The 55,018-nt window shown below is 72.2% G+C and carries 57 protein-coding genes (2 of these 57 running past the window's edge); 17 read left to right on the forward strand and 40 right to left on the reverse strand.

All coding sequences use genetic code 11. The features are described from left to right. Positions 1-343, reverse strand: the 5' portion of a protein-coding gene (gene msrB, locus LO762_RS23035) for a peptide-methionine (R)-S-oxide reductase MsrB (RefSeq protein WP_230617938.1). The gene continues 56 nt to the left of window position 1, outside the view; only the first 343 of its 399 coding nucleotides appear in the window; its start codon is at positions 341-343; its stop codon lies off the left edge, out of view. Between the two features lie 92 nt (positions 344-435). On the opposite strand from msrB, the gene ligD reads away from it, so the two are divergent. Together ligD and LO762_RS23045 are read left to right on the forward strand one after the other, a co-directional pair. Then, positions 436-1,482 (forward strand): non-homologous end-joining DNA ligase, encoded by a 1,047-nt coding sequence (gene ligD, locus LO762_RS23040; RefSeq protein ID WP_230617939.1) that lies wholly within the window; start codon positions 436-438, stop codon positions 1,480-1,482. Positions 1,483-1,545: 63 nt separating this feature from the next. Then, positions 1,546-2,814, forward strand: a complete 1,269-nt coding sequence (locus LO762_RS23045) for an NAD(P)/FAD-dependent oxidoreductase (protein ID WP_230617940.1) — start codon at positions 1,546-1,548, stop codon at positions 2,812-2,814. A 74-nt stretch (positions 2,815-2,888) separates the two neighbouring features. Here LO762_RS23045 and LO762_RS23050 read toward each other — a convergent pair whose 3' ends face one another. From LO762_RS23050 to LO762_RS23060, 3 genes are all read right to left on the reverse strand, one after another. Next, positions 2,889-4,334, reverse strand: coding sequence for an aldehyde dehydrogenase (locus LO762_RS23050; protein WP_230617941.1), 1,446 nt, complete (start codon positions 4,332-4,334; stop codon positions 2,889-2,891). A 94-nt stretch (positions 4,335-4,428) separates the two neighbouring features. Beyond that, a complete protein-coding gene (locus tag LO762_RS23055; protein WP_230617942.1) occupies positions 4,429-4,911 on the reverse strand; it encodes a hypothetical protein in 483 nt (160 codons plus the stop codon). Positions 4,912-5,015: 104 nt separating this feature from the next. Further along, positions 5,016-6,071, reverse strand: a complete 1,056-nt coding sequence (locus tag LO762_RS23060) for an ATP-dependent DNA ligase (protein ID WP_230617943.1) — start codon at positions 6,069-6,071, stop codon at positions 5,016-5,018. 22 nt (positions 6,072-6,093) lie between these two features. On the opposite strand from LO762_RS23060, the gene LO762_RS23065 reads away from it, so the two are divergent. From LO762_RS23065 to LO762_RS23085, 5 genes are all read left to right on the forward strand, one after another. Beyond that, on the forward strand, positions 6,094-6,798 hold the full coding sequence (locus tag LO762_RS23065; protein WP_230617944.1) for a dihydrofolate reductase family protein: 705 nt from the start codon (positions 6,094-6,096) through the stop codon (positions 6,796-6,798). 190 nt (positions 6,799-6,988) lie between these two features. Continuing rightward, positions 6,989-7,969: a peptidoglycan-binding protein gene (locus LO762_RS23070; RefSeq protein WP_230617945.1), complete on the forward strand. Its 981-nt coding sequence runs from the start codon at positions 6,989-6,991 to the stop codon at positions 7,967-7,969. Positions 7,970-8,079: 110 nt separating this feature from the next. Continuing rightward, entirely contained in the window at positions 8,080-8,607 is a 528-nt protein-coding gene (locus LO762_RS23075) for a SigE family RNA polymerase sigma factor (protein WP_230617946.1), read from the forward strand. After that, the gene (locus tag LO762_RS23080) at positions 8,604-9,227 is read left to right on the forward strand and encodes a hypothetical protein (RefSeq protein WP_230617947.1); all 624 of its coding nucleotides are present in this window, start codon (positions 8,604-8,606) and stop codon (positions 9,225-9,227) included. The genes LO762_RS23075 and LO762_RS23080 overlap by 4 nt, the downstream gene beginning before the upstream one ends. A 153-nt stretch (positions 9,228-9,380) precedes the next feature. Further along, the gene (locus LO762_RS23085) at positions 9,381-10,268 is read left to right on the forward strand and encodes a TauD/TfdA family dioxygenase (RefSeq protein WP_230617948.1); all 888 of its coding nucleotides are present in this window, start codon (positions 9,381-9,383) and stop codon (positions 10,266-10,268) included. Positions 10,269-10,333: 65 nt separating this feature from the next. Here the strand turns inward: LO762_RS23085 and LO762_RS23090 are convergent, their stop codons facing one another. After that, positions 10,334-10,963 (reverse strand): TetR/AcrR family transcriptional regulator, encoded by a 630-nt coding sequence (locus LO762_RS23090; RefSeq protein ID WP_230617949.1) that lies wholly within the window; start codon positions 10,961-10,963, stop codon positions 10,334-10,336. An 82-nt stretch (positions 10,964-11,045) separates the two neighbouring features. Further along, entirely contained in the window at positions 11,046-12,479 is a 1,434-nt protein-coding gene (gene purB, locus LO762_RS23095; protein WP_230617950.1) for an adenylosuccinate lyase, read from the reverse strand. Between the two features lie 210 nt (positions 12,480-12,689). Between purB and LO762_RS23100 the strand changes: the two genes are divergently transcribed. Beyond that, positions 12,690-12,863, forward strand: a complete 174-nt coding sequence (locus LO762_RS23100) for a hypothetical protein (protein ID WP_230617951.1) — start codon at positions 12,690-12,692, stop codon at positions 12,861-12,863. A gap of 59 nt (positions 12,864-12,922) precedes the next feature. On the opposite strand, the gene LO762_RS23105 is transcribed toward LO762_RS23100, so the two are convergent. From LO762_RS23105 to LO762_RS23115, 3 genes are all read right to left on the reverse strand, one after another. Continuing rightward, positions 12,923-13,750, reverse strand: a complete 828-nt coding sequence (locus LO762_RS23105; RefSeq protein WP_230617952.1) for an alpha/beta fold hydrolase — start codon at positions 13,748-13,750, stop codon at positions 12,923-12,925. A 167-nt stretch (positions 13,751-13,917) separates the two neighbouring features. After that, positions 13,918-15,135, reverse strand: coding sequence for a triacylglycerol lipase (locus tag LO762_RS23110; protein WP_230617953.1), 1,218 nt, complete (start codon positions 15,133-15,135; stop codon positions 13,918-13,920). Positions 15,136-15,281: 146 nt separating this feature from the next. Next, positions 15,282-15,617, reverse strand: a complete 336-nt coding sequence (locus LO762_RS23115) for a hypothetical protein (protein WP_230617954.1) — start codon at positions 15,615-15,617, stop codon at positions 15,282-15,284. A gap of 149 nt (positions 15,618-15,766) precedes the next feature. Here LO762_RS23115 and LO762_RS23120 point away from each other — a divergent pair, with 149 nt between their 5' ends. Beyond that, positions 15,767-15,979 (forward strand): hypothetical protein, encoded by a 213-nt coding sequence (locus tag LO762_RS23120; protein ID WP_230617955.1) that lies wholly within the window; start codon positions 15,767-15,769, stop codon positions 15,977-15,979. A 57-nt stretch (positions 15,980-16,036) separates the two neighbouring features. Here LO762_RS23120 and LO762_RS23125 read toward each other — a convergent pair whose 3' ends face one another. Then, positions 16,037-17,398, reverse strand: coding sequence for a cytochrome P450 (locus LO762_RS23125; RefSeq protein ID WP_230617956.1), 1,362 nt, complete (start codon positions 17,396-17,398; stop codon positions 16,037-16,039). A gap of 213 nt (positions 17,399-17,611) precedes the next feature. Here LO762_RS23125 and LO762_RS23130 point away from each other — a divergent pair, with 213 nt between their 5' ends. Continuing rightward, complete coding sequence (locus tag LO762_RS23130) at positions 17,612-18,790, forward strand: MFS transporter (RefSeq protein WP_230617957.1); 1,179 nt, start codon at positions 17,612-17,614, stop codon at positions 18,788-18,790. Positions 18,791-18,810: 20 nt separating this feature from the next. Here LO762_RS23130 and LO762_RS23135 read toward each other — a convergent pair whose 3' ends face one another. Continuing rightward, a complete protein-coding gene (locus tag LO762_RS23135; RefSeq protein ID WP_230617958.1) occupies positions 18,811-19,347 on the reverse strand; it encodes a hypothetical protein in 537 nt (178 codons plus the stop codon). Between the two features lie 143 nt (positions 19,348-19,490). Here LO762_RS23135 and LO762_RS23140 point away from each other — a divergent pair, with 143 nt between their 5' ends. Continuing rightward, the gene (locus tag LO762_RS23140; RefSeq protein ID WP_230617959.1) at positions 19,491-20,942 is read left to right on the forward strand and encodes a CoA transferase; all 1,452 of its coding nucleotides are present in this window, start codon (positions 19,491-19,493) and stop codon (positions 20,940-20,942) included. Positions 20,943-20,956: 14 nt separating this feature from the next. On the opposite strand, the gene LO762_RS23145 is transcribed toward LO762_RS23140, so the two are convergent. The 18 genes from LO762_RS23145 to LO762_RS33645 form a co-directional block, all read right to left on the reverse strand. Further along, on the reverse strand, positions 20,957-21,862 hold the full coding sequence (locus tag LO762_RS23145; protein ID WP_230617960.1) for a GntR family transcriptional regulator: 906 nt from the start codon (positions 21,860-21,862) through the stop codon (positions 20,957-20,959). Beyond that, positions 21,859-22,812, reverse strand: coding sequence for a methyltransferase (locus LO762_RS23150; protein WP_230617961.1), 954 nt, complete (start codon positions 22,810-22,812; stop codon positions 21,859-21,861). Before LO762_RS23150 ends, LO762_RS23145 begins: the two co-directional genes overlap by 4 nt. 577 nt (positions 22,813-23,389) lie before the next feature. Beyond that, the gene (locus LO762_RS23155; protein WP_230617962.1) at positions 23,390-24,919 is read right to left on the reverse strand and encodes an NAD(P)/FAD-dependent oxidoreductase; all 1,530 of its coding nucleotides are present in this window, start codon (positions 24,917-24,919) and stop codon (positions 23,390-23,392) included. Further along, positions 24,916-26,430 (reverse strand): amidohydrolase family protein, encoded by a 1,515-nt coding sequence (locus LO762_RS23160; RefSeq protein WP_230617963.1) that lies wholly within the window; start codon positions 26,428-26,430, stop codon positions 24,916-24,918. The genes LO762_RS23155 and LO762_RS23160 overlap by 4 nt, the downstream gene beginning before the upstream one ends. Continuing rightward, positions 26,427-27,683, reverse strand: coding sequence for an aspartate aminotransferase family protein (locus LO762_RS23165; protein ID WP_230617964.1), 1,257 nt, complete (start codon positions 27,681-27,683; stop codon positions 26,427-26,429). Before LO762_RS23165 ends, LO762_RS23160 begins: the two co-directional genes overlap by 4 nt. A gap of 164 nt (positions 27,684-27,847) precedes the next feature. Then, entirely contained in the window at positions 27,848-28,534 is a 687-nt protein-coding gene (locus LO762_RS23170) for a class II aldolase/adducin family protein (protein ID WP_230617965.1), read from the reverse strand. Then, positions 28,531-29,937, reverse strand: coding sequence for an aldehyde dehydrogenase family protein (locus tag LO762_RS23175; RefSeq protein ID WP_230617966.1), 1,407 nt, complete (start codon positions 29,935-29,937; stop codon positions 28,531-28,533). Before LO762_RS23175 ends, LO762_RS23170 begins: the two co-directional genes overlap by 4 nt. Positions 29,938-30,151: 214 nt before the next feature. Next, positions 30,152-31,201: a hypothetical protein gene (locus LO762_RS23180; RefSeq protein WP_230617967.1), complete on the reverse strand. Its 1,050-nt coding sequence runs from the start codon at positions 31,199-31,201 to the stop codon at positions 30,152-30,154. Continuing rightward, complete coding sequence (locus tag LO762_RS23185; protein ID WP_230617968.1) at positions 31,198-31,803, reverse strand: DUF1989 domain-containing protein; 606 nt, start codon at positions 31,801-31,803, stop codon at positions 31,198-31,200. The genes LO762_RS23180 and LO762_RS23185 overlap by 4 nt, the downstream gene beginning before the upstream one ends. Before the next feature lie 13 nt (positions 31,804-31,816). Continuing rightward, complete coding sequence (locus tag LO762_RS23190; protein ID WP_230617969.1) at positions 31,817-33,007, reverse strand: amidohydrolase family protein; 1,191 nt, start codon at positions 33,005-33,007, stop codon at positions 31,817-31,819. Beyond that, positions 33,004-34,359, reverse strand: a complete 1,356-nt coding sequence (locus tag LO762_RS23195) for an amidohydrolase family protein (protein WP_230617970.1) — start codon at positions 34,357-34,359, stop codon at positions 33,004-33,006. The genes LO762_RS23190 and LO762_RS23195 overlap by 4 nt, the downstream gene beginning before the upstream one ends. A 38-nt stretch (positions 34,360-34,397) precedes the next feature. Further along, positions 34,398-35,255 (reverse strand): carbon-nitrogen hydrolase family protein, encoded by an 858-nt coding sequence (locus LO762_RS23200; RefSeq protein WP_230617971.1) that lies wholly within the window; start codon positions 35,253-35,255, stop codon positions 34,398-34,400. A gap of 75 nt (positions 35,256-35,330) precedes the next feature. After that, positions 35,331-36,488 (reverse strand): hypothetical protein, encoded by a 1,158-nt coding sequence (locus LO762_RS23205; RefSeq protein ID WP_230617972.1) that lies wholly within the window; start codon positions 36,486-36,488, stop codon positions 35,331-35,333. A gap of 49 nt (positions 36,489-36,537) precedes the next feature. Beyond that, positions 36,538-37,371, reverse strand: a complete 834-nt coding sequence (locus LO762_RS23210) for an ABC transporter permease (RefSeq protein ID WP_230617973.1) — start codon at positions 37,369-37,371, stop codon at positions 36,538-36,540. After that, a complete protein-coding gene (locus LO762_RS23215) occupies positions 37,368-38,105 on the reverse strand; it encodes an ABC transporter ATP-binding protein (protein ID WP_230617974.1) in 738 nt (245 codons plus the stop codon). The genes LO762_RS23210 and LO762_RS23215 overlap by 4 nt, the downstream gene beginning before the upstream one ends. Further along, on the reverse strand, positions 38,102-38,686 hold the full coding sequence (locus LO762_RS23220) for an amino acid synthesis family protein (protein ID WP_230617975.1): 585 nt from the start codon (positions 38,684-38,686) through the stop codon (positions 38,102-38,104). Before LO762_RS23220 ends, LO762_RS23215 begins: the two co-directional genes overlap by 4 nt. After that, entirely contained in the window at positions 38,686-39,462 is a 777-nt protein-coding gene (locus tag LO762_RS23225; RefSeq protein ID WP_230617976.1) for an isochorismatase family protein, read from the reverse strand. Before LO762_RS23225 ends, LO762_RS23220 begins: the two co-directional genes overlap by 1 nt. 1 nt (position 39,463) lies before the next feature. Next, a complete protein-coding gene (locus LO762_RS33645) occupies positions 39,464-41,068 on the reverse strand; it encodes a dihydroorotase family protein (RefSeq protein ID WP_230617977.1) in 1,605 nt (534 codons plus the stop codon). 396 nt (positions 41,069-41,464) lie between these two features. Here LO762_RS33645 and LO762_RS23235 point away from each other — a divergent pair, with 396 nt between their 5' ends. Beyond that, a complete protein-coding gene (locus LO762_RS23235) occupies positions 41,465-42,076 on the forward strand; it encodes a hypothetical protein (RefSeq protein ID WP_230617978.1) in 612 nt (203 codons plus the stop codon). Between the two features lie 144 nt (positions 42,077-42,220). Then, entirely contained in the window at positions 42,221-43,573 is a 1,353-nt protein-coding gene (locus LO762_RS23240) for an APC family permease (RefSeq protein WP_230617979.1), read from the forward strand. A 131-nt stretch (positions 43,574-43,704) separates the two neighbouring features. Here the strand turns inward: LO762_RS23240 and LO762_RS23245 are convergent, their stop codons facing one another. From LO762_RS23245 to LO762_RS23255, 3 genes are all read right to left on the reverse strand, one after another. Next, positions 43,705-44,343: a TetR/AcrR family transcriptional regulator gene (locus LO762_RS23245; protein WP_230617980.1), complete on the reverse strand. Its 639-nt coding sequence runs from the start codon at positions 44,341-44,343 to the stop codon at positions 43,705-43,707. A gap of 120 nt (positions 44,344-44,463) precedes the next feature. Further along, positions 44,464-44,904, reverse strand: a complete 441-nt coding sequence (locus tag LO762_RS23250; protein ID WP_230617981.1) for a MarR family winged helix-turn-helix transcriptional regulator — start codon at positions 44,902-44,904, stop codon at positions 44,464-44,466. After that, entirely contained in the window at positions 44,901-45,527 is a 627-nt protein-coding gene (locus tag LO762_RS23255) for a DJ-1/PfpI family protein (protein ID WP_230617982.1), read from the reverse strand. The genes LO762_RS23250 and LO762_RS23255 overlap by 4 nt, the downstream gene beginning before the upstream one ends. Before the next feature lie 94 nt (positions 45,528-45,621). On the opposite strand from LO762_RS23255, the gene LO762_RS23260 reads away from it, so the two are divergent. The 3 genes from LO762_RS23260 to LO762_RS23270 all read left to right on the forward strand — a co-directional run bounded on the left by LO762_RS23260 (position 45,622) and on the right by LO762_RS23270 (position 47,815). Beyond that, complete coding sequence (locus LO762_RS23260; protein WP_230617983.1) at positions 45,622-46,386, forward strand: SDR family NAD(P)-dependent oxidoreductase; 765 nt, start codon at positions 45,622-45,624, stop codon at positions 46,384-46,386. A gap of 218 nt (positions 46,387-46,604) precedes the next feature. Further along, positions 46,605-46,958 (forward strand): YidB family protein, encoded by a 354-nt coding sequence (locus LO762_RS23265; RefSeq protein WP_230617984.1) that lies wholly within the window; start codon positions 46,605-46,607, stop codon positions 46,956-46,958. Between the two features lie 122 nt (positions 46,959-47,080). Next, on the forward strand, positions 47,081-47,815 hold the full coding sequence (locus LO762_RS23270; protein WP_230617985.1) for a MerR family transcriptional regulator: 735 nt from the start codon (positions 47,081-47,083) through the stop codon (positions 47,813-47,815). A gap of 7 nt (positions 47,816-47,822) precedes the next feature. Here LO762_RS23270 and LO762_RS23275 read toward each other — a convergent pair whose 3' ends face one another. The 4 genes from LO762_RS23275 to LO762_RS23290 all read right to left on the reverse strand — a co-directional run bounded on the left by LO762_RS23275 (position 47,823) and on the right by LO762_RS23290 (position 51,833). After that, positions 47,823-48,623 carry an alpha/beta fold hydrolase gene (locus tag LO762_RS23275; RefSeq protein ID WP_230617986.1) on the reverse strand — a complete coding sequence of 267 codons (801 nt, stop codon included), beginning with the start codon at positions 48,621-48,623 and terminating at the stop codon, positions 47,823-47,825. Between the two features lie 141 nt (positions 48,624-48,764). Further along, entirely contained in the window at positions 48,765-49,460 is a 696-nt protein-coding gene (locus LO762_RS23280; protein WP_230617987.1) for a hypothetical protein, read from the reverse strand. Between the two features lie 130 nt (positions 49,461-49,590). Continuing rightward, positions 49,591-51,156: an ATP-binding protein gene (locus LO762_RS23285; RefSeq protein WP_230617988.1), complete on the reverse strand. Its 1,566-nt coding sequence runs from the start codon at positions 51,154-51,156 to the stop codon at positions 49,591-49,593. Continuing rightward, complete coding sequence (locus LO762_RS23290) at positions 51,153-51,833, reverse strand: response regulator transcription factor (RefSeq protein ID WP_230617989.1); 681 nt, start codon at positions 51,831-51,833, stop codon at positions 51,153-51,155. Before LO762_RS23290 ends, LO762_RS23285 begins: the two co-directional genes overlap by 4 nt. A gap of 128 nt (positions 51,834-51,961) precedes the next feature. On the opposite strand from LO762_RS23290, the gene LO762_RS23295 reads away from it, so the two are divergent. Continuing rightward, entirely contained in the window at positions 51,962-52,573 is a 612-nt protein-coding gene (locus tag LO762_RS23295; RefSeq protein WP_230617990.1) for a PepSY domain-containing protein, read from the forward strand. A gap of 50 nt (positions 52,574-52,623) precedes the next feature. Here the strand turns inward: LO762_RS23295 and LO762_RS23300 are convergent, their stop codons facing one another. The 4 genes in view from LO762_RS23300 to LO762_RS33655 are tightly spaced (at most 46 nt apart) and all read right to left on the reverse strand, a layout consistent with a single transcriptional unit that may run on beyond the window. Continuing rightward, a complete protein-coding gene (locus tag LO762_RS23300) occupies positions 52,624-53,097 on the reverse strand; it encodes a hypothetical protein (RefSeq protein ID WP_230617991.1) in 474 nt (157 codons plus the stop codon). Positions 53,098-53,124: 27 nt separating this feature from the next. Next, a complete protein-coding gene (locus tag LO762_RS23305; protein ID WP_230617992.1) occupies positions 53,125-53,790 on the reverse strand; it encodes a GyrI-like domain-containing protein in 666 nt (221 codons plus the stop codon). Next, complete coding sequence (locus tag LO762_RS33650) at positions 53,787-54,599, reverse strand: MerR family transcriptional regulator (protein ID WP_230617993.1); 813 nt, start codon at positions 54,597-54,599, stop codon at positions 53,787-53,789. The genes LO762_RS23305 and LO762_RS33650 overlap by 4 nt, the downstream gene beginning before the upstream one ends. A gap of 46 nt (positions 54,600-54,645) precedes the next feature. Next, on the reverse strand, positions 54,646-55,018 hold the 3' end of the coding sequence (locus tag LO762_RS33655; protein WP_230617994.1) for a metallophosphoesterase. It continues 794 nt past the right edge of the window; only the last 373 of its 1,167 coding nucleotides appear in the window; the start codon falls outside the window, past its right edge — the gene reads right to left on this strand; its stop codon occupies positions 54,646-54,648.

Genomic DNA, 55,018 nt, shown 5'->3' on the forward strand with positions numbered 1-55,018 from the left:
GCGTCGGGTAGCCCTCGCCGTGGAAGACGTGGCCGAGATGTGAGTCACAGGTCGCGCAGAGCACCTCCACGCGGCGCATTCCGAGCGAGTCGTCCTCGCGGAGGACGACGGCGTCGGAGTCCGACGGGGCGAAGAAGGAGGGCCAGCCGCAGTGGCTGTCGAACTTCGTCTCCGAGCGGAACAACTCGGCCCCGCAGGCACGGCACTGGTAGACGCCGACGGTCTTCGTGTCGGTGTACTCGCCGGTGAACGGCCGCTCGGTTCCGGCCTGGCGCAGGACGCGGAACTCCTCGGGCTTCAGCACGGCCCGCCACTCGTCCTCGGTCTTGTGGACTTTCTCCATACCGGGCACGCTACTTCCCTTCTTGTCCGGAGGCTGTCATCGGGTGCAACCATGGGCGGGTTGCGGGTGTTCCACGGGGGTAGGCGTGGGCTATGGCGTTCCTCGAACTGCCGGTGGGCGACCGGATCGTCAAGGTCACCAACCCTGACAAGCCGTACTTTCCCGAGGCTGGGCTGTCGAAGCTCGACCTCGTCTCCTACTACCTGTCCGTGGGCGATGGCATCCTGCGCGCCCTGCGTGATCGGCCTACGACGCTCGAACGCTGGCCGGGAGGCGTCGTGGAGGGCGCCGTGATGTCCACCCGGGCCGATCCGAGCGGCGGCGACGCCTTCTACCAGAAGCGCATCCCCCGGGGCGCCCCCGCGTACGTGGAGACGGCGCGGATCGACTTCCCCTCGGGCCGCTCCGCCGACGAGGTGTGCCCCACCGAGTTGGCCGTCGTCGCGTGGGCGGCCAACCTGGGCACGATCACCTTCCATCCGTGGCCGGTGCGCGCCGCCGACGTGGACCATCCGGACGAACTGCGCATCGACCTCGATCCGCAGCCCGGCCGCGACTTCGCCGACACCGTGCGCGTCGCGCGGGAGGCCGTCCTCCCGCTGCTGGACGAACTGGGCATGACGGGCTTTCCGAAGACGTCGGGCGGCAGGGGGCTGCACATCTATGTCCGGATCGAGCCGCGCTGGACGTTCACCGAGGTCCGCCGGGCCGCGCTCGCCTTCGGCCGGGAGCTGGAGCGGCGGATGCCGGAGCTGGTGACGACGAAGTGGTGGAAGGAGGAGCGCGGCGAAACGGTCTTTGTGGACTACAACCAGAACGCCCGGGACCGGACGATCGCGTCCGCCTACAGCGTCCGGGCCCACCCCCACGCGCCCGTCTCGGCGCCGCTGACCTGGGCCGAGCTGGACACCGCCGACCCGCGCGACTTCACCGTCAAGACGATGCCGGGGCGGTTCTTCGAGCTGGGCGACCTCCACGCGGGTATAGACGACGCCGCCTTCTCGTTGGAAACCCTCCTCGACATGGCTGACAGGGACGAGGAGGACCTCGGCCTCGGCGACATGCCTTATCCGCCCAACTATCCGAAGATGCCGGGCGAACCGAAGCGGGTCCAGCCGAGCAAGGCCAAGGACGGCTGACGCTGGCGGAGTCCGTACCCGGACAAGGGGAACGGATGGGCGATATGCGGGTAGTCGCGAGGTATGGCGGATACCGAGGTGCTGATCGTCGGGGCCGGAATGGCCGGACTCGCCGCGGCCCGGCGGCTGCACCGGCTGGGACGCGACTTCCTCGTCCTGGAGGCGGCCGACCGCGTGGGCGGCAGGGTCACGACCGACGCCGTCGACGGATTCCTCCTGGATCGCGGCTTCCAGGTGGTCAACACCGCCTATCCGCGGCTCGCGTCACTCGTGGACTTCGAGCGGCTCCGGATGGGTTTCTTCAGAGAAGGCGTGCTCGTCAGGCATCGTGGCGGGATGGTGCGGTACGCCCATCCGCTGCGCGACCCGCGCGGACTGCCCGGTATGGCCCGGGGCCTCGCGCGGCACCGGATCGGCACCGTGGCCGACCAGGTAAGGCTCGCCGCCCTTCTCGCGCGTTACGCGGGGCTGCCTCCTGAACGCCTCCTGGCCATGCCGGAGCGGAGCGCTGCGGACGCGTTGGCCGGGCTGTCGCCCGAGATGCTCGACGGGCTCGTCCGGCCCTACCTCGCCGGTGTCTTCGCCGATCCGGAGCTGCGCACGTCCGAACACGCGCTCGCGATGGTCGTGCGCTCGTTCGCGCGCGGCCGGATCGGGCTGCCCGCGCGCGGGATCGGCGCGCTCGCCGACGCGGTGGCCGGGCCGCTGCCGCGCGCCAGGATCCGCCTCTCCACGCCGGTGGCGCGGCTCGACGGGACGACCGCGCGCACCCCGTCCGGCACGGTGACGGCCCGCGCGGTGATCGTCGCGACCGATCCGCGCACGGCCGGACACCTCCTGCCGGGGCTGCGCGTCCCGGAGATGCGCCCACTGACGACCGTCTACCACGCGGCGCCTTACCCGCCGCTGGACGAGGCGGCCCTCGTCGTCGACGGGGACGGCTGGGAGCTCGGCGGGATCGTGAACACCGTCGTGGTGAGCAACGCCGTCCCGTCCTACGCGGCGCGTGGACGCGCCCTCATCGCGACGACCCTCGTCTCCGACGACGCCGACCCCAGGGCCGTCCAGGAGGAGGCGGCCCGTATCTACGGCTCGCCCACGGCCCACTGGGAGCATTTGGCCACCGTCCGTATCCCCGAGGCCCTCCCGGCGACGCCGCCTCCGACCCGCCGCCTACGCCGCCCCCTCCACGTCGAGGGCAACGTCTACGTGGCGGGTGACCACCGCGACAGCCCGTCCGTCCAGGGCGCCCTCACCAGCGGCCACCGAGCCGCCTCCGAACTCCACACCCGCCTCTCCCGGCAGGACCGCCTCCACCCGGCCCGAACCTGAGCCGGGCCCCGAAGCGCGCCAGGCACTCCGAGGCCCGTCCCCACCCGCTCGGCGTCACCCGGGCGCCAGGCGGGTCAGAGGTCGAGGATGACGCTCTTCTCGCGGGTGTTCTCCAAGAGGGCGTCGTGGCCGTAGCCGGAGTCCTTCCAGCCGCCGAAGGGGAGGCCGGGGGCGACGCGGCGGAAGGTGTTGACCCAGACGTAGCCCGCCTGGATGTCCTGGGCGGCGCGTTGGGCGGTGGCCAGGGAGGTGGTCCAGACGCCGGAGGCCAGGCCGTAGGGGGAGTCGTTGGCGATGGCGATGGCCTCCTCGTAGGTGTCGAAGGGGAGGATGACCGCGACAGGGCCGAAGATCTCCTCCTGGCAGACGCGCAGCGAGTTGTCCGTGGTGGCCAGAAGGGTGGGTTCCACCCAGTAGCCCTCCGCGAACTCCTCGGTGACGAGTTCGGCGCCGTGCCTGCCGCCGTGGAGGAGTTCCGCGCCCTCCTTCTGCCCCAGCTCGATGTAGGAGATGACCCGCTCGTACTGTTCGCGGGAGACGATCGGGCCCATCGTCGTCTCGGCCGACTGGGGGTCGCCCAGGCGGATCGCCGCCATCCGCTCCCTGACGCGCGCGACGACCTCGTCGTAGACGGGCCGCTGGACGAGGATGCGGGAGCCCGCCAGGCACGCCTGCCCGGCGTTGCCGGTGAAGATCGCCCTGGTGGAGACGCCTTCGGCCGCCTTGTCCAGGTCGGCGTCGGCGAACACGATGTTCGGCGACTTGCCGCCCAGCTCCAGCGCGAGCGGCTTCAGCGCGTCCGTCGACGCCCTGGTGATGATCTTCGCGGTCTCGGTGGACCCGGTGAGGCTGACCCTGCCGACATCCTTGTGGCGGACGAGCCGGTCGCCGACCTCCTCGCCGAGCCCGGACACGATGTTGAGCACGCCCTTGGGCAGCACATCCCTGAGGAGTTCGCCGAGCCGCAGCATCGACGCGGAAGCCTGCTCGGCGGGCTTGATCACCACGGTGTTGCCAGCGGCGAGCGCGTAGGCGGCCTTCGCGGAGAACGTCGAGATGGGGGAGTTCCAGGGGATGATCCCCACGACGACGCCGTAAGGCTCCCGCCGGGTGTATCCCATGCTGCCGGGGCCGAAGATCACCGACTTGCCTTCGACGGCGGAGGCCGCCTCGCCCGCGGCGTTCTGCCACAGGTACGTCATGCCGGGAAGGTCGAGTTTGGACGTCTCGTTGATGATCCGCCCGTTGTCGCGGGTCTCCAGTTCGGCGAGTTCGCGGGCGTGCGCGGTGAACACCTCGGCGACCTTGCGTAGGAAGAAGGCGCGGCCTCCGGCGGGCATCGACGACCACTTGGGGAACGCGCGGCGGGCGGCGGCGACGGCGTCGTCGGCGTCCTGGGCGGTGCCCCGGGGGATCCGCGCCCACACCTTCCCGGTCGCCGGATCCACGGTGTCCAGCGTCTGGTCGGCGGCACGCAGTTCGCCGCCGATCAGGTGCGCGTAGGTGGTGATCTCGGTCATCGGTTCCCTTCCCGCGAGACAGCGCACCAAGCGTACGCTTGTTTGTCACGGGAAGGGAACCCGGGGGTCCGTCAGCCGGACGGACCCGGGACGGTCAGTCCGCGACCTGCGTGTAGTTGACGACGCGCCATCCGGTCGCCGGGTAAGGGTCCACGTAGTAGTGGGTGCTTCCGCCTTCGTAGCGCCAGTAGCAGTCGTAGGCGTAGGAGACGCCTGAGTCCGCGCCCGGATTGCAGCCTTCGACGTCGGGCGAGGAGGGGGCGGGCACGCTGAAGACCTTCTCCACGGTGCGCGGTCCCGCCGCCTTCAGCGCGTCCGTCTTGTCGTTGTTGATGCGCGCCTGGATGAGCCGGGTCACCGCCTCCTTCGCGTCGGCGAAGCCGATCGCGGCGGCCGACGCGGCTGCCGTCCCGGTCGGCGGGGGCGTGCCCGGCCCGGCGGTGGCCGCGGGCGCGGACGGGCTGTCCGCCGGGGCGGACGGCTCCGGGGCGGGGCCGCCGGACGGTTCCGTCCCGGCGCACCCGGCGAGTGCCAGGGAGGCGACGGCGGCGACGGCGAGTAGGCGCGAACGAGGCACGGGGGCTCATCTCTCTGGGGGTCCTGCGCCGATCGTAGGGCGCGGAACCGTCCCGCACACCCGTCATCGCAGGTCGAGCATCACATCGAGCCTCATGTCGGACCTCAGGTGAGGATCTGGTCGAGGTCGAACTCGACCGGCACCTCCAGTTGCTCGTAGGTGCACGACTCAGGGGTCCGGTCCGTGCGCCAGCGCCGGAAGCGCGCGGTGTGCCGGAACCTGTCGCCTTCCATGTGCTCGTAGGCGACCTCGCACACCAGCTCGGGGCGGAGCGCGACCCACGACAGGTCCTTCTTGCCCGTCCAGCGGGACACCGCGCCCGGCATCCTGTCGGCCTCGCCCTGCGCGGCCCACCCCGCCCACGGGTGCCCGGCGATGTCGGCGATCCGATAAGGCTCCAGCTCGCCTACGAGCTCCTCCCGGCGTTTCATAGTGAACGACGCCGCCACGCCGACGTGCCTGAGCCGCCCCTCGTCGTCCCAGAGGCCGAGCAGGAGGGAGCCGACTATGGGCCCGCTCTTGTGCCAGCGGAACCCCGCCACGACGCAGTCGGCCGTGCGCTCGTGCTTCACCTTGTACATGAGGCGCTTGTCGGGCGCGTAGGGGACGTCCGCGGGCTTGGCGACCACGCCGTCCAGGCCCGCGCCCTCGAACTCGCCGAACCACCGCTCGGCGACCTCGAACGACTCGGTGATGGGCGTGACGTGGACGGGTGGCCGCGCCCCGGCCAGCGCCTCCTCCAACAGCGCGCGGCGCTGCCGGAAAGGGGCGTCGAGGTAAGCCGTGTCGTCCAGGGCGAGCACGTCGAAGGCGACGAAGGAGGCGGGCGTCTGCTCGGCCAGCAGGTTGACGCGTGAGGCAGCCGGGTGGATGCGTTGGGAGAGCAGGTCGAAATCGAGCCGCCCGCCGCGCCGGATGATGACCTCGCCGTCGATCACGCAGCGCTCCGGCAGCTCCCGCCTGACCGTCTCGACGAGCTCGGGGAAGTACCGGGTGAGCGGCTTCTCACCCCGGCTCGACAGCACGACCTCGTCGCCGTCGCGGAAGACGACGCACCGGAAGCCGTCGAACTTCGGCTCGTAGTAAAGATCTCCCCGCGGCATGGTCTTGACGGCCTTGGCCAGCATGGGCGCGACCGGCGGACTGATCGGCAGGTCCATGCCCCAAGATAACCTGTGACGCATGAGGCGTCTGCTGCCGGATCCCGCGGAGGACATCGACCCGTACTACGAGTACGGCGTCGCCGGCGACTGGCTGCGCGTGCACATGGTGCTGAGCGCCGACGGCTCCGCCACCGACGAGGAGGGCTGGTCGGACAAGCTCGGCGGCGCCGCCGACTTCCGGGTGTTCCGCGCGCTGCGCGCCCTCGCCGACGGGATCATGGTCGGCGCGGCCACGGTGCGGTCGGGCCGGATCAAGCCCGCCCGGCTCACCAAGGAGATGGCGGCGCGGCGCGGCCGTCCGCCCGCGCCGATCGTCGTGGTGAGCCGCTCCCTCGACCTCGACTGGGAGTCGGCCCTGTTCAGCGAGGGGGAGCCGATCGTCGTCACCTCCGACGGCGCGCACGCCCCGGCGCCCGCGCACGTGCGCGTCGTCTCGGCCGGCGACGGCGACGTGGACCTGCGGCTCGCGGTCCGCCGCCTGCGCGAGGAGCACGGGTTGCGCCACCTGCTGTGCGAGGGCGGCCCCGGCCTCACCACGTCGGTTCTGCGCGAGAACCTCGCCGACGAGTTGTGCCTGAACGTCGCGCCAACGCTCATCGGCGCGGCGCGCCACACCCGGCTGGTGAACGACCTGGAACGCCGTGAGCTGGCGCTGGAGGCCGTCTACGAGGACGAGGGTGTGCTGTTCCTGCGGTACCGCCCGGACGGCGCTCCGGCGTCCTGAGGGCCGCGCGCGGCCACTCCGACACACCCCGCCAAACCCTGACATCTAGGATTTCTGGCGACTCTTCGGCGTACCTGGACAAGTATGGATAATTTGTCCATCTCAGGCCACATCGGGATCTTGATCTTGAGTGTTCAGAAACGGGAATCTCTGATCATCGTGCCCGTACGGTGTGTCGAAGGAGCTTTCCTTGCGCAAGGCAGCGTTGCCCCTAACTGCGGTCCTTCTCCTCTCCCTCCTCGCCCCCGCGCCCGCCCACGCGGCCCCCTCGTTCGCCGAGGGCGCCGAGGACGCGGTGGCCGAGGCGTTCCCCCAGACGGCGCTCTCCACCGAGCTGGAGACCACCGTCCCGTCCGAGATAGATCCGACCCAGAAGGTCGAGCACGACTACGTCGCGCTGCGCGGCGGCGGCAAGGTCGTCGCGGTGCTGCGCGAGGTGGGCGCCGTCCGGCCCGTCGAAAGGGAGCTGACCCCGGGACGGGTCGTCGGCGAGGGCAAGGCCAAGCGCGCCAAGGCCGGTGAACGCAAGGTGCGGTTCTTCAGCACCGCCGACTCCTACGGGCCCGGCCTACTGATCGCCGCGTGGTCCGAGCGCTCAGGGGTGAACTACCGGGTGGCGGTCCGCGAGCCCGCCACCCGAGCGGACCTGCTGAAGATCGTCAAGGCACTTCCCGCAGACACCTCCAAGCCGTCGCGGAAGGCGCTCGCCGCGATCCGCAAGGCGGGCCCGGCCAAGCGGCCCGCGGCCGAACGCTCCACCTCCAGCCTCTTTGTGGACGGCGCCGGCCTGCCGCAGGACGACTGGGGCGACGAGGCGACGCTCTGCAACGGCTGCTCCTACTCCTACAGCAACTACACGTGGCTCTGGCAGAAGGTGCTGAACGCCGACGGCAAGCTCGCCGCAGGCGGCGTGGACTGCTCCTTCGGCCCGACCACGGCCAACGCGACGAAGTCATGGCAGAGCATGGAGGGCCTCGCCTCGGACGGCATCGTGGGCCAGGCCACGCGAGGGGCCGCAGACAACTACCTCGTGCACGGCGGCGGGATCGTCGTCTACTACACGGGCATCAACTCCGAGGTCAGCCTCCGGCGGCTGAGCACCGACGCCAACGCCTACTACAACTGGAACAGCACCAAGAAGATCGCCTACACGTACGTCTCGCTGTGCTGACGCGCCCCCGCTGAGCACCCCTGACGGAGATTCCTCTCTTTCCGGGATCTATGACAACCTTCCGCTGCTTTCCAACGTGTAGTGGTTGTTAAGCGACGGAAGGGGCAGGGGTGAACGACGCCGCAGCCGATTTCACCCGGTTCGTTGAGGACCACGGTGCGGGTCTGCTCCGGTTCGCGACGGCCCTGACCGGGGACCGGCACCGGGCGGAGGACCTCGTCCAGGCCGTCCTGGAGCGTGCCTTCCCCCGGTGGCGGCGCATCCGTAGGCACGGCGACCCGCTCTGGTACCTGCGCCGCTCGATCGTCAACGCGGCCAAGGACGGCTGGCGCAGCGACGTCAGGACGCTCGCCGCCGTCGAACGGCTCGGCGCGGAGGAGCGGCCCGTCTGCACGCCGTGCGACGACTACGTCGCCAGGGACGCGGTGCGGCGGGCGCTCGCGGTGCTCCCGCAGGGCCAGCGGACCGTCGTCGTGCTGCGGTACTGGGAGGGGCTGAGCGAGGCGGAGACCGCGGAACTCATGGGCGTGACGACGGGCACGGTGAAGAGCCAGACGCACAGGGCGATGAAGGCGCTGCGCGCCGCGCTCGACCCGCGCGAGGCACTGGTCGCTGGGGGAGAGGGAGCGGGGCTGTGACGACTGACGACGAGTTCGGCGCCCTCGTCCGCGAGGTGATCGACAGTGAGGTGGTCGGCCTCGCACCACCCGAGGGCCTCGCCGTCCGCGCCATCGGCGGCGCGCGGCGCAGGCGGGCGCGGCGCGCGCTGGGCGTCGCGCTGGCGGCCGCCGCGACCTCGGCGGCGGTCTTCACCGCGCCCGTCGTGCTCCGGCCGTCCGCGCCCGCGCCGCCTGAGCTCTCGACGCCCGTGGCGTCCGCGCGCGCGCTGGACGCCGCGCGGATCGCGGCGTTGCCGGACGGCTGGAAGCGGGACGGCTCGGACGGGGTCGTGCGCGACCTCGGATCCATGTCGCGCACGGAGTTCGTGCTCGTGGCGGACGGCGGCCACCGGGCACGGCTCGTCCACGTGCATGTGTACGAGGGGGATGTCTCGCTCGAAAGGGCGGCCGCCGAGTACGGGGTGCCCGAGACGGCCCCTGAGGACGTGCCTTGGGGGCGGGCGCTGAGCGCCTTCCGGCCCTCGGACGGCGTGTCCTTTGTCGTCTGGGAGAAGGAGACGGGGCTTGTTGTGGTTGTGCAAGCCAGGCTGCCCAAGGCGGAGGTCTTGTGGCTGATGAGAGAGATGGTGATCGAGTGATCGGCAGGATCCACTTCAAGAAGATCGAGGTCGAGGAGCGCGAAGGCGAGGAGCGCCGTGACTAAAACCTATCTAACCCGTAGGAATTATTGACAATAGCGGTGGCCGGGTGTTCCCATGGGTGTCGCGCGCCCGCCCTGAGAGGAGCATCCGATGGCAGACATCGACTTCCGCAAGGTCGGCGGACGGATCGGGGCCGAGGTGGTCGGCCTCGACGTCCGCGAACTCGACGAAGCGCTGTTCACCGAGGTCAACGCGGCACTCCTGGAGCACAAGGCGCTCGTCTTCCGCGGCCAGCACCTCGACGACGCGGGACAGGTGGCGTTCGCCTCCCGCTTCGGCCCGCTCACCGGCGCCCACCCGACGGTCCCGTCCGTCGAGGGGCAGCCGCAGATCCTGGAGGTCAACGGAGACGAGGGCATCCGGGCCAACAACTGGCACACCGACGTCACGTTCGTCCGGACGCCGCCCAAGGCGAGCACCCTGCGCGGCATCATCGTGCCCCCGTACGGCGGCAACACCCTCATCGCCAACAGCGTCACCGCCTACAACGACCTGCCTGCACCGCTCAGGGAGTTCGCCGACAAGGCGTGGGCCGTGCACACCAACGACTACGACTACGTCCAGCCGCAGTTCGAGACCGAGGCACGGCAGGAGCACCGCAAGGTGTTCACCTCCACGAGGTACCGGACCGCCCACCCGGTCGTCCGAGTGCATCCGGAGACGGGCGAGCGAGGGCTGTTCATCGGAGGCTTCGCCCAGACGATCGTCGGCCTCTCCACCCGGGAGTCCCGCGCGATCCTCGACCTGCTCCAGCACTACGTCACCCGGCCGGAGAACATCTTCCGCGTCCAGTGGGAGCCGGGCGACCTGGTGCTCTTCGACAACCGCGCGACGCAGCACTACGCGCCGGACGACTACGGCGACCTGCCCCGCCACCTGCGCCGGGTGACGATCGCGGGCGACGTGCCCGTGAGCATCACCGGCGAGGAGAGCAGGATCCTCGAAGGCGACGAGGCACGCCACTACACGCCCGCCTGAGCGCGCCGAACGCGCCGAACGTCTGACAGGGACGGCCGGAGCCCCCGGCCGTCCCCGCGCCGTTCTCAGGCCGGGCGGGGGGCGGTGGAGGTGAGCGTGGCCATGATGAGGGACGTGCAGCGGTCCACCAGGTCGGCGCGCTTACCCGGCAGGTCGCCCGCCAGCCACGCGGTGAGGATCTCGCTGAACCCGCCGACGATGAACCGGGCGGCGAACACGATCTGCGGGCTCGGATCCGAGTGCAGGACCGGCTCGCCCGTCATCAGCTTGGCGAACATCTGCGAGGTGGCCAGGCGGCGCTCGGCGAGCACCGGGCTGGCCATCGCCTCGGCGAGCACAAGACGGCCCTTGCGCGGGTCGTCGGCGTAGAAGTCCACGATCGCGGTGACGACGGCCCACACCCTGTCGCGCGTCCGGTCCGGGGCGGTGAGCAGCGCGGCGAGCGCCGCCTCCCGCACTTCGGTGACGATCCCGTCGTAGACGGCGGTGATGAGCGAGTCCAGATCCTGGAAGCTCTCGTAGAAGTAGCGGGGGGTCAGCCGGGCCCGCTCGATCACCCCGCGCACCGTCGTGCCGCGCAGCCCCTCGGTGCCGAGCAGGTCGAGGCCGGCCTCCAGCAGCCGGGCGCGCCGTTCGGCGACCCGGGCCTCGGGGCTGGCGCCGCCGTAGATGCGGCGGCTCGGCACGGCGTTCATCCCGCCATCCTGACAGAACATCCGTCGTCGCACCGGCGGACCGGGGAACGAAGGTAACGTCCGTTGTCAGTCGTGGGCGGTGTCACAAGATCGCGCCCGGGGTGTAGGCCGCGGCCTCGGGGTGCCGCTTGACGATCTCGTCGATCCGCTCGGCCACGGCGGCGACCTGCGCGGCCGCCGCGCCGGTGAAGGACAGCCGGTCGGCCATGAGCGCGTCCAGGTCGGCCCGGGTGAGGGGGAGACGGTCGTCAGCGGCCAGCCTGTCCAGCAGCTCGTTGTCGGCGGTGCCCCGCTCGCGCATGGCGAGCGCGGAGGCGACCGCGTGCTCCTTGATCACCTCGTGCGCCTCCTCCCGGCCGACGCCCGCCTTCACCGCCGCCATGAGGACCTTGGTGGTGGCCAGGAACGGCAGGTAGCGGTCGAGCTCGCGGGAGACCACCGCGGGGAACGCGCCGAACTCGTCGAGCACCGTCAGGAACGTCTCGATGAGGCCGTCGACGGCGAAGAACGCGTCGGGCAGCGCGACCCGGCGGACCACCGAACAGGACACGTCGCCCTCGTTCCACTGGTCGCCCGCCAGCTCCGCCGTCATCGAGGCGTACCCGCGCAGGATGACCATAAAACCGTTGACGCGCTCGCACGAGCGGGTGTTCATCTTGTGCGGCATCGCCGAGGAGCCGACCTGGCCCTCCTTGAAGCCCTCGGTGACCAGCTCGTGCCCCGCCATCAGCCGGATCGTCTTGGCCAGCGACGAGGGCGCCGCGGCCACCTGGACCAGCGCGGACAGCACGTCGTGGTCGAGGGAGCGCGGGTAGACCTGGCCGACGCTGACGAACCCGGAGCCGAAGCCCAGGTGCGCCGCGACGCCCCGCTCCAGCTCGGCCAGCTTCGCCGGATCGCCGCCGAGCAGGTCCAGCATGTCCTGGGCGGTGCCGACCGGGCCCTTGATCCCGCGCAGCGGGTAGCGCTCGACCAGGTTCTCCAACCGGGCCAGCGCGACGAGCAGCTCGTCGGCGGCGGTGGCGAACCGCTTGCCCAACGTGGTGGCCTGGGCGGCGACGTTGTGGGAGCGCCCCGCCATGACCAGCTCGCCGTACTGGGCGGCCAGCGAGCCGAGCCGGGCCAACACCGCGACGGCGCGGTCGCGGACGTGCGCGAGGCTCAGCCGGATCTGGAGCTGCTCGACGTTCTCGGTGAGGTCCCGCGAGGTCATGCCCTTGTGCACGTGCTCGTGCCCGGCGAGGGCGTTGAACTCCTCGATGCGGGCCTTCACGTCGTGCCTGGTGACCTTCTCGCGCTCGGCGATCGAGGCGAGGTCCACCTGGTCCAGGACCCGCTCGTAGTCGGCGAGCGCCTGCTCGGGCACGTCGATCCCGAGCCCGGCCTGGGCGCGCAGCACGGCGAGCCACAGGCGCCGCTCCAGCCTCACCTTCTGCTCGGGCGACCAGAGGACGGCAAGGTCGGGCGAGGCGTAGCGGCCGGCGAGGACATTGGGGATGCGGGGCTTGGTGGTCACGTTCGCCGAGTCTATCGGGCGCCGGGAGAACCCAGCAGGTCAGCCCGGCAGGCCGGCCCGGGTGGGGGCGGGCACCGCGGGCGGCGCGCGTCTTGTGTGATCGTCTCTTGAAGCCGGGCCGCCGATCACCAAGACTGGACTCCGGGACGTCGGGGTCATCCCGCTCCGTCCCGGCCCCTGACCTTGGAAGATCGCCCCCGCGGAGCGCCCATGTTCAGCACCTCCCTGGCCTTCCTCTGCGCCCTCGCCGCCTCCTGGCTGCGCGCCATGGGCAACGCCTACGCCGGCTACCTCGACCCGTACTGGGTGCGGCACGACGAGCACCTCGACGCCGAGACGTGGGACTGGAGCATCCCCTACCGGTGGTACGAGGCGTCACGCTGACGCGCCCCGGTTCCCGCGGCGCGGCATGCCGCCGCTCAGCGCCGGACGCCCGTGGTGGGTCAGGTGCGGAGGAAGTCCAGGAGGTCGCTGTTGAACTTCTCCTTGTCGCCGGGGACCAGGGCGATGCCGTGGCCGCCGCCCGGATAGACCTTGAGTTGGGCGTTCGGGATGATCTTCGCGGACTTGCGCGCGGTGGCGTCGATCGGCACGATCTGGTCGTCGTCGCCGTGCACGATGAGCGTCGGCACGTCGAACTTCCTGAGGTCCTCGGTGAAGTCCGTCTCGGCGAAGGCGGAGACGCAGGCGACGCCCGCCCTGACGCTCTCCTGCATGGCCATGTACCAGAACGCGTCGCGGTTGCCCTGGGTGACGCGGTTGTGCGGACGGTTGGATCCGAAGAAGCCCTCGGACGCGTCGCGCCAGTACTGCGAGCGCTCCTCGATGATGCCGCGCTTGAAGTCGTCGAAGACCTTGTTCGGGACGCCCTCCGGGTTGTCCGACGTCTGGAGCAGGAGCGGCGGGATCGCCGACAGCAGGACGGCCTTGCTGACCCGTCCGGTGCCGTGCCTGCCGATGTAGCGGGCCAGTTCGCCGCCGCCCATGGAGTGGGCGACGAGGACGGCGTCACGCAGGTCGAGCGCCTCCATGAGCTGGGCGAGGTCGTCGGCGAACGTGTCGAAGTCGTAACCGTCCCACGTCTGGGTGGACCTGCCGTGGCCGCGCCGGTCGTGCGCGATGCCCCGGAAGCCGTTGTCGGCGACCAGCTTCAGCTGGTCCTGCCAGGCGTCGCCGTTGAGCGGCCAGCCGTGGATGAAGACGACGGGCTGTCCGCTGCCCCAGTCGTTGTAGAAGATCTCGGCTCCGTCGCGGGTCTTGACGAATCCCATGGAAGGCTCCCCCTCGCTGGTGAACGCGCGACCGCGTCGGAGGGAGGGGGCGGCTAGGCGATCCCCCGGATCGGGCGCGGTCTGACATCTCCGACTGAATCAGGCGAATCGGAAATAGCGTGAAGATTGCTGTCAAAGTCGTCATCTCCTCTTCGGGTTCCACGGCCTCAGTGCGGGAGGCGGTCGAGGAGCCACTCGGCGTGGCCCCGGGTGACGCGGGTGTGCGGGTTGTTCCGTGGGGCGAGCACGTAGTCGTCGAAGTCGCTCTCGCCCGGATCCAGGTCGTTCACCGCGACGTACAGGTTCGCGGCGGTGATGTCGCGGATGGACACGGCGCTGGCCGACGGGACGAAGCAGTGCGCGGGCACCGGGTCGTCGACGCCGAGGCCCAGGCCCGCGAGCTGGTTGAGCGCGTCGGCGAGGATCCCGAACCCGGCCAGGGTGCCGCCGGGCGCGCCGTCCACGGGTGGCACGCCGGGCGCCTGCGCCTCGACCACGTCGTCGCTGAGCAGGCGCAGCTTGCCCGCCAGCGTGTCGGGCGGGGACGGCTGGGTGCGCAGGTCGGTGCCGGTGATGCGCTGGCCGGTGCCCACCAGCGCGGTGAGGCCCGCGTCCGCGCCGTTGCCGGTGCCGTCGCCCGTGCCGTCGGCGAGGCCGATCACCCGTGGGATGCGCGGCCAGCCGCCGACCTTTTCGAGCGCGGTGAGGAACGCCGCGCGCTCGGGCGCGGGGGCGGGCACGCCGTTCCAGTCGGGCAGGTGCCAGGCGAGCATCTGGCGGGCGGCCGGGCTGTTCAGCTGGTCGGACAGGCGGGAGTCATAGGGCTTCAGGTAGTGGGCGAACGCCTGGAGCGAGACGGGCACGTAGGCGCCCCGGTGCGGCGTGTCCCAGGACCAGTACAGGGCGGTCTGGTGGTCCATCCGCTGGGCTTCGAACCGGGCTAGCGTGTACCGCGTGACGAGCCCGCCCATGCTGAACCCGCCGACGGTGAGGCGGTGGTCGCCGATCCGCTCGGCGAGGACGCGCAGGATCGCCGCCTGGGCGGCGCGCGCGTTGTCCGGGATCGACGCGGCGCGGTCGGTGAAGCCCAGCAGGATCACGTCGCGGCCACGGCGGTGTAGTTCGGTGAGCAGTGGGTAGTCGAGCCATTCGAGCCCCTGCCAGAGGAACTCCAGTGTGCTGGGGCCCGTGTTGAACCCGTCGGCGAGGACGACCGGCCGGACCAGGCCCGGGTTGTGCGCGCCGTGGTAGACCCAGGCGGTGCCGCCCGGCAGGTTCCACACCGCGTCCGGCACGGGTGGCGCCTGCGCGGGCCTCCCCACGGACGGGGCGAGGGCGATCGGCGGTGCGGCGCGGAACGCGTCGGTGATCTCGTTCTTGGTCATGGTCAAGAGTTACCATCTGCAATTTTCGCATTGCGGACAGTAAGCCAACCATGGCTGTTTGGTGACTGTGAGTATGTCGGTGGTTTCTGGTGTTCGTCACCGATGTCGGCGGGGGCCGGGTTTGTTCCGGCCCCCGCCCGGCGGCGTCACTCCCTGACCCCGAGCGCCTTCTTGAGCTCGTCCTTGGTCATCTTCGAGCGGCCCTCGATGTGCTTCTTCTTCGCCTCGTTGTAGAGCTCGTCCTTGGTGCGGCCCTTGGGGCGGTTGGTCCCGGACCGCAGGCCGCCGCGCCGTTCTGGCGACATGTCCTCGCGGGAGAGCCTGCTCGACGTCTTGGCCTCGCCCGCCCGCGCGCGGTCCTTGTTCACGGTCCGCGCCGCGATCTCCTCGGCGCGGCGCTCGCCGTACCCGCGCTGCTCGGCCGAGTCCTTGATGTGCTCGTACTGGCGTTCCCGCTTGTCGCTCCATGCCTGCCGGGGCATCGCCGCCTCCTTCGCTTCGGTTTTGGTGAGGTCCTCCCTGGTCGCCCTACCCGTCGTGGCTCGGGCAAAAGGTTGATATGTGCCACGTTTGGCGGCGTCTGTAGGGGAATGGGGAGTTCATCGGTACAGCGCGGCAGGGAGGACGGATCATGGGCACGAAGGTCGAACCGGAGCCCGGACCCCGGCGCGGGCGGAAGCAGCCCGAAGCAGCGGCCGAGCAGGAGTCCGAACGGGCCGCCCGGCGGGTCTCGCACGGCCTCGAACACGGCGCCGCCGAGGACGAGCTGGACCAGGCCGACGTCGAACGCGTCGCCGAGACGACGTCGTCGCCCCAGCCGCCGCCCGACGAACGCCAGGACTAGAACCCGCCTCTACGGCTCCAGACGAGCGGGCGAAGTACCACGAGCGGTCCGCCCGGCTCATCGGCCGTCTCCTCCCCGCTCACCCAGTCGTCTGACGGCGAACCGCAGCCGGTACGGGCTGAAGCTCCCCGGTAGGGGCAGGCCGGGTGACAGCCGGCGCCCGGCCGTCTGCCGGTAGACGTGGTCGCGCACCAGTTCGGCGAGGAACACGCTGGTGGTGAGCATGACGAGGTCGCGGCCCGGACACTCGGCGGGGCCGCCGCTGAAGGGCACCACCGACCAGCTGTCGGCGGCGCTCCCGTCGAGCCACACGTCGGGCGTGAAGGAGTCGGCGTAGGGCAGCGACGCGGCGTCACGCTGCACGAACGTCGCGGGGATCAGCACCGCCGTCCCGCCCGGCAGGGTGTCGCCGCCCAGGTCGACGTCGCGGGTCGCGTCGCGCAGGATCGCGGGCGTGGTGGGCCACAGCCGCACCGATTCAAGGACGCACGCCCGCAGATACCCCAGGGCGACGGGATCCCGGACGATCGCCGTGCGCGCGCGGGCATCCTGCACAGGGTGCGACGTCAGAAGGGCCAGCGCGCGGAACAGGACGAGGCCCGCCGAGTCGAAGGCGAACAGCCATTGGGGGACCTGGTCGTAGGCGGCGGTCTCAGGGGTCTGCGGTGTCGCGGCGAGCACGCCCGCGAGGCTGTTCGGCTCCGCCCTGCGCAGGTGCCCTTCGAGCCTTCCCCTGAACTCCCGGTACGTGCGCTCGCTACGCGGCGCGTACCCCCAGTTGGCTTCGCGCCGCAGCCTGAACAGGGTGTCGGTGACGGCGTGGTCGTCGCGGGCGCCGTCGCCCAGGACCACCCGGCGAAGGACGCGCGCCCAGCACACACGCAGGGCCTCCCAGCGGAGGTCGGTGTCCTCGGCGAGGTCCAGAAGCAGCCGCGCCTCCTCCCGAACGACCCGGGTGAACGCCTCCGACAGCCGGTGTATCCCGCGCCCCGTGTCGAGGACCTCTTCGTTGAACTGCCTGCGGAGGTGCCTCTCCGGCCCGCTGGAGACGAGCACGCCGCGCGGCTGGAAGCGTCCGACGGCGTGCCGCTTCTCCAGGTTGGCCACCGCGAACGGCTCGGGTTCGCCCTCCAGGACCCGCCGCACCCCCTCGGCGTCCAGCACCAGGGCGAGCCTGCGCCCCGGCAGCCGTACCAGCAGCGTGTTCCCGTATCCGTACTTGCGCCGCATCGCGGCCAACAGCCTTGTGGACCGCCGGTCGGCGTCGAGGAGATCCCCCAGATCCACCATGAGCGGCCACCGTGCCAGCAGCCCCCGCGCCACGAGCGGCACCAGCACCCCGCCCGTGATCACCGCCCCGTCCCACGCCGACACCCGGGCGACCCCGCCCACCCTGACCCGCTCCCGAACCCCGCCCATCCCTCACCCCCGCAGGTGTCTCGGCTGCCTCTACGCTCCCCTTCCCCCACCCCCGCGCTTCATGGGCGTTATTTCCAATTCTGTGGCGAATCGTTCGGCCTCTTGGATCTCCCGTGTGTCGAGATCATCCGCAAAAGGGCTGTTCAGGTGGGTCGGGTGGTACCTGGCGGGAGACGGGGTGGATGATGCGGGAGGCGAGAGGGACAGGGGAGAGTGTTCGGGCTTCGGGGCGGGGGCGTGCTGCTCGGGCACGCGGTGATGACGCAGCTGATCACGTTCGTGCTGCGGCCGACGATGTCGTACCGTGCGCTGGAACTCGACGTGCCTGCGGCGGCGCTGGGCGTGCTCGCGGCCAGCTTCGCCTTCGCGCCGCTCGTGCTGGCGCTGCCCGTCGGCCAGCTCACCGACCGGGTGGGCGAGCGGCGCGTCGCGCTCGCAGGGGCGGCGTGCGTGACGGCCGCCGCCCTGGTCTTCACCGTCCTCGGCGGCGGCCTCGCCGGGCTGCTCTGCGGCAGCGTGCTGCTCGGCGTCGGCCATCTGGGCTGCGTCGTCGGGCAACAGGCGCTCGTCGCCAACACCTCCGGCAAGGGCGGCTACGACACCGCCTTCGGCCACTACACCTTCGCGGCCTCCCTGGGGCAGTCGCTCGGGCCGCTGCTCATCCTCCTGTTCGGCGGAAACCAGGAGATCCCGCACACCGGCCGGATCTTCGCCGCCTGCGTGGGCGCCGCCGCCGTCCTCGTCGCGCTGTCGTTCGCGCTGCCCGACAGCCGCCGTACGGGCCCCACGGCCAGGGAGACGCCGCGCGGCGGCTTCGGCGACCTGGTGCGGCTGCCCGGCCTCGTGCGGGCCCTGACGGCGAGCTGCGTCGTGCTCGCCGCCGTCGACATCACCCTCGCCTACCTGCCCGCGCTCGGCGCCGAACGCGGCATGGCGTCCGGCACGGTAGGGCTGCTGCTCACCGTGCGCGGCCTCGCCTCGATGGCCTCGCGCCTCTTCCTGGGTCGGCTCACGGCCCGGCTCGGCCGTCGCCGCCTCCTGACCGTCAGCACCTTCGCGGCGGGCGTGGCGATGGCGTTGCTGCCGCTCGACCTACCGTTGCCCGCTCTCGTCCTGGTGATGACGGCGGCGGGGCTCGGGCTCGGCGTCGGCCAGCCGCTCACCATGTCGTGGCTCGCCGAGGCGACGCCGCCCGGCCTGCGCGGCAGGGCCATGGCGCTGCGCCTCGTGGGGAACCGGACCGGGCAGATCGTCATCCCCTCGGCGGCCGGAGCCCTCGCCGCGGGACTCGGCGTCGCGGGCGTCCTGTACGCCACCGCCGCGGCCCTCGGTTACGCCGCCCTGTCGGCCCGCACCCTGCCCGTCGACGCGACACCTGTGGCGGACACCTAACCGTGCGCCGGACGGTCCTGTCAGTCCTTGGGCGTGCTGGAGGGCCAGGCGAAGGTGATCGAGCCGCCTACGGGGAGGTCGTGCCAGCGTCCGGCGAAGGCTTCGAGCGCGGGCAGCACGCGCCGGACGGCGGCCTCGATCTCGGGGTCGGGCGGGCGCGGCGGGGCCCAGTCCGGGCGGTGCGCGCCCCTGGTCCTGCGCCACGCGAGGTCGACGGCGGTGGCCAGCTCCTCCGAGACGCCCATCTCGTCGCGTCCCGTGTGGTCCAGTGTCCGCAGCGACGCCTGCTTGCGCTTCTGCCTGCGGACGGCCCGGCGGTGCGCCCTGTGGTCCTGTCCGTCCGAGACGGCCGTCGGGAGCTCCCCGCCGCCGCGCGCTATCCGCCCGTAGAGATCCCAGGTAAGGCCGAGCTCCGCCTCCACGAGGTAGTGCACGGCGTCGTGGGGGATGTGCTCGTCGTAGCCCGGGGCCGGGTCCATCCGCTGCGCGGGCCGTCCGGGCGGCTCCGCGATCACCGCGTAGCGCCGCTCTCCGGTGCGTTGGAAGGTCACGTCCATCCCTCGACGGTAGAACGGGCGGCGTAGGCGGGTCATCCGATTTTCCGGGCGGCAGGACCGCCGATGTGGGCTCCCTCACTTCTGGCGGTGTTTCCGCAGGTAGGCGCCATGCGCCGGGAACCGGGCGGGCCACGGACCCCGGATTGGCCGCTGACACGCCCGCCCCCGACGCCGTTGACTGGCTCCACGAGGAGCACGGAAAGGCTGGCGCGGGCATGGGCGGTTCAGGAGTCGGACGGTTCGGCGGACGGGTGTGGGACGACCTGGGCCTCGCGCCCGGCCTCCTGGACGTGGTGGCGCCCGCGAAGCCCGTCCCCTATCTGCCGTCCCGCCTCGCCGTCACCGAACTCGCCTGCGACAGCGTCGCCCTCAGCGCGCTCGCCCTGCACCTCGTGTCAGCCGACCGGGCGGGTACCGAGAGCGTCGCGCCGGTCGGCCTCGACGGCGACAGGATCGCCGCCTCCTTCCAGAGCGACAGGCACCTTCGCATAGCCGGGGAGAAGCCCGACGTGTGGGCGCCGCTCTCAGGGTTCTGGCGCGCCTCGGACGGCTGGGTGCGGACGCACGCGAACTACCCCCACCACGAGCGGGCCCTACGCGCCGTCCTCGGGACGTCGGAGGAGACGCCGGGTGAGGAGGTCGTCCGCCTCATCGCCAAGCGGAGTGCCGCGGAGCTTGAGGACAAGGCGGCCGAGGTTGGCGCGATCCTCGTCGCGGTCCGCAGGGAGGCGACCTGGAGGGCGCACCCGCAAGCGCGCGCGCTCGAAGGCCAGCCCCTGATGCGGGTGAGCACCCGCCCGGAGGGCGAGCCGCGCGGGTGGACGGAAGGCGATGGACGTCCCCTGGCGGGCGTGCGGGTCCTCGACCTCACGCGGGTCATCGCGGGCCCGGTCGCCGCGCGCGACCTCGCGTTCGCCGGGGCCGACGTGCTGCGCGTCGATTCGCCCGCGTTGCCCGAGATCCCCTGGCAGCACCTCGACACCGGCCACGGCAAGCGCACCACCGTCCTCGACCTGCGGGCCCGCGCCGACCGCGCCACCTTCGACGACCTCCTGGCGCGCGCCGACGTCCTCGTGACCGGCTACCGCCCCGGCTCCCTCGCCGCCTTCGGCCTGGCCCCCGAGGACGTCCTCGACCGGTTCCCCGGCCTCGTCGTCGGCACCGTCAGCGCGTGGGGCGAGACCGGCCCGTGGGCGTCCCGGCGCGGCTTCGACAGCATCGTCCAGGCCGCCTCCGGCATCGCCCTCACCGAGAGCCCCGACGGCCACACCCCCGGCGCCCTCCCGGCCCAGGCCCTGGACCACGCCACCGGCCACTTCCTGGCGGCCGCCCTCACCGCCTCCCTCCTACGCCAGCGCACCGAAGGCGGCTCCCACCACGTCTCCACCTCCCTGGCGCGCCTGGCCCTCACCCTCCTCACCGCCCCCTCCCACACCGAACCCTCCGCGCCCCCCGCCCGCCCCGCTCCCACCCAGACCGTCACCACCCCGCTGGGCCCCCTCACCACCGCCACCCCCGCCTTCACCTATGCCAATTCCGCCACCACCTACCCCGCCCCCCACCCCTGGTCCTCCAACCCCGCCACCTGGCCCTGACGGACCCGGTGGTGTCAGGGGAGGCGGTGGACGACGGCGTGGACTCGGGCCGGGAAGGTGCGGGCGAAGTCGTTGTCCAGTTCCCACTCGATGGTGAGGATCTCGCGGGCCAGGGCGGCGGCGCCTTCGGGGAGGTCGCGGGCGTTGTTGCGGATGAGGATGTCGGTTCCGGCCAGGACGGAGATGTCGTCGGTGCCGATGAGGAGGCGTTCGGGCGGGGTGCGGGTGTACTGGCCGACGAGGGCGACCATGCGGTCGAGGCCGCGGACCGTGGGGGCGGCGACGACGACGCGCAGATGGTCGGGGAGTGTGGCGAAGCGGCGCAACAGGGACGGCGCGGGCATCGCGTTGATCTCGATGACGGCGTCGAAGGAGTCCACGAGCGGCTCCAGGTCCCGCAGGTGGAAGATCGGGGCGGCGACGGCGTCGTACTCGGCGTCCAGGCGGCGGCCCACGGCGTCGGCGAGGAGGACGGGTTCGACGGCGATGCCGGAGGCGCGCTCCACGAGCCGGCTCATCCGCTCCAGGTCGCGCGGGTTGCACTCCACGAACGCCACCCGTGGCGCGGGCCGCAGCGAGGACAGCGCTTCGGAGACGACCCGCTGGATCTCCGCGGAAGACAGGCCCGCCGCCTGCGCGCGCATGACGAGCCCGCGTAGGTCGCGGTCGAACCTCTCAGCCGACAGGACCGTGTTCTCCGGCAGCGCCAGGACGACGCTGCCCTGGCGCGGGCTCGTCCTGACGAGGCCGTCCCCGGCGAGCCGGTGCAGCGCCCGGTCCACGGTCGACGGGTTCGTGCCGAGTTCGGCGGCGACCGCCCGGCACGACGGGAGCCGCGCGCCGACGGGGTAGACGCCCGCGGCGATCCGGTCGCGGAGGATGCGGTGGACGTCGTTCAGCGTCAGCAGGCCGGTGCTCAAGCGGTCTCCCCGATCAGGACGACGACCGGACGAGGATAGGCCGCCTCGCGCACCTCCGGCAGCCCGGACAAATGGAGCAAATCCTCCAGTTCATTGACTTTTCTGGCTTTTCCTGGCGTTTCTATACGCATCATGAGATCGAACAGCGGCCCCATCGTGCCCGGAGCGTCGCTGGGGATCTCCACGACGACCACCGCGCCGCCCGGCGCCAGGGCCCGCCGCGCCTCGGCCAGCACCCGCGCGCACTGCGCGTCGGTCAGGTCGTGCAGCAGATGCGACAACAGCACGGTGTCCACCGAGCCCGGGGCCGCGCCGCACGCCGCGACCTCCAGCACGTCCGCCTCGACGACCCGCACCGTCGGCGGGACGCAGGTGCGCGCCCACGCCGCGACCTCGGGCAGGTCAACGAGCGTCACGTCCGCGCCCGCCGCCGCGAGCGGGACCGCGTAGGAGCCGAGCGCGCCGCCGACGTCGAGGACCCTGCGGCCCGGCGCGAACTCCGGCAGCGCCGTCAGGTCGGGGCCGGTCTCGCGGGCGAGGACCACCAGCGCGGCGAGGAAGTTCCGCGCGACCTCGGGCTCGTCGCGCAGCCGGTCTCGCCAGGGCGCGAGCCGGGGCGCGCCGGTGCGGACGGTGGCGTCGAGGTCGGTCCAGACGGCGGCGAAGAACGCCTCCTTCCGGACCAGCGGTTCGAGGTCGCCGCCGCGCCGCAGCCGCTCGGCCAGCGGCGTCAGCGCGTACCCGTCGCGCCCGACCAGTCCGAGCTCCGCGAGCGCCGCGAGCAGCGCCCCGGTCGGCCCCGCCGCCAGCCCGGCCACCGCCGCGACCTCGTCCGCCGTCCGCGCGCCCGCCGCGAGCGCGTCGAACACGCCCACCCGACACGCGGCCGCGACGGCCGCCGCCGACTGGTACCCGGTCAACACGTCGATCAACTCAAAACCGGTCTTCATTCCGTACTCCCAGTGTTCTGTCAGACCCCCTCGGTAACGTCCACGGCAACACCGATCGGCACCACCGAACCGAGGGAGAATCCCGATGCCGAACCCGCAGAACCCCCCGGGCCCCGCCCGAGCCATCGCCGCTCCCCACCCCCGCCCGCCCCGCACCACGGCCGTCCGGTCCCGAGCCCGCGCCGCGCCGACAACGGACCCGCCGCGCCCGCGCGGCACGCCGACCGTCACCCCGCCAGACGCCCGCGCCGCGCCGACGGCGGACACGCCCCACGCCGGACCCACGGCGACGGTCGGCCCGCCGAACGCCCGCGCTGTTTTGACCGTCGGCTCGCGAGACGAACGAGCTGAGGGGCAGGCAGATCCGTGCCGCGTTGGGGTCGTGGTGCTGGGGCGCTTGGTGAGGGCCTGGGTTGGGCTGAGGGGTGGCTTGTCGCGGTGGATCCGCGCGGTGAGTGACGTGGGCGGGCGGTGGCGCGGAGGTGTTGGGCAGATGGCGGGTGCGGCATGCGTTGGTGAGGCGGCTGGGCTGTCGAGGGTGCGCGCTGGTTTGGGGAGGGTGTTGGGCATGGGCGGGTCAGGGGGTGCGGAGGGCGCGGTAGGCGCGGAGGGCGGACGGGAGGGAGGAGAGCTCGGTGAGGAGGCGGGAGCGGAGGGACGGGGATCGAGGGGTGCGGGTGTCGGTGAGGAGGGCGTTCGCGGCGGTGCGGGCGGAGACGCCGGAGAGGCCGCCGCCCGGGTGGGTGCCCGCGCCGGCGAGGTAGAGGCCGGGAAGCGGGGTGCGGGGGACGGGCAGGCCGGGAGGCCGCCAGCCGAGGAGTTGGTCGATCGTGAGGTCGAGGTGGTTGGGGTTGCCGTCGCCGTGCAGGCGGGCGGCCCAGGAGGCGGGGCCCGTGACCGTGACGCGTCCCGTGGCGAGGTCGGCGCCGAGGATCCGGCCCGCGCCGCGCAGGACACGGTCGGCGGCCTCCTCCTCCAGGGCGGGGGTCCACGGGCCGTCGGCGCGGCGCAGCGGCACGACGGAGGAGAGCCACACGCCCGTCCCGGCCCCGGCGACCATCGCCCACGGGGAGGCGGGCAGCCGTCCCGCGAGCACGTCGCCGAAGCCGCGGCGCAGGTCGTCGAGCCCGTCCTGGACGAAGCAGACCGGCCCCGTCGCGCCCCGGCACGGCTCGGGCACGGGCACCCCGGTGACGGAGACCGTCAGCTCGCAGACGTTCAGCCTGCCGGAGGAGACGTGCGCGGCGGCACGGGCCAGCGCGGGCGGCGGATCGGCCAGCAGCGCCGTGGTCCGGCGCACGTCGAGCGTCGAGAGCACCCGGTCGGAGGTAAGCCGTTCGCCGCCGTCCAGGGTGACGGTGTAGCCCGACGCCGTCCGGGAGATCCGGGTCACATGGGCGCCGGTGCGCAGGGTGCCGCCCGCCGCCTCCAGGGCCGCGGTCAGCGCGGTGACGAGGGCACCGGAGCCACCTTCGGGGCGGACGGCGGGCGCCCCGTGCGCGGCGGGCAGCAGCAGCGCGAGCATGCCGGAGCCCGGCGCCCAGGGCGGGATCTGCCCGTGCGCGGCGTACAGGGCGAGCGCCGCCCTGGTGTGCGGGTCGGTGAGCGAGCGTTCCAGGACGGCTTCGGCGGGCGAAAGCAGCATCCGGAAGGTGTCGTCGCCTCCAGGCAGGTCGCGCAGGGCGGCGGCCAGCGCGGTGGGCGTGGGGGCGGTCGGGAAGGAGTCCAGGACGCCGAAGAACGCCCCGGCCCGGCGCGTGAGCGCCAGGTACGCCCGCTCGTCCGCGCCCAGCGCCGCCGCGGTGCGTTCCGCCGACACCTCGAACGCGCGGGTCGTCCCGTCGCCGAAGACCGTCGTGGCGAGCCTGTCGCGCTCGACGTAGCGGAGGCCGAACTCCGCGAGGCCCAGATCGTCGGCGACGGCCCTGACCCCGCCGTGGTCGACGGCGCCGCGCTCGACCACCGAGCCGTCCGGGAGGGTCTGCGTCCACACGCAGCCGCCCGGCGTCTCGGCGGCCTCCAACACCGTGACCTCCACGCCGCCCCGCGCGAGGTACACCCCGGCGACGAGCCCGTTGTGCCCGCCGCCCACAACGAGCGCCCTCACCGGGCACCCCCCAGCCGCGAGAAGCCCGCGCCCGCCAGGCCCGAACGCTCGGCGAGCCCCCGCACGAGCGGACGGCACCGCGCGATCTGGTCGGCCTCGTCCACGGTGCGGCACACGTGGTCGGCGACGACCCTGCGGCCGTCCACCCACACGTCGCGGACGGCGCGCGGCGACGCCCCGTACACGAGCTGCCCGCACGGATCGTGCAGGACCGAGACACAGACGGAGTCCTGGAGCAGCACCAGGTCGGCCCGCTTGCCGGGCTCCAGGCTGCCCACGAGGTGGTCGAGACCCAGCGCGCGGGCGCCGTCGAGCGTCGCCATGCGCAGCACCGTCGCCGCGTCGATGACGGACGGGTCGAGCGCGGCGACCTTCTGCAGCAGCGCGGCGGTCTTGACGGCCTGGAGCATGTCCTGGCCGTCGTTGGAGGCAGCCCCGTCGGTGCCGATGCCCACCGCGACGCCCGCCGCGCGCAGCCGGGGCACCGGGCAGACGCCGGAGCCGAGGATCATGTTCGCGACCGGATTGTGCGCGATCGCGACACCGTGCCCGGCGAGGATCTCGACGTCGGCCTCGGTCACCCACACGCCGTGCCCCGCGATCAGGGGCCGCTCGAACAGGCCGAGCGCGAGCGCGTGCGGGATCGTCCTGCGGCCCCAGCGCTGGGCGGCGGCCACGAGTTCCTCGCGTACCTCGGCCAGATGGGTGTGGACGGCCCAGCCATGGGCGCGGCAGGCATCCACGCCTGCTTCCAGGAGCGCGTCGCTCTGCCCGAGGAGGGTGCCTATCCCGTATCGGAAGGAGACGAGTTCGCTTTCGGCCGCCGCCTTGGCCAGTTCGTCCTGCTCGGCCATGACGCGCGCCACGTCCGCCCAGGGCGCGGCGTCCGGAGCGGCGACGTCCTCGGCCCCGAAGGAGACGACGCCGCGTAGGCCCGCCTCGTCAAGGCCCGCGACGACCCCGACGCTCGCGGGTTCCTCCGGGTTGCAGTGCACGAACATGTCGTTGACCGTCGTCACCCCCGAAAGGAGCATCTCCACGGCCCGCAGTCTGGTGCCCTCCCGCGCGTCCGCGCGGGTGAGCGCCGCGCCCAGGGGCCCGACGATCCGCTCGCCCCACTCGAACAGGGTCAGCTCCGAGCCCATCCCTGTCGCCAGCGCCTCCGAGAGGTGCGTGTGCGTGTTGACGAACCCGGGGATGAGCAGCCCCGTCCCGTCCCCTTCGACCGGAACGTCCGGCAACGCTCGTCGCAGGTCGGCGTACGGCCCGACCGCGACGATCTCCCCGTCGCGGACGTGCACCGCGCCGTCCTCGACCTCACCGGCGGGCCCGACCGTGAGCACCCACGCGGCCCGGACGAGCACCTCCTCGCGGCCCGGCAGCCCGGTGCGCTCGGCGGCGCGGCTTGCCGGGCGGGGCCCGCCCGTCGGTACCGTCTCAGCCGGTCCGTGGCCCCGTGGCGCGCGGGGTCCGCCGGTGGCCGTGGCGGCGCGCGGGTCCGGGGCGGTCATGCCGCACGCTCGGCGAGGTCGCGCAGGACGGCGCGCAGGACGCCGACGAAGACGTCGATCTCGGCCGGGGTGATGACGAGCGGCGGGGTCACGCGCACGGTGCCTTCGGAGTTCAGGACGGAGCCGACGAGCACGCCGCGTTCCTGCATGGCGTTCGCGACGTCCTGCGCGGGCACGGCGACCTCGAACGCGCACCACAGGCCGCGGCCGCGGATGTCGGTGAGCAGGGCGGGGAACTGGTCGCGCACCGATTCGAGGCGTTCGCGCAGGTACGCGCCGCGCTCGGCGGACCGGGCGACGAGGTCGTCGCGCTCGATCACGTCGAACGCGGCGATTCCGGCGGCGCACGCGACGGGGTTGCCGCCCATCGTCGTCAGGTGGCTGAGCGCCGGGTCGAGGAAGGTCGCGAAGACCTCGGCGCGGGCCAGCACGGCGCCGAGCGGCAGGCCGCCGCCGACCGCCTTGGCGCAGGTGACGATGTCCGGCTGGATCCCCCACAGCTGGTGAGAGAACCAGGCGCCGGCGCGGCCCATGCCGCCCTGCACCTCGTCGCAGATCAGCAGCGCGCCCGCGCGGTCGCACAGGTCGCGCAGGCCCGGCAGGAAGGAGTCCGACGGCACCCGGATGCCGCCCTCGCCCTGGATCGGTTCGACGATCACCGCGGCGGTGCGCTCGTCGATCGCGGCGGCGGCCGCCTCCAGGTCGTCGAACGGGACGAACTCGACGTCGGGGAGTAGCGGCTCGAACGGGGCCCGCCACTGCTCGCGCCAGCTCACCGACAGGGCGCCGAACGTCCTGCCGTGGTACGCGCGTTCCATCGCGACGAACTTCGGCCGTCCGGTGTGCTTGCGGGCGAGCTTCAGCGCGCACTCGGTCGACTCGGCGCCCGACGACGTCAGGTACACCGTGTCGAGGGCGCCGCCCGCGGCTCGCACCAGGCGTTCGGCGATCTCGACCTGCTCGGGGACGACGAACCTGCCGTACACGTTGACGTGCGCATACCGGGTCATCTGCTCCCGCACCGCCGCGACGACCTCGGGCCGTGAGTGCCCGACGTTCGCCACCGCGATGCCGGAGGTCATGTCGAGGTAGACCCTGCCGTCGGCGGCCCGCAGCGTGCAGCCTTCGGCGGCCGACACGACGAGTTCCTTGCGGCCGGGCACCGTCTGCGACAGCCGCGCCGCGAACCTGTCCCGGTAGGACTCCAGTTCCTCGTCACTCATCGTCGCCGAAGGCACCAGGTTGTTCAACATCGGTTCACTCCTCACATCTCACGGCGACTCGTTCTCGCGTCCACGACTCGTTCTCGCCCGAACTTCTCTTCCGTTCCGCTACGCCCCGCCGCTGTCTCCCTCCGATCCCGGTGGGGTGCTTTGTGGCATGCGGTGGGCCCTTAGGCGGTTGGGTGGTTTGGGTATTAGGTGGGCCTTTGGTGGGGGTCGGTGTGGTGGTGGGCGAACCAGCGTCGGGCGCGGCGGAGTTCGGCGGGGGAGTCGGCGGCGCGGGTGGTCCAGGTCGTGTCGGTTACCGGGGAGGTGGACGGGCCGGGGGAGAGGGCGACGCGGGCGCGGTCCTCCAGGTGGTGGAGGCGGGTGGCGGCCTCCAGGGGGTCGGTGCCGACGGCGAGGGCGCCGTTGCCGCGGAGGAGGAGGGCCATGTCGTCGGCGAGCGCGCGGGCGGCGGCCTCGGCGCGCTCCCGCGTCGAGATCAGAGCCACGTCGTCGTGTACGCGGACCGTCAGGCCCGCGAGGAGGCCGAGGCCGTGCAGGACGGGAAGGGGGGCATCGCCTGTGCCCCATCGGACGGCGTGCGGAGGGTGGCCCCGGCAGATGCCTCCGACGTCGGGACGCGCGGCGTAGACGGCGAGGTGTAGCCAGATCTCCAAGGGCACGTCGTCCAGGGCACCGGCTAGGGCGCGGCCGGAGGGGTCGAGGACGACGACGTCCTCGGGGCGGACGGCGTCCATCGGAAGGGTGGGCGTGATAGCCGCGCCGCCGCCTGGGAGCCGCGCGGACACGTGTCCGAACGCCTCGACAAGACCGGCCCTGGCCGTCATCCGGGCGACGGCGGCCACGTTGGCGCGCGCCGCCTCCACCGCGCTCATACCGCCCCCAGCGGAGGAAGCGGCACCGCAGCGGGGCGAATGCCGCGAAGTGCGAGGAAACGGGTCCTGGTCATCTCCTCGATCGTGTAGCCGTCGCCCTCGCGCCCCGCGCCCGCGAGGCCGACCCCGCCGAACGGCACGACGGGCGGGCGGTAGTTGTTGGTGCCGTTGACGACGACGCCTCCGAAGTCCAGTTGCTGGGCGACGGAAAGCGCGCGCGCGAGGTCGGCGGAGAAGACGGCGGCGGTAAGGCGGAGCGCGCTGGCGTTGGCGACAGCCACCGCCTCCGCTTCCGAAGCCACAGGGATCACCGGGAAGACCGGACCGAAGATCTCGTCGTCCACCGCGACCGCCGCCCGCGCGGGCACGTCGGTGAGCAGCGCGGGCGGGAACCAGGGCCCGTCGGCCTCGGCGGCGCCGAGCACCAGCCGTCCGCCCTCGGCGACGATCCGGCCCGTCTGGGCCGCGACACGCGCGGCGGACGACGCGTCGATGAGGTGGCTGAGCCGCGCCTCCTCGTCGAGCGGGTCGATAGGCAGTACGTCCGCCAGTGCCGCTTCAAGGCGGCCGGTCAGTTCGGCCGCGACCGACCGGTGCGCGAGCAGCCTCTTGGTGGCCGCACACGCCTGCCCGTTCATGAGCAGCCGGCCGCGCAGCGTCTCGGCGACGACGAGGTCGAGGTCGGCGTCCGGCAGCACCAGTGCCGCGCCGTTGCCGCCGAGCTCCAGGTGCAGCGGCCGTAGCAGGTGCGCGGTGGCGCGCGCGACGGCGACGCCCGCGCCGACCGAGCCGGTGAGCGACACCGCGTCGACGCCGGGCGCGGCGCACAGGGCGGCGGACACCTCCGTCCCGCCAGGCACGACCTGCAGGACGTCGTCTGGCAGGCCCGCCTCCTTCAGCAGCGCGCAGAGCGCCATGGTGGCGCGCGGGTTCTGCGGAGGCGGCTTGACGATGACGACGTTGCCCGTGGCGAGCGCGGCGGCCGCCTTCTCCACGGTGAGCTCGATGGGGAAGTTGAACGGGATGACCGCGACGACGACGCCGACCGGCACCCGCTCGACGAGCGTCAGGTCGCGCTCGCCGCCCGGCAGCGCCCCGGTCGGCGCGAGCGTGCCCGCCCAGGTCCGGCCGAGCTCGGCGTTGACCTCCAGCAGCCGCGCCGCGCCGCGCACCTCGCCGCGCGCCTGCCCGATCACCTTGCCGGACTCGCGGGCGTGCGGCCGGGCCAGCTCCTCCAGCCGCTCCCGCACCAGCAGGGCGGCCCGCCGCAGCACGTCGGCCCGCGCGTGCGGCGCCGCGTTCCGCCACCCCGGAAGCGCCGCCCGTGCCGCCGCGACGATCCCCGGCACCGCCGCCACGTCGACGTCCTCCGGGCCCTCAGGCGCCTCCCCGAAGCCCGTCACGCCGCTCTCCCGGTCTTCGACCGGCGCAGCCGGATCGGCCTCTCCAGGCTCCTGAGCGGTCGCCGGACGCCTTTCTCGCCCGCATCCGGCCTCGCCGCCGGGTCGGCGTCTCCCGGCCTCTCAGGCCGCTCCCTGACGTCGTCACGCGCTCTCCACCTGAGGGGCTCGGGGGTGCGGGGGGCTCCGGTGTGAGGCGGGTGGCTGAGGGTGCGGCTCATGGGGTGGCTGCCTTTCGGGTGGCCGTGTCGATCCAGCCGACGAGGTGGGCGAGGGTCTCGGGCAGGGCGAGCGGGGTGTCGCGCCCGTCGCCGCGGGCGAAGACGGACCGGACGGAGCCGGGCCCGGAGGGGCGGCCCTGGGCGGCCAGCCGGGCCGTCAGGGCCACGGTGGCGGCGGTGAGCTGGGCGCGGGTCGGCATGAGGGTGAGCGCGCCGGGCAGCAGGTCGAGGACGCCCACCAGGGGCTTGTCGCCGGAGACGCCCTTGCGGGCGGATGGCAGGCCGTCGGCCTTACGGCGTTCCTTGTCGGCGAGGAAGCTGATGTGGGTGAGGCCGGGGGAGACCCAGGCGGCGACGCCCGCGTAGGCGGGCGCCAGCCTCCGGAGCGTCGCGGCGAGCACCTCGACGAGGGCGTTGTGCATGTCGGCGTACGCCTCGCGCTCCGCGGGACCCCACTTCCAGGTTCCGTTCGGGCTCCGCGTCGCCGTGGAGTCGGCCCGGTACGGGGTCACCGAGGTACCCCGGGATTCGAACAGGCCGGGGTCGTCGTAGGACGTCGCCGGGCTCTGCGCGCCGCGCCAGGTGAAGGAGTGCTCGTAAGGCACGAGCGCGAGGGGCTCGCTCACCACAAAGCGGTCGAGGACCCATCCGTCGCGGACCAGGGGAGACACATCAAGCAGGGAGGCGTCCTCGCCGTCCGCGAGGCACCCCTCCAGCTCTGCGGGGACGGGCCCGCCGGACGGAGCCCAGCCCGCCGCGCGCAGCGCGGTGTTGATGCCCCGGTGCTCACGGCTCGTGACGTACGGCTTGTACTTCGTGCACGGAAGCAGCACGGCTATCCGTCCCCGGTCGGCTCCGGGCACAGGGGTGGGCGTCCAGGAGTCCCGGACGTAGGCGAGCCAGTCCGCGATGAGCGGGTGCGTCAGCGCCTCGACGTTCTCCTGCGGCGAGTAGAGGCACAGCGCAGGGTCGAGGGTGAAAGGCGGTCGGATCTTGCGGGCGGAGACGGGTAGCCGCGCGTCCCGAGTCAGCTCCGCGGCGTTCACGCGGCCTCCTCGCGGACGACGAGCCTCATCGAGGTCGGGTCCCAGTTGTTGCACGGGCTGAGGTCCTGCGGGCAGGCCGAGACCAGGACGACGAGGTCACGTTCGGCGCGCAGTGTGATGGTCGATCCGGCCGGTTGCAGCGCCGGATAGGTGACGACCTCGCCCTCGGCCGTCACCTGGTTGTGCATGAAGACGTTCCAGGCGTTCTCGCCCCTTACGGTGACGTCCGCGCCCAGGAGGTCGCGCGCCTGGAGCAGGTTGTCGAGGCAGCTACGGTGGTCTTCCACGCCGTAGGAGTAGAGGTACCTTTCCCGGTCGCAGCAGGGGACGACTATGTCGTGCCTGCCTACGTCGTCCCGCAGGATCGTCAGGAGCGGGTTGCGGTGGTTGGAGTAGAGGCTCTGCCCCACCTTGAGGAGCACCGAGGTGTTGACGGCCGCCGTGTGGGCGGGCGAGAGGTACTCGGCTGTGTCGGCGGCGTCGTAGGCGACGAGGTCAGCGACCTGGGAGCCTTCGAGGTCCACGAGGTCGAGCAGCTGTCCGGCCGCGAGGCGGACGCCCCGCCCTTCCTGGGCCGGGATCACCACTTCGGAGACGATCATGGGGGTTCCTCCTTCAGCAGACATGGGCGGAACCTGGCGGCTCCGGAACTTCCGGGGTGATCCGCGCCTTACGGGCGGCGGCCGGGGTGTTGCGGCTGGTCAGCGCCTTGATCTCGCCGTCGATGAGGACGAGGCTGATGCCCGGGATGTCGCCGCGCGCCAGCGCGCCGAGCGCGTCCGGGGCCTGCGCGCCCCAGGGCGCGTCCATGACGACGAGGTCGGCGGGTCGGCCGGGCGCGAGGACGCCCGCCGCGAGCCCGTAGATCCGGGAGACGTTGCCCGTCGCCCACGCCCACGCGACGGGCGGCTCCACCCCGGCCAGGGAGCTGAGCTCGGCGACGGTCTTGAGCACGCCCAGCGGCATCGTGCCCGTCCCCGTGGGCGTGTCCGAGCCGAGGACGACCCGGTGCCCGGCGCCGTGCTCGCGGACGAGGTCGACGAGCTCGATCGCGCTGCGCAGGTTGCCCGCCTGGACGAGCTGGAGCGCCATCTCCGTCTCCGCGACGATCGTGCGCAGCCCTGCGGCGTCCAGGGAGGTCGGGCCGCCGTTGAGGTGCCCGCAGACGTCCGGCGCGAGCGATAGCAGGTGCTCCGTGGTGATCGGCTTGGAGCCGGGGATGGAAGCGCCGCCGGAGTGGCAGGTGACGAGGATGCCCGCCTCCTGGGCGGCCTTCACCTGGGCGAGGCCGTCAGCGGGGTCGGCGTAGCGGCCGAACCCGAACTTGGCGTACCTGACGCCGAGGGAGGCGAGTTCCTTGAAGTCGTCCGGAGTCAGCACAGGTTCGAGCACGACAGCCCCGCCGTTGACCTTCATCCCGCCCGGCCGGTACTCGCTCCACGAGCGCTGTGCGAGCACGGCCAGCGCCTTGACCCCTGCGGCGTCGTGGGGGCGGCCCGGGAGGTGGATCTCTCCGGGCGACACGACGGAGGTGATGCCGCCGTGCACGTAGGAGGCGAGGAAGCCGACGGCGGTCTGACGCGGCGTGTAGTCGCCGAGGACGACGTGGCAGTGGGAGTCGATGAGCCCTGGCGCGACGGTGGCGCCCTGCGCGTCTATGACCTGGTCCACGTCGCCGGGCCTGGCCGACGTGCCCAGTTCGGCGATCAGCCCGTCCACGATGAGGAGGTCTTCCGGCTCCGCTACGGGTGCGTCCAGGTCGCCCGTAAGCAGCGTGCCGATCCCGGTGACGAGGGTGCGGCTCACCGGGCCAGCTCCGACAGGTGCGGGAGCCCGGCCTTGCGCACGAGGTCGCGGGCCAGCGGACGGGACCGCGCGACGACCTCGGCCACGTCCACCGTCACGACCTCCCCGTCGACGACGGAGGGCCGCCCGTCCACGAGCACGTCTTTCACCTCACGGGAGCCCGCCACCCAGACGACGGCCTGGTAGGGGTCGTGGACGTTCGCGAGGGTGGGGGACGACCCGTCGAGCACGACGATGTCAGCCGCCTTCCCGACCTCCAGCGAGCCGATGCGGTCGTCCATCCGCAGCGCCCGTGCGCCGCCGATGGTGGCCATCTCGAACGCCTCGAAGGCGGTCATCGCGGTCGCCTGCAGGTGGGTGACCCGCGCCAGCATCGCCGCCGATTTGAGCGCCTGCAGGAAGTCCTGGCTGTCGTTGGACGCCGCCCCGTCCACCCCGATCCCGACGTCGATGCCCAGCGCCCGCATCTCCATGACGGGCGCCGCCCCCGACGCGAGGATCATGTTCGCCACCGGGTTGTGCGCCACTCCCACCCGGTGCAGCGCCATCAGTTCCCGGTCGTTCCGGTCCACCCAAACGCAGTGCGCCGCCAACGTGGGCGCCCCGAACGGCCCCTCCCGCGCGCAGTGCGCCACCGGCGACCGCCCGAACCGCTGAAAAGCAGCCGTCACCTCCTCCCGAATCTCCTGCAAATGAATATGCACCCCGAACCCACCCCCCACCGCAAGCTCCACCGACGCCGCGAACAGCTCCTCGGTCTGCCCGCCGACCGCGCCGATCCCGACCCGGAACGTGCTCAGGCGGCTGGCCGCGGCCGCCTCGCGCAGCGCGGCGTGCTCGTCGAGTCGCGGCGCGATCCCGCCGGGCAGCCCCAGGTCGCCCGCGCCGAACGACACGACGCCCCGCAGGTTCAGTTCGTCCAGCGCGGCCACCACGCCGGGCGTGACGGGCTGGGGGAGCGGGTCGCACACGAACATGTCGTTCGCGGTCGTGATGCCGCTACGGAGCATCTGGACGCCCGCCAGCAGCGTGCCGACATAGGCGGACTTATAGGTCAGATGCGGACGGACAGGGTTGATCAGGGCGTGGATCCACTCCCAGAGCGTGTACTGCTCCGCGATCCCCGTGATCAGCCCTTCGGAGAAGTGCCCGTGGGTGTTGACGAACCCCGGGAGGACGAGGTCGTGCGGCCCGCCCAGCTCGCGCGCGTCCGGATGCGCCGCCTTCAGCTCGGCGTACGGCCCGACCGCCTCGATGACCGCGCCGGAGACCAGGACCGCCGCGTCCCCGAGCGCCCCCGCCGGTCCCGCCGTGAGGACGTGTCCGCCCCGGACGAGGGTCTTCTGGCTCATCTGTCCTCCGTTGTCTCGAACGTCTGTCACGTAACGGTTCACTCGGATGCGGGCGGCGTGTGGTAGTCGAAGAGCCCTTCGCGGGGCTCGGCGAGCTCGCCGTAGAGCTCGGGCCTGCGCGCCCGCAGCAGGCCGGGAATGGAGTCGAAGGGCTTGGTCGCGCCGAGTCTGTCGTCGTTGTCGCGCAGCCAGCGCAGCCGTGCCAGGTCGATCTCGGCGACGGCTAGTTCGGCGCGTCCGGCCTTGACCAGCGGGTGTTCGGGTCCGGTGATGAGCGCCGAGCCGGACTCGACGTCCCAGAGGTTGTTCGTGAGAGCCAGGTAGCACTGGTTCTCGATGGCGCGGACGCGGGCGATCATCTCCCAGTTGGGCGCCAGCGACGTGAAGCCGCCGCCCGCGGGCGACAGCAGCACCTGGGCGCCGCGCAGCGCCAGCACCCGCGCGGGCTCGGGGATCCACAGCTCCGAGCAGACGACGACGCCCATCGGGACGCCGTCGAGCTCGAAGGAGCCGAGGACGGGGCCGGGCGCCACCCAGCCGCCGGTGTCCTTCGGCGGCACCGTCGCGGGATGGCTGCGCTCGTACCGCAGCGCCACCGACCCGTCCCTGCGCAGGACGTACACGGTGAGCCGCCACAGGCCGTCGGAGCACTCCTCCATCCGGCTCCAGCACACGTTCACGCCGTGCGCCTTCGCCGCCTCCGTCATCGCCGGCGTCGCGTCGTAGGACTCGGCCGCGGTGAACGGCCCGGGGCTGTGCTCGGGGAACAGGATCAGGTCGGCGCCCTTGGCGGCCGCCTCGGCGACCAGCTCCACGGCGCGCGCGACGTTGTCGGCGCGGCGCTCGGAGGGCGCGGTACGCGGCTGGGCGACGGCGAGGGTGTAGGTGTCGGGCATGGGGGGTCCTGTGGGGAGGGGTGGGGGGCGCGGCGGCGGGAGAAGGGGCCGGGCCGCGCCCCCGGGGGAGAGGGTTTAGGGGGTGAGGCCGATGGAGGGGTTGATGAACTCGTTGGTGACTAGGTCTTCGGGGGTGATGCCCGAGATGTCGGCGTCGGGGGCGTACTCGGTGATGAGGTCGATGAGCTGCTGGACTCGGGGGAGGTCGTAGTTGCCGAGGGTGCTGTCATCGCCGTTGGCGATGAGGCCCATGTCGATCTGGGCCTTCACGGACGCCTCGGCCTGGCCCGGGGTGTAGATCCAGCTGGTCTGGTACTGGTCGACCAGGTCGATGATCTTCTTGTTGGTGGCCGCGTAGTCGGTGATGTAGTCCACCTGGGCCTGCTGGAGGATCGGGACGAGCTTGGAAAGGCAGTCCTTCTGCTTCGTCACGTCCTCCTTGCGCACCACCATCGACTGGAAGTACTCGGGGAAGCCGGTGTCGTGGATGAGCTGGCCCTTGACGGGCTTGCCCCACGCCTTCGTCTCGACCTCGTACATGTAAGGCTCGGCGGTGATGAAGCCCGTCTCGGCGACCTTGCCTCCGGCCGCGACGAACGTGGCGGGCTTGGGCGAGTCGCTCTGGTCGATCTGCGCCTTGTCGATGACGCCCGTCCCGACGAGGTACTCCTGCCAGACCGTGACGTCCGAGCCGAGCAGGATCTTGACCTTGTCCTTCTTCAGGTCGGCGATCGTGGTGGCGTCCGGGTAGGTGGCCGGATCCCAGTAGATGGCGTAGGGGCTCTTCTCCAGCTGGGCGAAGACGGAGACCACAGGGGTGTCCTTCTGCGTCACGAGGTGCTCGGAGACGCGGCCGTAGCCGAACATGATGTCCTTGTCCTGGTACAGGAGGGACTGGGCGGTCTGGTAGCCGACGGACGCGCCGCCGATGCGGATCTCGACGTCGACGCCGGTGTCCTCGCCGGACGCCACCAGCGGGCCCTTCACGGACTTGGCCTGGGTGTTGACGGTGTAGCCGTCGCCGAGGAGCTGGTAGATGCCGCCGTGCTCGGCCTCGGGCTCCCAGTCGGCCTGGATGACGACGGTGGCGGGGCAGACCCCGGACAGGGCGCCGGAGCGGTCTCCGGCGGCCTCGGGGGCGTCGTCGCCGTCGCCGCAGGCGGTGGCGAGCAGGCTCATCGAGGTGATCAGTGCCGCGGTGCCCAGGACGCGGCGGGTGAGGGCTCTGGACATGGCTCGTCCTTTTCGGTGGTCGGGCGGGGAATCGAGGGGGAGGGGGCTGTCAGGAGGAGCGCGCGGCGCGGTCTCCCGCGCCCCACGCCTCCGACCAGGCGCCGACGACGCGGCGGCCCAGGGCGCCGAAGACCCAGAAGACGGCGACGCCGAGGACGGCCGCCGCGAACACCGTCGCGAGCATTTCGGCCGACTGAAGGCGGCCGCTGTAACGGGACAGGAGGAGGCCGAGGCCGATAGCACCTCTGCCGAAGAAGAAGTCACCGACGACCGCGCCGACGATGGACAGGCCCGCCGCCGTCTGGAGGCCGACGAACACCTGCGGGAGCGCCGCCGGTATCTGCAGCTTCACCAGCCGGGTGAACGGCTTGGCACGGGCGAGCGTGAGCAGGTCGTGCAAACCGCGGTCGGTGCCCAGCAGCCCCTGGAGCGGATTGATGACGAGCGGGAACAAGGCGATGATCACGCAGACGACGACACGGGCGGTCAGTTCGTAGCCGAACCAGAAGCCGATGACGGGCACGATCGCCAGGATCGGGATCGTCTGGAGGAACACCACCCACGGGTACAGGGACCGCTCGATCCAGCGGGCCTGCGCCATGAGGACGGCGAGGACGGAGCCCAGGACGAACGCGATGGCCAGGCCGATGAGAGCCGCCTTGAGCGTCTCCCAGCTCGCCAGCAGGATGTCCTCCCGCGTCCGTTCGTCGAGGAACCCTTCGCTGACCACCTCGTGCGGCGGCGGGAGAAGGAACCTACGATCCTCCGCGAGCACCTGATAGGTGACGACGTACCAGGCGCCGACGATGAGGGCGAACACCCCGAACGGCGGAAGGACGCGGCCCAGGCTCGCGGTGAGCCGGGCGACGACGGGTCCGGTCATGACGCCTCCTCCAGGGCACGCGCCACCTTGCCCGCCAGGTCAGCGAACTCGGCGGTGTACCGCAGGTCGGCGGGCCGGGGGAAGGCGAACGGCACGGTGAACTCGGCGGTGATCCGCCCCGGCCGCGCCGACATCACCACGACCCGGTTGGACAGGAACACCGACTCCTCGACGGAGTGGGTGATGAACAGGGCGCCGAAGGAGCGTTCGACGAACAGGTCCATGAGCTGGAGGTTGAGCCGGGTCCGCGTGATCTCGTCGAGGGCGCCGAAGGGCTCGTCGAACAGGAACAGCTCGGGCTCCATGACGAGCGCCCTGGCGAGGCTCGCGCGCATCCTCATGCCGCCGGAGAGCTGCCGGGGCAGGTGGTCGGCGAAGTCGGCGAGGCCCACCGACTCCAGCGCCTCCTGCGCCCGCATCCGCACGTTGCCGCGGTTGGCGCCGGACAGCTCGCCGAGCAGCTCGACGTTCCGCCGGACCGTCCGCCACGGCATCAGCGTGGCGTCCTGGAAGACGTACGCGATCGACTCCGTGGCCGTCTCGACCGCGCCGGAGGAGGCGTGATCGAGGCTGGACGCGAGGCGCAGCAGCGTTGACTTGCCGCACCCTGACGGGCCGATCACCGAGACGAACTCGCCGCGCGCGACGGTCAGCGTGACCGGGTCGAGCGCCTGGACGGCCCCGAACCTGCGCGTGACGTCGCGGAAGGCGAGCAGCGGACCCGGCGGTGTCATGTCAGGCCGTCCTTCCCGGTGATCTCGGACGCGGCGATCCCGCCGAGCCGGGCGTTCAGCCGGCCCCGGTTGGCGACGGCCACCGCGACGAGCACCTCGTCGGGGTAGGGCGCGTCAGCCGGGTAGAGGGTGACCGCGTCGTAGTGGTCGCGGACGTACAGGGCGTCCTTGTGCGCGAGAGGCAGCGTGAGCGGGGTGCCCGCCGCGCCTACGCACGTCGCGGAGGAGACCCAGGCCGCGCCGCCGCCTACGGCGTCGCGCAGCGCGTTGCCGAAGGGCGTCGTCACGAACGAGACGACGTGCTCCTGGGCGCCGTTCGTGCCTGCGACGCCGCCCTTGCCGTAGCTCAGGGCGGGCTCGCCGAGGACGTCCACAGCCATCTCGCCGAGGATCCGGCCGAGGACGGGGCTCGCGTCCACCGCCGGAGACAGGTCCTCGTGGTAGGCGCCCGCGAACGGGTTCGCGATGACCGCTCCCACGACGACCTTGCGCAACGGCTTCTCCGCGACGATCCCTTCACAGCTCAGGTCTTCGGTGACCTGCGTGAGGAACCTACGGATCGGGAAGGGGAAACCGTCCATCACGCGTCCGCCTTCGCGGCCCGCGCGGCGGGCGGGAAGACGGCGTCGAACAGGCCCGACTCCAACGACTCCAGGTAGGCGACGACGTCGTCGGTGTCGGTGACGTCGCAGTACTTCATGTGCACGTCCATCAGCGCGACCTTGTGCGACAGCTGGGAGCGGTCGAAGGCGGCCTCGTGGGGGATCGTCACCTTGAGGTCGTAGGAGACGGCGTCCACCGCCGTCGCCCGGACGCAGCCGCTCGTGGTGGAGCCCATGAGGATCAGCGAGTCGGCTTTCAGCTGTGTCAGGTGGCTCATCAGGGGCGTGCCGAAGAACGCCGACGGCTTGCGCTTCTCGATGAAGATGTCGCCCTCGGCGGGCGCCACCTCGTCGACGATGTCGTTGCCGCGGTGGCCCATCACGTCGACGACGTCCGTGGAGCGGTGGCTCTTGTCGTTCCAGACGCCCAGGTCGAAGCCGTCCGGACGGCGCGGATTCGTCGTGTAGACGACCGGGAGGCGCTTGCGGCGGGCCACCTCCAGGATCCGGACGATCGCCGGGACGGAGCGGCTCCAGGCTTCGGGGCCGCACGCGTAGCGCCACCGCTTGATGGACTCCAGGATCGGCTCGTCGGTATCGCCGCAGAAGTTGTAGTTCACGTCGATGACGACGATCGCCGGACGCGACCCGAAACCGGCGCGTCTGCCCCATCCGGCGGCCTCGAAGACCGCGCGGTCGGTGGCGTCGAGGACGTCGTCCCAGGGGGCGACGCCGCGCTCGTACAGGGCGGCCATGTCACTCCCCCTTCATCGCGGTGTACTTGTAGGTCTCCTTGGCGAAGCCGGGGCGGGTGAAGTCGGTGCCCAGCCAGCGGTTGCTGGGGGCCACCCTGGTCGGCTCGGTCACCGCGAACGCCTGCTTGCGGCCCATCGGAGTGCGCGCGAGGTACTCGCCGCGGGGGTCGCCCACCGGACGCATGCCGGGGGAGTCGTCGGCCCACTCGGCCGTCACCTTGCCGCGCAGGATCGTCTTCACAGGCCAGCCCGTGAAGGTGTGGCCCTCCATGATCGACCAGCCGGAGCGCGTGTTCAGGTGCTCCTTGCCGACGGTGACCTCGCGGCCCGCGTCCACGATCGTGATGTCCGCGTCGAAGCCAGGCAGGAGCGAGCCCTTGCGGCCCCACAGCCCGGCCGTCTTGGCGGGGTTCTCGCAGACGACCTGCACCATCCGCTCCAGCGAGATACGGCCCTTCGCCACGCCCTCCGACAGCAGGACCGGCAGCAGCATCTCCACCCTGGAGAAGCCCGTGCGGCAGTCCCAGATGTTGGCGTTGTACATCTCCTCGTAGGTGGCCGGCTCCCAGCCGACGACGTGGTCGGAGCCGACGACGTCGACGATCCCGTCCGCCAGGGCCACCCAGAGCGCCTCGATGTTGTCGCGGCGGCGCAGGGGCACGTTGATGCGCCAGCCCTGCTCCGGCTCCGCCCAGAGCCACGCGGGGCCCGTCTGCGCGTACACGTCCACGCCTTCGCCGCGCGCCTTCAGCACCTCGTCGAAGCTCAGTTGCGTCGTGCAGTGCTGCAGGTACAGGGAGACCCGTCCGGGCGTCTGCTGGGCGAGGTAGGAGTAGGCGCGGATGTGCTGCGCCTCCAGGAAGTCCGGGGAGCGGTCCGTCCAGGCGCCGAAGTCCGTACGGCCCGCCTTGCGGAGCCGCTCTTCGAAGACCCGGCCTATCTCCCAGTTCTCCGGGTGGATGTGGACCATGCCGCCGTAGTGGGCGACCTCCTCCATCACCCGGAAGACCGTGCCGTCGTCGATACCGGTGCCCAGCCCCGCGCGGCGCGAAGGCCAGTTGTTGTCTATCTCGTCGGACATCGACTTCATGCCGCGCGTCTGGAGGTAGAGCTTGTAATCGGTGACGCCGTGCTGCTCGACGTACTCGGGGATCTCGTCGGCGTGTTGGTCTGTCTCCAGCATGTAGCACAGGTACGCGTCCGTGTGGGAGACGTCCTCGATGACCTTCTTGGCGCTCGGGAACGACTCGTGGAAGGAGCGCACGTCGCTCTTGCCGATGACCTCCTTGAAGGGGGTCGTGCCCATCCGCGTCATGGGCGCCTGGATGCCCCACGTGGTGATGCCCGCGCACGCCGCGGCCCGCGACTCGGTCCGCATGTCGTACTCGAACGGGACGTAGCAGCCGGGGTGGGCCTCGGAGTCGACCACGCCGGGGATGACGTGGTTCCCCCTGGCGTCCACGACCTCCTTGGCGTCGGGGAGGAGGTCGTCGGGGGCGAGCGCGACGATCTTCCCGTCCTTCACGCCGATCCCGAACCGGTACCTTCCGTCCCCCAGGACGACGGTCCCGTTCACGACCTTCAGGTCGAGTTTTTCCTCTGCCACTGTGTGCCTTTCGAGGATGACAGCCAGGCGGCTGCGCTGTGCGTCGTCGGCCTGTCTCCTGTTGCTGCCAGCGCGATACAAGCACAGACACAACCGGCCACGTCAGTGCCAAACCCTCCATTTCACCCACCATTTACGCTGGCCGGAGCCCGAAACACACGCGAAACACGCGTAACATCTGGCGGCACAGATGCGAGACAGGCGGTCGCAATTCTCCGCCCCAAAAGCGACACAGAAGAGAGACAGAGCCGCCCCGGAACGCCCTGACCGTCGCGGACCGCTCTTTCGGGACACCCCACCCGGCCATTCGGGACGCGCGGCACCTTGTGACGCTCCCGTCGCCCACCGCACCCTGGTCCCGTCCACCCGGCCCTGAGGAGGACGAGGAGGCGAGCGATGTCCCCGGCGCGCTGGACGATCGGGTTCGCCCTCGCGGCGGCCGTGGCGGCGACGACGGCGCTCGCGGTGCTGCCGGACGAGCCGGACGCCGCCGCGCCCGTCGTGGTGCCCGTGGTGCCCGATCCCGCCGAGAACCCCGCGGCCCTGACCGAGCCGACCCGCCCGCCCTCCGGCGCCGACGGCTCGCCTGTGCCAAGACCCGCGACGCCCGGATGGCCTCGCCTCACAGCCGACGACAGGGCTTTCGTCAACGGGCTGCTTGCGAAGGACGAGGACTGGGAGGCGTTCTCCGGCGGGGTGCCCTACGCCGTCGTCCAGGATCGGCCGTGGACGAGCGGTAGGGAGAGGACCGGGGTGGTGCGCCAGGTGCGGTTCGTTCGCGCGGTGACGACGCCGATGCGGCGCTGGCCCGTCGTCGTCTGGAAGCCCGACGGAGGGGGCTACGACCGGTACCGGCTCAACGCGCGGTACGAGAACGTCAGGGTCGCGCTGCTGCACCTGTCCTTCGAGGACGGGCTTGTCGCTCTTCAGGGGATCGGCCCGGCCCGGACGGTGCTCGGTGAGGGCAACGGCTGGATCGACGAGCTGCCCGCTCAGGCGCCCGACTGATGCGGCGCTCGTCTGGGCCGAACGGCGCGCGGTAGCGTGGCGTTGGCCTCTGGCGGAGTGGCGTTCGTGACGGGTGGGGTGGAGGCGGGTAGGTAGGGGTGCGGAAGACCGCGCACGCGGAGAAGGCGACAGAGGGCGGGGCGGATGGCTAGGGCGGCGATCGGGACCGAGCACGGCCAAGGGGAGCTCAAGAAGGTCATCGGCCGCAAGGTGCTGCTGCTCTTTGTGGTGGGCGACATCCTCGGGGCGGGCATCTACGCGCTCGTGGGGCAGGTCGCCGGGGAGGTCGGCGGAGCCATCTGGCTGCCCTTCCTCGCCGCCTTCGTCCTCGCCTCCCTGACGGCGACCGCCTACGCGGAACTCGTCGGGAAGTACCCGAAGGCGTCGGGCGCCGCGCTCTACACGCACAAGGCGTTCGGGCTCCCCTTCCTCACCTTCATGGTGGCGTTCACCGTGATGATGAGCGGCGTCACCTCGGCGTCAGCCGCCGCGCGCGCTTTCGGCGGGAGATACCTCGCCGAGTTCATCACGCTGCCCGTCATCGTCGGGGCGCTGGCGTTCCTCGCCCTCGTGACGCTGGTGAACCTCGCGGGCATCTCCGAGTCCATCAAGGTGAACGTCGTGCTCACCGCGATCGAGGCGTTCGGGCTGCTAGTCATCATCGCCATCGGCGTGTGGGCGCTGCTGCACGGCGACGGCGACCCGGCGCGCGCGATGGAGTTCCACCCGCAGAACGGGGCGATCCTCGGCGTGCTCGGAGGCACCGCGCTCGCCTTCTACGCGCTGCTCGGCTTCGAGGACTCCGTCAACCTCGCGGAGGAGGCCAAGAACCCGCCTGCCGACTTCCCCCGCGCGCTGTTCGGCGGCCTCGCCCTCACCGCCGTCGTCTACCTGGCCGTCGCCTTCACCGCCACGATGCTCGTGGACACGCGGACCCTCGCGGAGTCGACGGGGCCGCTCCTGGAGGTCGTGCGGGTCGCGGGCTTCGCGTTCCCGCCGAAGCTGTTCGCGCTCATCGCGCTGCTGGCCGTCGGCAACACCGCGCTCATCAACATGATCATGGCGTCGCGGCTGGTTTACGGGATGGCGCGGGAGGGCATCGTGCCGTCGGTGCTGGGGAAGGTGGCGCCGGTCCGCGCCACGCCCTGGACGGCGATCCTGTTCACCGTCGCGGTCGCGGTCGTGCTCGTCAGCACCGGCGACGTCGGCAACCTCGCCGACACCACGGTGCTGCTGCTCCTGCTGGTGTTCACCCTGGTCAACGTGTGCGTCCTCGTGCTGCGCCGCGACCCCGTCGACCACGCCCACTTCCGCGCCCCGACCTGGATGCCCGCCACCGGCGCCGTCGTCTGCCTGATCCTCGCCTCCCCCCTCACCGGCCGCGACCTCGACGTCTACGTCCGCTCCGTCGTCCTCATCGCCATCGGCGTCGTCTTCTGGCTGATGAACCACGGCTACCACCGCTACCGCAACCGCACCTCCCGGCAAACCCCCTAGCCCGGCCCGACCGACGCGGGGCGAGGAGAGCGCCACGGGTCGTCCCCGCCTGCGGAAGAACACAGCGGTGGCGGCCGGGCGGAAAATGTCGGTGGGGCGTCGCATGATGGGGGTGCCGGACCCAGGGTGGGTCAGATCGCGGGAGTGGGGGCGTGGGGGTTGGGGTGGCAGAGCGGAGCGGAGGGCGTGGTGAGCATGTGGTCGATGACGGTGTGGAGGGCGATGCGGAAGTAGGCGAGGGCCTTGGGGTTGTCGGCCCGGGTCATGCCGGCGCCGGGGGCCAGCAGGCCGGTGCCGAGGAAACCGTTGATGCACCACAGGACGACGCCCCAGAAGGCGTAGACGTCGATGTCCCCGGGAACGGCGTCACGGATCTTGTGGGCGGCGAGATGCATCAGAGGGCGCACATAGAGGTCCTCGACCTCGGGGACGTTCGCGGCGTCGGCGGCCCACCGGTGCGTCCACAGGGCGAGGAAGTCGGGGTGCTCGGAATAGAAGTCGAGATAGGAGTCCGCGAGTTCGTGGGCCGCCGTGTGCGCCGAGACGGCGCTGTCCACGATCACCTGCATCCGCGCGCGCCGCGCCTCGAAGATCCGGCCCATGACGCGCAGGTAGAGCTCGCGCTTGTTGCCGACGAGCGTGACGATCGCCGAGGTGGGAACGCCCAACGCCTCCGCGAGGAGTTCGAGCGAGGTCATGTCGTAGCCGAGCCCGGAGAACAACCGAGTTGCGGTCTCCACGACCTGTTCATCGCTGAGCGGCTCAGGCATGTTCACCACTCTACGGCGACGGTCTCAACGGCTTATCTGCTCCGATTAACGGCGAACCCAACAGTCGATTTCACCGATGTTTCCCCGCGTGATGAATACGTGGACGAGGGTGCATACGGGTCAGCGGCCCTCAAGGGCCGTGGTCATGGCGGTGGTGAGCCGGTCGAGGGCGGCGAGGACCGCCGGGTGGTCGGGGCCGAGCGCCGTGGTGAGGAGGTCGGCGAGTTCGGCGTGCGCGGGGTCGATGCGGTGCAGGGCGGTGTACCCGGCGGGGGTCGGGCGGAGGAGGTGGGCGCGCTTGTGCGACGGGTTGGGGAGGTACTCGGCGAGGCCCTCCGCGACGAGGAGGGCGGCCACGCGTTGCACGCTCTGGCGGGTGACGCCCATGGCGCGGGCGATGTCGGAGACCGTCAGCGGGGCGGCGACGACGGCGCCGAGCACCTGCCAGCGGGCGGCGGTGAGGCCCACGGGCGAGGCGAGGCGCTCGGACGCCTCAAGGAACAGCCCGTTCAGGCGGAACACCGCGAGCGCCGTGCCGGACAGGAACTCCTGCGGGTTCATCCGGCCGCCATGAGCACGGGGAAGGCCGACGCGTCGGAGCGCGCGAAGAGCCGGAACCAGGCGTCGAGGACGTGCGGCTCGTACAGGTCGAGCCTGGCGAAGATCTCGCGGGCGAACGCGACGGGCTCGGTGGGCCCGGCGGTGATGACGTCGCCGTCGGTGACGGCGTCGGCCTCCACGTACCGGGGGCCGCCCTGGTAGCCGGTGGCCGCGAGGTACTCGGCGGCGGCGCTCGTGTGCGCGCGGCCGTCGAGGAGCCCCGCGCGGGCCAGGCCGACGGTCGCGCCGCAGATCGCCGCCACCGGGACGCCGTGGGCGAGGAACTCCCGTGCGGTGTCCGCGAAGACGTCGAGGGTGGTTCCGGCGTCCCAGGCGGCGGCGCCCGGCAGGACGAGCATCGCCGCGTCGGCGGGGGTGATCTCGGTGAGCACCGCGTCGGGCAGGACGCGCAGCCCGCCCGCCGTGGTGACCGGCCCGGCCTGTGCCGCGACCGTGCGCACCCGGTAGTGGCCCGGCTGCTTCTGCCAGTGGCCCTGGGTGATGTTCGCGACGGTGTGGCCCGCCTCCCAGTCCGCCCATCCGTCGTACACCGCGACCCATACGTTCTTGCGCTCGTTCGTCATGACAGTATTCTGTCATATCGACAGCATGCTGACAACTTGGCCCGGTGCATCGCCCGTGCGAGAGGATGGCAAGGTGAGCGCAGGAGGGGGACGGATGGGGTATCTGGGGCAGCTTTTTGGGCTCGACGGGAAGGTCGCGCTGGTCACCGGCGGGAGTTCGGGGATCGGGCGGGCGGTGGCGGTGGCGCTCGGCAGGGCCGGCGCGTCGGTCGTCGTGGTGGCGCGCGGCGCGGACGCGCTGACGGCGACGGTCGCGGAGTTGGAGGCGCACGGGTGCCGTGCCGCCGCCGAGCGCGCCGACCTGGCGAACCGGGACGAGGTGCGGGACGTCGCCGAGCGGGCGGTCGGGCACTTCGGCGAGGTCGACGTCCTGGTGAACTCGGCGGGCGTCAACCCGCGCCCGCACCTGGACGACCTCACCGAGGCCGACTGGGATCTCACGATGGCCGTCAACCTGCACGCGCCGTTCCTGCTCGGCCAGCGGTTCGGGCCCGCGATGGCGGGGCGCGGCTGGGGACGGATCATCAACGTCGGGTCACAGCAGGCGTTCCGGGCGTTTCTCAACAGCGGCGGCTACGGCGTGTCGAAGGCGGGCATCACCGCGCTGAGCCGCTCGCAGGCCGAGGCGTGGTCGGCGCGCGGCGTCTGCGCGAACACCCTGGTGCCGGGCTTCGTCAGGACGCCGCTGACCCACCACGTCGCCGCCGACGCGCTGGCCGCGCTCGCGGCGCGCACCACGGTCGGCCGCAACGGACTGCCGGAGGACTTCGCGGGCGCCGCGGTCTTCCTCGCATCCGCTTCGTCCGGATACATCACCGGCCAGACCCTCTTCGTCGACGGCGGCCTCAGCACCCACTGAGGCGTACCGGGCGCTCGGCGTCGGACCCGGCGACTTCGCGAGCCTGGCGGGCACGCTCGCCGGGGTTTGAGGAGGCGGGCACCGAGCTCGTCGAGATGGTGACGGGCTAGCCCGGGGCCTGTCCAGGTAGGGCGGGTAAGGGTTCTTTGGGGAGGGGTTGGTGGGTGGGGGAGGGAAGGGTTCCTAGCTTGGAAGGGTCCGGATGAGGGGAGGACCCGATGGATCTGTCGCAGCTGGTGAAGCTGGCGCAGGACCCGCAGGTGCAGCAGATGGTGAAGAGTGTCGTCAGCGGCCTCGGTAGCTCGGGCGCGCAGGGCGGCAAGGGAGGCGGCGGCCTCCAGGACCTGCTGGGCCAACTCGCGGGAGGCGGGCTGCAGAAGCAGGTCGACTCCTGGGTGAGCGGCGGGAGCAACGAGGCGGTGACGGGCCAGCAGGTCGAGCAGGCGCTCGGCCCCGACACCGTGGCGCAGGCGGCCCAGGCCGCGGGCGTCCCGCCGGAGAAGGCGGCCGACGACCTCGCGCACGTCCTGCCGGGACTCGTGGACAAGGCGACGCCCACCGGCTCCACCTGAGCGGATCGGACGCCCGCGACGAGGAGCAGCGGGCCGACGGCTGTCGGCCCGCTGACATGCCCGAAGGCGCCAGGGGGGATTGTGCCAGCTGGGGGTGGCCGGGTGGGGTTAAGCTGGCGCGCATGAGTGAGACGGGCGGCGGGCGGGAGTACCGGATCGGGGAACTGGCCGCCGAGGCGGGGATCCCGGTGCGCACCCTGCGGTACTACCAGGAACGCGGGCTGCTGCCCAGGCCGCGCAGGCAGGGCAGGGTCGGCCTGTACTCCGACGCGCACCTGGAGCGGCTGCGGCTCATCGCGGCGCTGCTGGAGCGCGGCTACCGCCTCGACGGCATCGAGGAGCTCCTGGCGGCCGCGGGAGAGGGCAGGGACGTCACCGAGCTGCTCGGGCTCGAACGGGCCGCGGGAGGGCCGTGGACCGAGCCGGGGGAGGTCAGGTTCACCCGCGACCAGGCCGCCGACGTGTTCGGCGCCGAACTCACCGACGAGGTGCTGGCCGAGGCCGTCGAACTCGGCTACGTCAGGGTCGAGGGCGAGGAGATCGTGCACACCAGCCCCCGTCTCCTGGCGGCCACCCTTGACCTGGTGAAGGCGGGCGTCCCGCTGCGGGCCGCCGTGGCGATGGGCTGGGAGCTACAGGCCGCCTTCGACAGGGTCGCTTACGGGTTCGTCAGGCTGGTCCGCACCCATCTGCTGGAACCGGGCCTGGCGGAGGGGACGGCGGGCCTTGAGCGGCTCGCGGAGGCCGTCGCGGGACTGCGGCCCGTCGCGCGCGCCGTGGCCGACGAGCACTTCGCGCGCGCGATGGACGCCAGGGTCCGCGCCGAACTCGCGGACCTGCGCGACCGCCTCCGCTAGCCGTCCCTCAAGCGGCCGCCTTGTCCAGCACGGCACGGGTCCCGCGCAGGATCGTCGTGGCGACGCGGTAGGGGTCGTCGTTCATGGGCACGTGGCCGCACCCGGGGAGGACGACGTGCTTCGCCCACGGGAAGCAGGTCCGCGCGATCTTCGCCTGGTAGACGGGCAGCACGATGTCGCGCTGCGCCCACGCGATGGTCACCGGAACGTCGCCGGTGGGCGGCGCGGTGAACGGCACGGTCTCGGCGAGGAACTCCATGACCTCGGGACGGGCCCGCAGCAGGCCGCGGAAGTCGCCGAGCGCCTGCTCGGGCGTGAGGGTGCCGGGACGTGTGTTGATCCAGGAGAAGAGCGCGGCACGTCCCACGCGGGTGCGCAGGAGGCGTTCGGCGTAGGGGTCGATCCTCCCGGAGAGGGCGAGGATGACGCGGAAGAGGCTCGTCGTGTAGCGGAAGTCCAGAGGTCCCCGCCAGAAGCCGATGGGGGAGAAGGCGGTGACGCTGCGGACGGCGTCGCGCGCGGCGAGTTCGAGCGCGAGCCCGCCGCCCAGCGAGTTGGCCGCGATGTGCGGGCGGTCGAGACCGAGGTCGGCGAGCCCTTCGATGAGCTGGTCGAGCATCCGGTCGCCGGGCGCCTGGTAGCCGGGCCGCAGTGACGGGGACTCGCCGTGCCCCGGCAGGTCGATCAGGATCACCTCGTGGTGCTCGGCGAGGTGGTCGGCGACGGGGTACCACGCCTGCCTGCGGTGGGTGATTCCGTGCAGGAGGACGAGTGGTTCGCCCTCGCCCCTGCGCTCGTGTGCCAGCATGCCTCGCCTTCCGTCGGACGATCTTCCCAGTGCTCACTGGGACATTGATGGCTGTTCATCGTCACCGGTCGGGGCCGCCCGCGTCCACTGCCGCGAAGGCGAATTCCGGCATCCCGGAAAGCCGCGTTTCGTCAGGATCGCTCAAGAACCGGGCGACGAGGCGTACATGCCGGGACAGAAGTACCCGGACGGCTCGGTGCGCGTGCGCGGGCCGTCCAGGACCAGCCGGAAGACGCGGTGCTCGCCGCCCCGGTCCGCCTCGACGATCTCGGCCTCGCCCTCGGTCAGCCACCGGAGCGAGACGGGGCCGTCGGGCGCGTCGTGGCGCACGCACAGCGTCAGCACGTCGCGCTGCACGCCGAACGCGCCACGGGTGCGCAGGACGACCCGGTGGCTGCGGTCGGCGTCCATCAGCGCCGCCTCCCGCACCTCGATGACGGTGAGCACGTGACGCCCGTCCGGGGAGGCGAGCGACGGCTCCACCTGCCGCTCCAACTGCCGGAACGGCTGGCTGGCCGCCGTCCCCACCACGTAGAGCGCCACCACGAGGAGCCACGTAGGCCCGCGGGCCGCCCAACGAACGGCTCGGGGCCTACCGGGGCGCCGGGCCAAGGGCAGCAGCGCAAGCGCGACGAACAGCAGCACGGGCGGCGCGATCCCGAAGGCGAACGCCGCGCCGCCCAGCCGCCCGCCCGCCTTCTCGACCTGTTCGGTGAACGTGTGCGCGGCGACGAACCCGTACGGGTTCCACGCGACGGCGAGCAGCGCCGAGACCACCCAGAGCGGCGGGAACCGGACGACCCGCCCGGCCAACGACCGCCTCGCCGGAACACCCATCCGCCGACCGTACGGACCGCCGCGTCCCGACCGCAGGTGACCGGCGTCCCCTCCCACGTCCCGGCTGACGGCAAGCGCCCTCCCCGTCCACCGGACAGCCCGCCGCTCCGGGGGGAGGTGGCGGGCATGCTCAGTGCCGGGGCAGTCGGAGGACGAACAGCGCTCCGGTGCCGGGCGGTTCACGGCACTCCAGGGTGCCGCCCGACGCCGCGGCGATCTCACGGGCTATCGCCAGGCCGAGACCGGCGCCTCCCTCGTCACGGCCCCGGGCGTCGTCGCGGCGGACGAACCTCGCGAAGATCCGCTCACGGTCCTCGGCCGGGACGCCGGGACCGTCGTCGCGCACGGACAGCACGGCGTGGCCGGGCTCGGCGGCCAGCGTGAGGGTGACGCGCTCGGCGGCGTGTCTCTGCGCGTTGTCCAGGAGGTTGTCCAGCGCGCGCGCGAGCCGCCGGGGATGCGCCGGGACGGTCGGTGACGCCTCCGGCAGGAACACGACGGGGACCCGGTCGGTCTCGGGCCGCTCGGCCAGGACCCGGGCCGCGAGGGCCCTGAGATCGACGGAGACGGCCGGAGCCCGCGCGCCGCCCGCGTCCAGCCGGGCCAGCAGCAGGAGGTCCGTGGTGAGCTGCTGGAGCCGCCGCACGTCGGCGACCGTGCCGTCCAGGTCGAGCAGGTCGGGGTGTTCGAGCGCGATCTCCAGCTGGGCGCGCAGCGACGCGAGCGGGTTGCGCAGCTCGTGCGAGGCGTCCGCGACGAACCTGCGCTGCTGCTCGGTGGAGCGCTGCAGCGCCGACAGCGTCCGGTTCGTGGTCACCGCGAGCCGCGCGATCTCGTCCCGCGCGGCGGGCACCGGCACCCGGCGCGCCAGATCGCCCGCCGCGGTGATGCCCGCCATCTCGGTGGTGATCGCCTCGACCGGCCGTAGCGCGCGGCGCGTCACCAGCCAGGTGGAGGCCGCCACCACGAGGAGCACCAGCGGCAGCCCGCCCAGCATCCCCCTGACGGTCGTGGCCACCGCGGCCCGCGCCGACGCCAGCTCCGCGCCCGCGTAGACGACGACGGAAGCCCCCGCCGGAGACGTCGCCGTCACCCCCGCGAACCGGTACTCCCCGGTGTCGTCGTCGAACACGGCCTTCCGGGTGAGGAACACCAGCGCCTCCCCGCCCTCGTCCTCAGCGTCGTCCCGGGCCTCGGGTTCGCCTGTGTTCTCCGCGTCGCCAGGAGCGTCGGCCACAGGGCCGTCACTTGTCTCCTCGTCGTCTCCGGCGGTGTCGTCGCGAGCCTCTTGGGCGCTCTCGCTTTCCGGCGTGTCAGGGGGGCCGCCCTGGGTGCCCGTGTCGCCTTGGGCGCCGCCCTTGCCCGTCCGGGTCGCTTCGGGCGACGGGTGGGGTGGGGCTGCGGGCAGGGGCGCGAGGGTGAGGTCGGGGCTCGTGGCGACGACGCGCCCGGCGGGGTCGACGACCTGGACGGGCGTGTCCTCGTCGGGCAGCCGCAGGGCGGCGGGCGAGACACCCGAAGCCCACTGGGAGGCGACGCGCGCGGCGGCGGCCTCGGCACGGGCGCCCGCGCCGCGCAGGAGGTCGGCGCGCAGGGCGAGCACCACGGGCACGGCGGCCGCCACGAGCGCGAGCGCGACGACGACGGTGGCGCCGAGCGTCGTGCGCGCGCGGACCGACCCCAGGACGCGGCTCATGAGACGCCGCCCGCGGTGAGCCGGTAGCCCGACCCCCGGACGGTCTCGATGGAACGCCGCCCGTACGGGGCGTCCACCTTGCGTCGCAGCGCGCTCACGTGCACCTCGACGACGTTGGGGTCGCCGTCGTAGGCGGAGTCCCACACGTGCTCCAATATCCGCCGCTTGGAGACGACCTCCTCCGCGTGCGCCGCGAGGAACTCCAGGACGGCGAACTCCCGCGCCGTCACCGTGATCTCCTCGCCGCCCCGGTGCACGCGCTGCCCCGCCGGGTCCACGAGCAGGTCGCCCACCTCGATGACGGGCGCGCCCGCCCTCTGCCGTCGCCGGAGCAGCGCCCTTATCCGGGCTCGGAGGACGACGTAGGAGAACGGCTTGGTCACGTAGTCGTCAGCCCCCACGTCGAGGCCCTCCGCCTCGTCGTACTCGCCGTCCTTGGCGGTGAGCATGAGGATCGGCGTCTCCACGCCGTCGCGGCGCAGCGCCGCGGCGACCCGGTAGCCGTTGACGCCGGGCAGCATGACGTCGAGGACGATCAGGTCGTACTCCTCCTCGGTGGCCAGGAACAGGCCCTCGGCGCCGTCGTGCACGACATCGACGGCGTAGCCCTCGGCGCGCAGCCCTCGGGCCAGGGACAGCGCCAGTCGGCGCTCGTCCTCGACGATCAACAGCCTCATGTCCTCCACCTTGCCAAATCCATGCTGAAGCACCCTTCAGGAAGCTTCAGGGTCTCTTCAGGACCGGTCCGGCAGCGTGGCTGCTGATCGTAGGGACAGCGTCCAGAGATCGAGACAGAGGAGCACCGATGCCCGCCAAGACCGTGATCGCCCTGGCGTTCACCGCGACCGCAGCCGCGGGGATCGCCGCGGGAACCGCGCTGGCGTCCGCCGACGACGTGCTGCGCGTGCCCGTCGCCGTGGCGACGGAGACGCCGACCGCCGACCCGACGACGCCGACCGACGGGACGACGCCTGCGACCCCGCAGGTCACCATCGAGCAGGCGATGACCAAGGCGCTGGAGAAGCAGGAGGGCCTGGTCTCGGCGGCGGAACTCGACACCGCCGACGACGGCAAGCAGACGTGGCACGTCGATCTCCTCACCAAGGACGACAAGTGGCGCGACCTGGAGGTGGACGCCACGTCCGGCGAGGTGATCGAGGACAAGGAGGACAGCGGGGGCGACCAGGAGGACGCCAAGGCGCTCCGCGAGGCCAAGGTGACGGCGGCCGACGCCGTCACGAAGGCGACGGCGCAGCAGCCGGGCACGGTGACGTCGTTGGGCTTCGACTACGAGGACGGCGCCCAGCCCTCCTGGAAGGTGGACGTGCGGGCCGACGACGGGGCCGAGCACGAGGTTGTGGTGAACGCCGACTCCGGCGAGGTGACGCCGTCGGCCACCGCGTCGCCCACCGGGTGACGGACCGCGGTGAACGGGACCCCGGGACGGCCCGGGGTCCCCTCGCGCGGTCAGGGCGTTCGGCGCGGCATGAGGCTGTTGAACAGGCCGAACGGCCCGGCGCCGCCCTTTTTGTTCGGGGTCACCTTCTTGGTGCTGGTCGCGGTGTGGATGCGGGCGCCCGCGCTGTTGTACATCTCAGCGGTGATGACGGCTTTGGCGCCCGGAAGGATGGGCCCGTCCTTCAGGATGGGGATGCGCACGGTGTGGCGGCGCAGCGTGCCGCAGTCGACCTTCGTGCGGACCTTGCCCCACGGGCCCTTCACACGGCGTGACGTGCCAGCCGATGCCTGTCCGAGAAGGAAGGTGATCCAGGCGGACTCGCCGGGAGGGCTGCACGAGTAGAGCATCTGGACGTCCACGGCCTGCCCGCCCGCCTCCACGACCTTGAGCGGCACGACCATGCCGTCGGTGGCGGGCGCGGCGCTCGCGGCCGGGGCGGCGAGCAGGACGAGGGCGGCGGTGATGACACAGAGTGAACGCATGCGGCGCATAGTAGTGAAGCGCCGAGGTCAGGCCGTGGCGTCTTCCCCGGGCTTTACCGAGCGCGGCCCGCGTTCACGCGTGACCGGCCGGACGGGGTAGCGCAGCAGCGTCTTGAGCCGGTCAGGGGCGGTGCGCCGGAAGTCGGAGAGGTAGATCTCATGGTGCTTCCCGGCGATCGCGAGGCCCTGCTCGTCCAGGAAGGCGTAGAGCTTCGCGAGGGTCGAAGGCTCGTCGGCGAAGGGGCCGACGTGGAGGATCTGCGCGCAGGTCCCCTCGTGCAGGGGTCCGAACCTGACGGACGGCACAGGCAGGGCGGGCTTCTTGCGCGCGGCCGTCTCCAGGGCCGTCCTGACGAGCGCGTCGTCGGCCTGGGGAGGCTGCGGGATGATCATGGTCCAGCACCAGGCGTCCCGGTCGGACTCCTCGTACGGCAGCCCGTCGCCCGGCCACCACTGCCCTTCCAGGGGCAGTACGGAGTACTCAAGGATCCCGGCGGCCTTCAACGCCCCGCGCACCGCGTAGGCGGAGGCGTACAGGGCGGCGACGGCCGACGTCCACGCCTCGCTCTCCGGTGAGCCCGTCCCGTCGATCGTCAGGCACCGCAGCTCGGGCGCCTCGAAGACGACGGGTTCGGCACGGGCCGCGTACAACACACGGTAGGTCTTCTTGAAGTCTTCCCTGGGAACGCTCACGGCTTCTCCTCGTCATCAGGGCCCGACCCTCCGACGGGGACGGACAGGCGTGTCAGCAGGTCGTGCGGGGCCGCCTCACCGGGCGTCACGAGATACTCCTCCCGCGCGGGGCCGCGCGCCACGTGCCCCCGCTCGTGGATCCAGGAGAACAGCGCGGTGTAGGCCAGAGGCAGTTCCGCGTAGGCGCCGCTGTGCAGGGTCGTCGCGACGGCAGTGGCAGGCAACTCCACCGGACGGGTTCCAGGCACCTCCCCGCCCACGGCGGCCCCCACCGCGACGGTCATGCCGTCGGTGAGATCGAGTGGATAGAGCCCGTACACGGGTGGCGTCCAGGGCCGTCCGGCCAGCGCCGCCATCAGCTCGGTGACGCGGGCGCGGGTGGCCGCGCCCAGCTCGGCGGCCGCACAGGAGCCCTGGACGACGGCGAGGCGCAGGGCGGGCGCGGCCGTGAGCGTCACCGCGTAGGCGGGGGACGGGTCGGCGGCGAGCCGGTCGAGCACCGCGAGGCGCTCGGTGTCGCGGGCGATGCGGGCGGCGAGCCTGTCGCGTTCGGCGGCGAGCAGGCCCGTCCTGGCCTCGGGAGGGGCGGCGAGCAGCTCGGCGATCACCGGGAGCGGCACGTCGAGGTCGCGCAGCAGCGCGACGGTGAGGGCGTCCCGCACCCGAGCGGGCGCGTAGTAGCGGTAGCCCGTGGCGGCGTCCACGAGGTCCGGTGGCAGGAGGCCGAGATCGTCGTAGTGCCGTAGCCGCTTCACGCTGAGGCGGCACAGCCGGGCGAACCGGCCGATGGTGAGGAGGTCGTCGTGCACGTCCTCATGGTGGACCCTCCCCCTGGGGGAGGGTCCAGGTAACGCGTTAGGCGGGGGAGCGGAGGGTGAGGAGGGTGATCTCGCTGGGGGCGAAGATGCGGAAGGGCGGGCCCCAGAAGCCGGTGCCTCGGCTTGTGTAGAGCTGGGTGCGTCCGGCCCTGCGGGAGAGGCCCTGGACGGCGGGCTGGTCGAACCGCACGAGGTGGTGGAAGGGCCAGATCTGCCCGCCGTGCGTGTGCCCCGAGATCTGCAGGTCGACGCCCGCCGCCTCGGCCAGCGCGACCTGCTTGGGCTGGTGGGCGAGCAGCAGCACGGGCAGGTCGGGGTCCGCGCCCGCCAGCGCCGCGTCGAGGTCGGCGCGGTGTCCGGGATGCCCGGAGTGGTGCGCGGTGTGGTCGTCGATGCCCGCGACGACCAGT

This window comes from Actinocorallia sp. API 0066, assembly GCF_020991275.1.
GTDB lineage: Bacteria > Actinomycetota > Actinomycetes > Streptosporangiales > Streptosporangiaceae > Actinocorallia.

Bases quoted from the DNA above. Each gene is read 5' to 3' on its own strand.
- ligD (WP_230617939.1), top strand. From the start codon at position 436: ATGGCGTTCCTCGAACTGCCGGTGGGCGACCGGATCGTCAAGGTCACC.
- LO762_RS23045 (WP_230617940.1), top strand. From the start codon at position 1,546: ATGGCGGATACCGAGGTGCTGATCGTCGGGGCCGGAATGGCCGGACTC.
- LO762_RS23050 (WP_230617941.1), bottom strand. From the start codon at position 4,334: ATGACCGAGATCACCACCTACGCGCACCTGATCGGCGGCGAACTGCGT.
- LO762_RS23060 (WP_230617943.1), bottom strand. From the start codon at position 6,071: ATGGACCTGCCGATCAGTCCGCCGGTCGCGCCCATGCTGGCCAAGGCC.
- LO762_RS23065 (WP_230617944.1), top strand. From the start codon at position 6,094: ATGAGGCGTCTGCTGCCGGATCCCGCGGAGGACATCGACCCGTACTAC.
- LO762_RS23085 (WP_230617948.1), top strand. From the start codon at position 9,381: ATGGCAGACATCGACTTCCGCAAGGTCGGCGGACGGATCGGGGCCGAG.
- LO762_RS23090 (WP_230617949.1), bottom strand. From the start codon at position 10,963: ATGAACGCCGTGCCGAGCCGCCGCATCTACGGCGGCGCCAGCCCCGAG.
- LO762_RS23100 (WP_230617951.1), top strand. From the start codon at position 12,690: ATGTTCAGCACCTCCCTGGCCTTCCTCTGCGCCCTCGCCGCCTCCTGG.
- LO762_RS23105 (WP_230617952.1), bottom strand. From the start codon at position 13,750: ATGGGATTCGTCAAGACCCGCGACGGAGCCGAGATCTTCTACAACGAC.
- LO762_RS23110 (WP_230617953.1), bottom strand. From the start codon at position 15,135: ATGACCAAGAACGAGATCACCGACGCGTTCCGCGCCGCACCGCCGATC.
- LO762_RS23115 (WP_230617954.1), bottom strand. From the start codon at position 15,617: ATGCCCCGGCAGGCATGGAGCGACAAGCGGGAACGCCAGTACGAGCAC.
- LO762_RS23120 (WP_230617955.1), top strand. From the start codon at position 15,767: ATGGGCACGAAGGTCGAACCGGAGCCCGGACCCCGGCGCGGGCGGAAG.
- LO762_RS23125 (WP_230617956.1), bottom strand. From the start codon at position 17,398: ATGGGCGGGGTTCGGGAGCGGGTCAGGGTGGGCGGGGTCGCCCGGGTG.
- LO762_RS23135 (WP_230617958.1), bottom strand. From the start codon at position 19,347: ATGGACGTGACCTTCCAACGCACCGGAGAGCGGCGCTACGCGGTGATC.
- LO762_RS23150 (WP_230617961.1), bottom strand. From the start codon at position 22,812: ATGAAGACCGGTTTTGAGTTGATCGACGTGTTGACCGGGTACCAGTCG.
- LO762_RS23160 (WP_230617963.1), bottom strand. From the start codon at position 26,430: ATGACCGCCCCGGACCCGCGCGCCGCCACGGCCACCGGCGGACCCCGC.
- LO762_RS23165 (WP_230617964.1), bottom strand. From the start codon at position 27,683: ATGTTGAACAACCTGGTGCCTTCGGCGACGATGAGTGACGAGGAACTG.
- LO762_RS23170 (WP_230617965.1), bottom strand. From the start codon at position 28,534: ATGAGCGCGGTGGAGGCGGCGCGCGCCAACGTGGCCGCCGTCGCCCGG.
- LO762_RS23185 (WP_230617968.1), bottom strand. From the start codon at position 31,803: ATGATCGTCTCCGAAGTGGTGATCCCGGCCCAGGAAGGGCGGGGCGTC.
- LO762_RS23195 (WP_230617970.1), bottom strand. From the start codon at position 34,359: ATGAGCCAGAAGACCCTCGTCCGGGGCGGACACGTCCTCACGGCGGGA.
- LO762_RS23200 (WP_230617971.1), bottom strand. From the start codon at position 35,255: ATGCCCGACACCTACACCCTCGCCGTCGCCCAGCCGCGTACCGCGCCC.
- LO762_RS23205 (WP_230617972.1), bottom strand. From the start codon at position 36,488: ATGTCCAGAGCCCTCACCCGCCGCGTCCTGGGCACCGCGGCACTGATC.
- LO762_RS23210 (WP_230617973.1), bottom strand. From the start codon at position 37,371: ATGACCGGACCCGTCGTCGCCCGGCTCACCGCGAGCCTGGGCCGCGTC.
- LO762_RS23215 (WP_230617974.1), bottom strand. From the start codon at position 38,105: ATGACACCGCCGGGTCCGCTGCTCGCCTTCCGCGACGTCACGCGCAGG.
- LO762_RS23220 (WP_230617975.1), bottom strand. From the start codon at position 38,686: ATGGACGGTTTCCCCTTCCCGATCCGTAGGTTCCTCACGCAGGTCACC.
- LO762_RS23225 (WP_230617976.1), bottom strand. From the start codon at position 39,462: ATGGCCGCCCTGTACGAGCGCGGCGTCGCCCCCTGGGACGACGTCCTC.
- LO762_RS23235 (WP_230617978.1), top strand. From the start codon at position 41,465: ATGTCCCCGGCGCGCTGGACGATCGGGTTCGCCCTCGCGGCGGCCGTG.
- LO762_RS23240 (WP_230617979.1), top strand. From the start codon at position 42,221: ATGGCTAGGGCGGCGATCGGGACCGAGCACGGCCAAGGGGAGCTCAAG.
- LO762_RS23245 (WP_230617980.1), bottom strand. From the start codon at position 44,343: ATGCCTGAGCCGCTCAGCGATGAACAGGTCGTGGAGACCGCAACTCGG.
- LO762_RS23250 (WP_230617981.1), bottom strand. From the start codon at position 44,904: ATGAACCCGCAGGAGTTCCTGTCCGGCACGGCGCTCGCGGTGTTCCGC.
- LO762_RS23255 (WP_230617982.1), bottom strand. From the start codon at position 45,527: ATGACGAACGAGCGCAAGAACGTATGGGTCGCGGTGTACGACGGATGG.
- LO762_RS23260 (WP_230617983.1), top strand. From the start codon at position 45,622: ATGGGGTATCTGGGGCAGCTTTTTGGGCTCGACGGGAAGGTCGCGCTG.
- LO762_RS23265 (WP_230617984.1), top strand. From the start codon at position 46,605: ATGGATCTGTCGCAGCTGGTGAAGCTGGCGCAGGACCCGCAGGTGCAG.
- LO762_RS23270 (WP_230617985.1), top strand. From the start codon at position 47,081: ATGAGTGAGACGGGCGGCGGGCGGGAGTACCGGATCGGGGAACTGGCC.
- LO762_RS23275 (WP_230617986.1), bottom strand. From the start codon at position 48,623: ATGCTGGCACACGAGCGCAGGGGCGAGGGCGAACCACTCGTCCTCCTG.
- LO762_RS23280 (WP_230617987.1), bottom strand. From the start codon at position 49,460: ATGGGTGTTCCGGCGAGGCGGTCGTTGGCCGGGCGGGTCGTCCGGTTC.
- LO762_RS23285 (WP_230617988.1), bottom strand. From the start codon at position 51,156: ATGAGCCGCGTCCTGGGGTCGGTCCGCGCGCGCACGACGCTCGGCGCC.
- LO762_RS23290 (WP_230617989.1), bottom strand. From the start codon at position 51,833: ATGAGGCTGTTGATCGTCGAGGACGAGCGCCGACTGGCGCTGTCCCTG.
- LO762_RS23295 (WP_230617990.1), top strand. From the start codon at position 51,962: ATGCCCGCCAAGACCGTGATCGCCCTGGCGTTCACCGCGACCGCAGCC.
- LO762_RS23300 (WP_230617991.1), bottom strand. From the start codon at position 53,097: ATGCGTTCACTCTGTGTCATCACCGCCGCCCTCGTCCTGCTCGCCGCC.